The 57,671-nt window shown below is 62.9% G+C and carries 49 protein-coding genes (2 of these 49 only partly in view); 18 read left to right on the top strand and 31 right to left on the bottom strand.

The features are described 5' to 3' along the window. The 7 genes from IB277_RS23285 to IB277_RS23255 form a co-directional block, all read left to right on the top strand. A protein-coding gene (locus IB277_RS23285) for a LysR family transcriptional regulator (protein WP_060585689.1) crosses the window boundary here: on the top strand, positions 1–6 show its 3' portion. Its footprint begins 882 nt before the window's first position; the window shows 6 of its 888 coding nt (coding positions 883–888); its start codon lies off the left edge, out of view; its stop codon occupies positions 4–6. A 134-nt stretch (positions 7–140) separates the two neighbouring features. Then, positions 141–1,169, top strand: a complete 1,029-nt coding sequence (locus IB277_RS23280) for a LacI family DNA-binding transcriptional regulator (protein WP_034789603.1) — start codon at positions 141–143, stop codon at positions 1,167–1,169. Between the two features lie 126 nt (positions 1,170–1,295). After that, positions 1,296–2,564 carry an ABC transporter substrate-binding protein gene (locus IB277_RS23275; protein ID WP_192371923.1) on the top strand — a complete coding sequence of 423 codons (1,269 nt, stop codon included), beginning with the start codon at positions 1,296–1,298 and terminating at the stop codon, positions 2,562–2,564. An 82-nt stretch (positions 2,565–2,646) separates the two neighbouring features. Next, positions 2,647–3,546 carry a carbohydrate ABC transporter permease gene (locus IB277_RS23270; protein WP_192371922.1) on the top strand — a complete coding sequence of 300 codons (900 nt, stop codon included), beginning with the start codon at positions 2,647–2,649 and terminating at the stop codon, positions 3,544–3,546. After that, on the top strand, positions 3,543–4,364 hold the full coding sequence (locus IB277_RS23265; RefSeq protein ID WP_051659165.1) for a carbohydrate ABC transporter permease: 822 nt from the start codon (positions 3,543–3,545) through the stop codon (positions 4,362–4,364). Before IB277_RS23270 ends, IB277_RS23265 begins: the two co-directional genes overlap by 4 nt. An 8-nt stretch (positions 4,365–4,372) precedes the next feature. Further along, positions 4,373–6,637, top strand: a complete 2,265-nt coding sequence (locus tag IB277_RS23260; protein ID WP_090297148.1) for a glycoside hydrolase family 2 TIM barrel-domain containing protein — start codon at positions 4,373–4,375, stop codon at positions 6,635–6,637. Beyond that, positions 6,634–7,710 (top strand): ABC transporter ATP-binding protein, encoded by a 1,077-nt coding sequence (locus IB277_RS23255; protein ID WP_034789608.1) that lies wholly within the window; start codon positions 6,634–6,636, stop codon positions 7,708–7,710. Before IB277_RS23260 ends, IB277_RS23255 begins: the two co-directional genes overlap by 4 nt. Positions 7,711–7,767: 57 nt before the next feature. Here IB277_RS23255 and IB277_RS23250 read toward each other — a convergent pair whose 3' ends face one another. The 3 genes from IB277_RS23250 to IB277_RS23240 form a co-directional block, all read right to left on the bottom strand. Then, positions 7,768–8,619 carry an alpha/beta fold hydrolase gene (locus IB277_RS23250; RefSeq protein WP_034789610.1) on the bottom strand — a complete coding sequence of 284 codons (852 nt, stop codon included), beginning with the start codon at positions 8,617–8,619 and terminating at the stop codon, positions 7,768–7,770. Between the two features lie 149 nt (positions 8,620–8,768). After that, entirely contained in the window at positions 8,769–9,662 is an 894-nt protein-coding gene (locus IB277_RS23245) for a LysR family transcriptional regulator (RefSeq protein ID WP_143556298.1), read from the bottom strand. 7 nt (positions 9,663–9,669) lie between these two features. Then, positions 9,670–10,485, bottom strand: a complete 816-nt coding sequence (locus IB277_RS23240; protein WP_113080221.1) for an SDR family NAD(P)-dependent oxidoreductase — start codon at positions 10,483–10,485, stop codon at positions 9,670–9,672. 198 nt (positions 10,486–10,683) lie between these two features. Between IB277_RS23240 and IB277_RS23235 the strand changes: the two genes are divergently transcribed. Further along, entirely contained in the window at positions 10,684–11,850 is a 1,167-nt protein-coding gene (locus tag IB277_RS23235; protein ID WP_192371921.1) for a serine hydrolase, read from the top strand. Between the two features lie 2 nt (positions 11,851–11,852). Further along, positions 11,853–12,698: an arylamine N-acetyltransferase gene (locus IB277_RS23230; RefSeq protein ID WP_090297029.1), complete on the top strand. Its 846-nt coding sequence runs from the start codon at positions 11,853–11,855 to the stop codon at positions 12,696–12,698. A 19-nt stretch (positions 12,699–12,717) separates the two neighbouring features. On the opposite strand, the gene IB277_RS23225 is transcribed toward IB277_RS23230, so the two are convergent. The 20 genes from IB277_RS23225 to IB277_RS23130 form a co-directional block, all read right to left on the bottom strand. Further along, positions 12,718–13,068 carry a DUF488 domain-containing protein gene (locus tag IB277_RS23225; RefSeq protein WP_060585677.1) on the bottom strand — a complete coding sequence of 117 codons (351 nt, stop codon included), beginning with the start codon at positions 13,066–13,068 and terminating at the stop codon, positions 12,718–12,720. A 102-nt stretch (positions 13,069–13,170) separates the two neighbouring features. Next, the gene (gene queE, locus IB277_RS23220; RefSeq protein WP_113080223.1) at positions 13,171–13,908 is read right to left on the bottom strand and encodes a 7-carboxy-7-deazaguanine synthase QueE; all 738 of its coding nucleotides are present in this window, start codon (positions 13,906–13,908) and stop codon (positions 13,171–13,173) included. Beyond that, a complete protein-coding gene (gene queD, locus IB277_RS23215) occupies positions 13,905–14,261 on the bottom strand; it encodes a 6-carboxytetrahydropterin synthase QueD (protein ID WP_060519321.1) in 357 nt (118 codons plus the stop codon). The genes queE and queD overlap by 4 nt, the downstream gene beginning before the upstream one ends. Further along, positions 14,261–14,971 carry a 7-cyano-7-deazaguanine synthase QueC gene (gene queC / locus IB277_RS23210; protein WP_060519319.1) on the bottom strand — a complete coding sequence of 237 codons (711 nt, stop codon included), beginning with the start codon at positions 14,969–14,971 and terminating at the stop codon, positions 14,261–14,263. The genes queD and queC overlap by 1 nt, the downstream gene beginning before the upstream one ends. Positions 14,972–15,206: 235 nt before the next feature. Continuing rightward, a complete protein-coding gene (locus tag IB277_RS23205; RefSeq protein WP_192371920.1) occupies positions 15,207–16,340 on the bottom strand; it encodes an ElyC/SanA/YdcF family protein in 1,134 nt (377 codons plus the stop codon). Positions 16,341–17,017: 677 nt separating this feature from the next. Then, positions 17,018–17,374 (bottom strand): SPW repeat protein, encoded by a 357-nt coding sequence (locus IB277_RS23200; RefSeq protein WP_034789629.1) that lies wholly within the window; start codon positions 17,372–17,374, stop codon positions 17,018–17,020. Between the two features lie 207 nt (positions 17,375–17,581). Beyond that, positions 17,582–19,321, bottom strand: a complete 1,740-nt coding sequence (ggt, locus tag IB277_RS23195) for a gamma-glutamyltransferase (RefSeq protein ID WP_034789631.1) — start codon at positions 19,319–19,321, stop codon at positions 17,582–17,584. Positions 19,322–19,563: 242 nt separating this feature from the next. Beyond that, positions 19,564–21,177, bottom strand: a complete 1,614-nt coding sequence (locus tag IB277_RS23190) for a GMC family oxidoreductase (protein ID WP_034789849.1) — start codon at positions 21,175–21,177, stop codon at positions 19,564–19,566. 21 nt (positions 21,178–21,198) lie between these two features. Continuing rightward, a complete protein-coding gene (locus tag IB277_RS23185; RefSeq protein ID WP_192371919.1) occupies positions 21,199–22,416 on the bottom strand; it encodes a mandelate racemase/muconate lactonizing enzyme family protein in 1,218 nt (405 codons plus the stop codon). Between the two features lie 5 nt (positions 22,417–22,421). After that, positions 22,422–23,699 (bottom strand): nitrate/nitrite transporter, encoded by a 1,278-nt coding sequence (locus IB277_RS23180; protein ID WP_210339658.1) that lies wholly within the window; start codon positions 23,697–23,699, stop codon positions 22,422–22,424. Between the two features lie 107 nt (positions 23,700–23,806). Beyond that, entirely contained in the window at positions 23,807–25,231 is a 1,425-nt protein-coding gene (gene aldA, locus IB277_RS23175; RefSeq protein WP_192371917.1) for an aldehyde dehydrogenase, read from the bottom strand. Positions 25,232–25,426: 195 nt separating this feature from the next. Then, the gene (locus tag IB277_RS23170; RefSeq protein ID WP_090427612.1) at positions 25,427–26,305 is read right to left on the bottom strand and encodes a LysR substrate-binding domain-containing protein; all 879 of its coding nucleotides are present in this window, start codon (positions 26,303–26,305) and stop codon (positions 25,427–25,429) included. A gap of 256 nt (positions 26,306–26,561) precedes the next feature. Then, complete coding sequence (locus IB277_RS23165) at positions 26,562–28,586, bottom strand: beta-N-acetylhexosaminidase (protein ID WP_192371916.1); 2,025 nt, start codon at positions 28,584–28,586, stop codon at positions 26,562–26,564. Between the two features lie 87 nt (positions 28,587–28,673). Then, positions 28,674–29,615: an ABC transporter ATP-binding protein gene (locus IB277_RS23160; protein WP_060585664.1), complete on the bottom strand. Its 942-nt coding sequence runs from the start codon at positions 29,613–29,615 to the stop codon at positions 28,674–28,676. Beyond that, positions 29,612–30,427, bottom strand: coding sequence for an ABC transporter ATP-binding protein (locus IB277_RS23155; protein ID WP_034789644.1), 816 nt, complete (start codon positions 30,425–30,427; stop codon positions 29,612–29,614). Before IB277_RS23155 ends, IB277_RS23160 begins: the two co-directional genes overlap by 4 nt. Beyond that, positions 30,424–31,326, bottom strand: a complete 903-nt coding sequence (locus IB277_RS23150; RefSeq protein ID WP_192371914.1) for an ABC transporter permease — start codon at positions 31,324–31,326, stop codon at positions 30,424–30,426. Before IB277_RS23150 ends, IB277_RS23155 begins: the two co-directional genes overlap by 4 nt. Next, positions 31,323–32,306: an ABC transporter permease gene (locus IB277_RS23145; RefSeq protein WP_034789647.1), complete on the bottom strand. Its 984-nt coding sequence runs from the start codon at positions 32,304–32,306 to the stop codon at positions 31,323–31,325. Before IB277_RS23145 ends, IB277_RS23150 begins: the two co-directional genes overlap by 4 nt. Positions 32,307–32,325: 19 nt before the next feature. Further along, positions 32,326–33,939 (bottom strand): ABC transporter substrate-binding protein, encoded by a 1,614-nt coding sequence (locus tag IB277_RS23140; RefSeq protein WP_234798813.1) that lies wholly within the window; start codon positions 33,937–33,939, stop codon positions 32,326–32,328. Positions 33,940–34,221: 282 nt separating this feature from the next. Next, positions 34,222–35,115, bottom strand: a complete 894-nt coding sequence (locus IB277_RS23135; protein ID WP_192371912.1) for a DMT family transporter — start codon at positions 35,113–35,115, stop codon at positions 34,222–34,224. A 111-nt stretch (positions 35,116–35,226) separates the two neighbouring features. Then, positions 35,227–36,156, bottom strand: coding sequence for a sugar ABC transporter substrate-binding protein (locus tag IB277_RS23130; RefSeq protein ID WP_192371910.1), 930 nt, complete (start codon positions 36,154–36,156; stop codon positions 35,227–35,229). A 340-nt stretch (positions 36,157–36,496) separates the two neighbouring features. Between IB277_RS23130 and IB277_RS23125 the strand changes: the two genes are divergently transcribed. After that, the gene (locus IB277_RS23125) at positions 36,497–37,294 is read left to right on the top strand and encodes a C1 family peptidase (protein WP_060606071.1); all 798 of its coding nucleotides are present in this window, start codon (positions 36,497–36,499) and stop codon (positions 37,292–37,294) included. 54 nt (positions 37,295–37,348) lie between these two features. On the opposite strand, the gene IB277_RS23120 is transcribed toward IB277_RS23125, so the two are convergent. From IB277_RS23120 to IB277_RS23110, 3 genes are read right to left on the bottom strand one after another with little or no spacing between them, the layout of a single operon-like run. Then, positions 37,349–40,504, bottom strand: a complete 3,156-nt coding sequence (locus IB277_RS23120; protein WP_192371908.1) for an efflux RND transporter permease subunit — start codon at positions 40,502–40,504, stop codon at positions 37,349–37,351. Between the two features lie 26 nt (positions 40,505–40,530). Continuing rightward, entirely contained in the window at positions 40,531–41,682 is a 1,152-nt protein-coding gene (locus tag IB277_RS23115; protein ID WP_082572805.1) for an efflux RND transporter periplasmic adaptor subunit, read from the bottom strand. Positions 41,683–41,738: 56 nt separating this feature from the next. Beyond that, positions 41,739–42,347 carry a TetR family transcriptional regulator gene (locus IB277_RS23110; protein ID WP_034789660.1) on the bottom strand — a complete coding sequence of 203 codons (609 nt, stop codon included), beginning with the start codon at positions 42,345–42,347 and terminating at the stop codon, positions 41,739–41,741. A gap of 265 nt (positions 42,348–42,612) precedes the next feature. Here IB277_RS23110 and IB277_RS23105 point away from each other — a divergent pair, with 265 nt between their 5' ends. After that, positions 42,613–43,581 carry a DUF808 domain-containing protein gene (locus tag IB277_RS23105; protein WP_060519290.1) on the top strand — a complete coding sequence of 323 codons (969 nt, stop codon included), beginning with the start codon at positions 42,613–42,615 and terminating at the stop codon, positions 43,579–43,581. 76 nt (positions 43,582–43,657) lie between these two features. On the opposite strand, the gene speB is transcribed toward IB277_RS23105, so the two are convergent. After that, a complete protein-coding gene (speB, locus tag IB277_RS23100) occupies positions 43,658–44,611 on the bottom strand; it encodes an agmatinase (protein WP_034789665.1) in 954 nt (317 codons plus the stop codon). A gap of 239 nt (positions 44,612–44,850) precedes the next feature. On the opposite strand from speB, the gene IB277_RS23095 reads away from it, so the two are divergent. From IB277_RS23095 to IB277_RS23080, 4 genes are read left to right on the top strand one after another with little or no spacing between them, the layout of a single operon-like run. Beyond that, a complete protein-coding gene (locus IB277_RS23095; protein ID WP_034789666.1) occupies positions 44,851–45,957 on the top strand; it encodes an extracellular solute-binding protein in 1,107 nt (368 codons plus the stop codon). Between the two features lie 29 nt (positions 45,958–45,986). Further along, positions 45,987–47,054: an ABC transporter ATP-binding protein gene (locus tag IB277_RS23090; protein ID WP_234798796.1), complete on the top strand. Its 1,068-nt coding sequence runs from the start codon at positions 45,987–45,989 to the stop codon at positions 47,052–47,054. A gap of 11 nt (positions 47,055–47,065) precedes the next feature. Further along, positions 47,066–47,983, top strand: a complete 918-nt coding sequence (locus IB277_RS23085; protein WP_192371906.1) for an ABC transporter permease subunit — start codon at positions 47,066–47,068, stop codon at positions 47,981–47,983. Positions 47,984–47,993: 10 nt separating this feature from the next. Beyond that, the gene (locus IB277_RS23080) at positions 47,994–48,791 is read left to right on the top strand and encodes an ABC transporter permease (protein WP_060519288.1); all 798 of its coding nucleotides are present in this window, start codon (positions 47,994–47,996) and stop codon (positions 48,789–48,791) included. 52 nt (positions 48,792–48,843) lie between these two features. Here IB277_RS23080 and IB277_RS23075 read toward each other — a convergent pair whose 3' ends face one another. Next, complete coding sequence (locus IB277_RS23075) at positions 48,844–49,728, bottom strand: LuxR C-terminal-related transcriptional regulator (RefSeq protein ID WP_051659169.1); 885 nt, start codon at positions 49,726–49,728, stop codon at positions 48,844–48,846. 385 nt (positions 49,729–50,113) lie between these two features. On the opposite strand from IB277_RS23075, the gene IB277_RS23070 reads away from it, so the two are divergent. The 3 genes from IB277_RS23070 (at position 50,114) to IB277_RS23060 (ending at position 55,071) form a co-directional block, all read left to right on the top strand. After that, positions 50,114–50,491, top strand: coding sequence for a cupin domain-containing protein (locus tag IB277_RS23070; RefSeq protein WP_051659170.1), 378 nt, complete (start codon positions 50,114–50,116; stop codon positions 50,489–50,491). A gap of 14 nt (positions 50,492–50,505) precedes the next feature. Then, positions 50,506–51,900, top strand: a complete 1,395-nt coding sequence (locus tag IB277_RS23065) for an FAD-binding oxidoreductase (protein ID WP_034789670.1) — start codon at positions 50,506–50,508, stop codon at positions 51,898–51,900. Between the two features lie 186 nt (positions 51,901–52,086). Next, entirely contained in the window at positions 52,087–55,071 is a 2,985-nt protein-coding gene (locus IB277_RS23060) for an autotransporter domain-containing protein (RefSeq protein WP_060606080.1), read from the top strand. Positions 55,072–55,117: 46 nt separating this feature from the next. Here the strand turns inward: IB277_RS23060 and IB277_RS23055 are convergent, their stop codons facing one another. The 3 genes from IB277_RS23055 to IB277_RS23045 form a co-directional block, all read right to left on the bottom strand. Then, the gene (locus IB277_RS23055) at positions 55,118–56,200 is read right to left on the bottom strand and encodes an SGNH/GDSL hydrolase family protein (RefSeq protein WP_060519284.1); all 1,083 of its coding nucleotides are present in this window, start codon (positions 56,198–56,200) and stop codon (positions 55,118–55,120) included. A 25-nt stretch (positions 56,201–56,225) separates the two neighbouring features. Then, complete coding sequence (locus tag IB277_RS23050; RefSeq protein WP_034789684.1) at positions 56,226–57,473, bottom strand: SGNH/GDSL hydrolase family protein; 1,248 nt, start codon at positions 57,471–57,473, stop codon at positions 56,226–56,228. Positions 57,474–57,539: 66 nt separating this feature from the next. Then, positions 57,540–57,671 carry the final stretch of a hypothetical protein gene (locus IB277_RS23045; RefSeq protein ID WP_060519282.1) on the bottom strand. 282 nt of this gene lie beyond the right edge of the window, so only the last 132 of its 414 coding nucleotides appear in the window; its start codon lies off the right edge, out of view; its stop codon occupies positions 57,540–57,542.

The following is a 57,671-nucleotide window of genomic DNA, read 5'->3' as shown; positions in this document are numbered from 1 at the left end:
GCGTGACCACGCGCGGTTCCGCCCCGTTCCATGAACGAAATAAGACGCCCAGCGATTGAAAAAGCCCAGGCAAAATTTTACTAAATAAAAATTGCGCCGCGCCCGAAAGGAGGGCCGCGGCGGTGGGCAGGACGTTGGACATGGTAACAATCAAGGAAATCGCTTCGGCTGTCGGCGTCTCCTCGGCGACTGTTTCTCGGGTGCTGAATTACGATCCGACCCTCTCGATCTCCACCAAGAAGCGACAGGCGATCATCGAAACGGCCGAGGCGCTGAATTACGCCACCCCGCGCAACCGCGGCCGCGGCGCCGGGGCAATGCAGGGCCTGAAATTCGCGCTGGTGCATTTCCTTCAGCCCGCCCAGGAACTGATCGACCCCTATTATGTCGGCGTCCGGCTCGGCATCGAAAACCGCTGTCAGGCGCTGAAGATCGAGGTGGTCAAGGTCTTCCACAACGGCAACCTGCCGGAGGCCGCGATCCTGCAGGGCGCCAGCGGCGTCGTCGCCGTCGGCCACCACTATGGCGAAGAGGTGCATTGGCTGAGACGGCACAGCCGCCATCTGGTCTTTGCGGACTTTGCCCCCGACGATGACGTCGACGACAGTGTGATGAGCGACGTCTCGATCGCGATGAACCGCCTGCTCGACGGCGTTTACGGCATGGGCTACCGCCGCATCGGCTTTCTCGGCTGGATCGACGCTTTCAGAGACAAGGACGACATCCATTCGGAGCGTCGCTGCCGCGCCTTCATACAATGGATGACGAAGGCCGGCCTCTACGATCCCGAACTCTGCATGGTCGAAAAGCTGACGCCCGACAGCGGCTATACGCTCGCCAAGGCGATGCTGTCGAAGCCCAATCCGCCCAAGATCCTCGTCACCTGCAACGACAATATGGCGATCGGCGCTTACCGCGCGATTCACGAAATGGGCCTGCGGATCCCGGATGATGTTGCCGTGGCGAGTTTCAACGACATTCCCGTCGCCCAGTTTCTCGGGCCGCCGCTTTCGACGGTGAAGATCCCCGCCGAAGTGATCGGCGAGACCGCCGTTGACCTCCTGGTCGAGCGGCTGACCGGGCGAGACGTGGCGAAGAAGGTGATCCTCGGAACCGAGATGGTCTGGCGCGGCAGCACGATGGCGAGAGCCGCCGCTCCCGGTGCGTAAAACGGTCGGTAAAAAACGCGTGGTAAAAATTTACTGAAATATTGCCTTCTCCAGAATTTTGCGAAATACTCCGCGCCGAGACTAGGAGGAACGTCTCGGGGAACGAATTTCGAGGGAGGAGAAACTATGGACACGCGTACCTATCTGCCGCGCTTTGCCGCCATCGCGCTTGCAGGCGCCAGCTTCTTGGCCGTCACGGCCGCCGAGGCCAAGGAAATCACCATCTGGTGCTGGGATCCGAACTTCAACGTCGCGATCATGAAGGAGGCCGGCGCGCGCTACACCAAGACGCACCCGGACGTGACCTTCAATATCGTCGATTTCGCCAAGGCCGACGTCGAGCAGAAACTGCAGACCGGCCTCTCGTCCGGCACCGCAGACGCCCTGCCGGATATCGTTCTCATCGAGGACTACGGCGCGCAGAAATATCTGCAGTCCTTCCCCGGCGCCTTCGCGCCGCTCTCCGGCACCGTCGATTACGCCGGCTTCGCTCCCTACAAGGTCGAGCTGATGACGCTGGATGGCCAGGTCTACGGCATGCCGTTCGATTCCGGCGTCACCGGCCTCTACTACCGCAAGGACTATCTGGAGCAGGCCGGCTTCAAGCCGGAGGACATGCAAGGCATCACCTGGGATCGCTTCATCGAGATCGGAAAGCAGGTCGAAGCCAAGACCGGCAAGAAGATGATGGGTCTCGACCCGACCGACGCCGGGCTCGTGCGCATCATCATGCAATCGGCCGGGCAATGGTATTTCGACAAGGAAGGCAAGACGAACATCACCGGCAACGCAGCGCTGAAGGCGTCGCTTGAAACAGTCGGCAAGATCATGGCCGCCAACATCTACAAGCCCGCCGCCGGCTGGGCCGACTGGGTCGGCACCTTCACGTCCGGCGATGTCGCCACCGTCATCACCGGCGTCTGGATCACCGGCACCGTCAAGGCGCAGCCGGACCAGTCGGGCAAATGGGGCGTGGCGCCGATCCCGGCGCTTTCGATCGACGGCGCGACGCACGCCTCGAACCTCGGCGGCTCGAGCTGGTACGTGCTTGAAAGCTCAGCCGAGAAGGCCGAAGCGATCGACTTCCTGAACGAGGTCTACGCCAAGGACGTCGACTTCTACCAGACGATCCTTACGGACCGCGGCGCCGTCGGCTCACTGCTCGCTGCCCGCGGCGGGGCCGCCTATGGCGAGGCCGATGCCTTCTTCGGTGGCGAAAAGGTCTGGCAGAACTTCTCCGACTGGCTCGCGAAGGTCCCCTCTGTCAACTACGGCGTCTTCACCAACGAGGCGGACACGGCCGTTACCGCACAGCTTCCGGCACTGCAGCAGGGAACGCCCGTCGACGACATCCTGAAGGCGATCGACGCCGAGGTCAGCGCACAGGTCCAGTAATCGTCGCGGCGATTATCTGCATTGCTCCTGGCCGCGGTAAACACGCCGCGGCCAACGGCTCCTGCTATCCATGGGGATGATGATGGCTCTCGCGCGTCGCGGCGGCATCGGCCGATATTATAACGTCAATGGCTGGCTCTTCGTCGCGCCGGCACTCGGGCTGATCGCCCTTTTCATGATCTATCCGATCGTCTGGTCGCTGTGGATGTCGTTCCAGTCCGGCCGCGGCATGATGCTGAAATTCGCCGGCTTTTCGAACATCATCCGCCTCTGGAACGATCCGGTCTTCATCAAGGCACTGACGAACACGCTGACCTATTTCGTCATGCAGGTGCCGATCATGATCCTGCTGGCGCTGATCCTTGCGTCGCTGCTCAACAATCCGAAACTCGTCGGCCGCGGCTTCTTCCGCACCGCCATCTTCCTGCCCTGCGTCACCTCGCTGGTTGCTTACTCGGTGCTGTTCAAGGGCATGTTCGCGCTCGACGGGATCGTCAACTCGACGCTCGAGGCGATCGGCCTCATCGCCTCGCCGATCCCGTGGCTGACCCATCCCTTCTGGGCGAAGGTGCTCGTCATACTCGCCATCACCTGGCGCTGGACCGGCTACAACATGATCTTCTATCTCGCGGCGATGCAGAACATCGACAAGTCGATCTACGAGGTCGCGCGGATAGACGGCGTGCCTGCCTGGGCGCGTTTCACCCACATCACTATCCCGCTGTTGAAGCCCGTCATTCTGTTCACGACGATCATCTCGACGATCGGCACGATCCAGCTCTTCGACGAGGTCTATAACCTCACCGAAGGCAAGGGCGGACCGTCCAACGCCACGCTGACCCTGTCGCTCTATATCTACAACCTGACCTTCCGCTTCATGCCGAATTTCGGCTACGCGGCGACGGTCTCCTATGTGATCGTGGTGCTCGTCGCCCTGCTCGCCTGCCTGCAATTCTTCGCGGCACGGGAGCGCGACCGATGAACAACGGAACCACACGTATCGTCGGCACCATCGTCACCTACGGCTTCGTCGGGCTGATGGCCTTTCTCTCGATCTTTCCCTTCGTCTGGATGCTGCTCGGCGCGACCAATTCTTCGATCGACATCATCAAGGGCAGGATGATGCCGGGCAGCGCGCTTGCCACCAACATCGCCACTTTCTTCACCCAGGTGAACGCACCGCTGGTCTTCTGGAATTCGGCCAAGATCGCCATTCTCGCGACGGTGCTGACGCTCGCCGTGTCGTCGTTGGCTGGCTACGGCTTCGAGATGTTCCGCTCGCGCCACCGCGATAGGATCTACAGCGCCCTTCTGTTGACGATGATGATCCCGTTTGCCGCGCTGATGATTCCGCTGTTCATCATGATGGGCAAGGCGGGGCTGATCAACACGCACCTCGCTGTCGTGCTGCCGACCATCGGCTCTGCCTTCGTCGTCTTCTATTTCCGCCAGACCACCAAGGCCTTCCCGTCGGAACTGCGGGACGCCGCCAAGGTCGACGGGCTCAAGGAATGGCAGATCTTCCTGTTCATCTATGTGCCGGTCATGCGCTCGACCTATGCGGCGGCCTTCATCATCGTCTTCATGACGGCGTGGAACAACTATCTCTGGCCGCTGATCGTGCTGCAGTCGAACGAGCAGAAGACGATCACGCTGGTCATCTCCTCGCTCGCTTCCGCCTACTACCCCGACTACGGCGTCGTCATGGTCGGCACCATTCTCGCGACACTTCCCACCCTCGCCGTCTTCTTCTTCATGCAACGCCAATTCGTCCAGGGAATGCTGGGCTCAGTCAAATAGGAATGATCATGCGTTCTGTTACCTCTTTCAACGATACCTGGACTTTCTCCGAAGGCTTCGATGCGGCAAGCGCTGGCCGGCTGCAGGCAGGCAAATCGGTCAGCCTGCCGCACAATGCGGTGGAATTGCCGTTCAACTATTTCGACGAGGCATCCTATCAGCGCGCCTTCACCTATCAGAAGGTGCTTACCTGGCGTCGGGAGTTCCACGGCCGCGAGGTCTCGGTCGTGTTCGACGCCGCCATGGCCGACGCCGTCGTCTATCTCAACGGCGAGGAGATCATCGCCCACAAGGACGGTTACACGCCCTTTGAAGCAAGACTGACGGATAAGCTGCGGGAAGGCGACAACCTGATCACGGTCAAGATCGACGGCAGCGAAAACCCTGAGATCCCGCCCTTCGGCGGCCGCATCGACTATCTCACCTATGCCGGCATCTATCGCGACGTCTGGTTGAAGGTCACCGATGCCGTTTCGATCGCCAATCTCAAGATCGAAACCCGCGATGCGCTCAGCGATGCCAAGTCCGTCTCGATCCGCTGCGATCTCGGCAATCCGCAAGGCGTCAACTTTGCCGGCACGGTCACGGCACTCCTCAAGGACGCGAACGGCAAGGTGCTGGCGGAAGCAGCCGGTGAAAGCCGCGGCGAGAGCGTCACCCTTGAGATCACGGGCCTGAAGGGCCTCTCGCTCTGGGATATCGACAGCCCCGTTCTCTATGAAGTGGAAGCGCAGCTGCGCAGCGATCGCGGCAGCGACCGGCTGTCGTCACGCTTCGGCTTCCGCACCGCCGAGTTCACCACGGATGGTTTCAAGCTCAACGGACGGCCGCTGAAAATCCGCGGCCTCAACCGCCATCAGGCTTTCCCCTATGTCGGCTACGCCATGGGCCGCACGGCGCAGGAGCGCGATGCCGAGATCCTGAAGAACACGCTGCATTGCAACCTCGTGCGCACCTCGCATTATCCGCAATCCAAGTGGTTCCTCGACCATTGCGACCGCATCGGCCTGCTCGTCTTCGAGGAAATCCCCGGCTGGCAGCATATCGGCGGCGAGGGCTGGAAACAGGAGGCGATCCAAAACGTCCGCCGCATGATCGAGCGCGACTGGAACCACCCGTCGATCATCATCTGGGGCGTGCGCATCAACGAATCCCAGGACTCGCATGATTTCTACGTCGAGACCAACCGGCTCGCACGCGAACTCGACCCCACGCGCCAGACCGGCGGCGTGCGCTACATTACCGACAGCGAATACCTCGAAGACGTCTACACCATGAACGACTTTATCCTCGGCAACGAGGAACTGCCGGGCGCAAACCGCCCGCGCACGGCGCTACGTCCGCAGCAGGAATGCACCGGGCTCACCCGCAAGGTGCCCTATCTCATCACCGAATTCGGCGGCCACATGTTTCCGACGAAGATCTACGACCAGGAACAACGGCAGGCAGAGCATGTGCGCCGGCACCTCGAAGTGCTGAACGCGGCCTATGGCGACCCAAGCATTTCAGGCGCCGTCGGCTGGTGCATGTTCGACTACAACACCCACAAGGACTTCGGCTCCGGCGACCGGATCTGCTATCACGGTGTCATGGACATGTTCCGCCAGCCGAAATTCGCGGCTTATGTCTATGCCAGCCAATGCGAACCGTCGGAGGGCGTGGTGATGAAGCCGGTCACCTTCTGGGCACGCGGCGAGCGCAACATCGGCGGCGTGCTGCCCTTGATCGTGCTCACCAACTGCGACGAGGTCGAGCTGAAATACGGATCGCTCGTCAAGCGCGTCGGCCCCGACCGCGAGAACTTCCCGCATCTGCCGCACCCGCCCGTCGTCATCGACCATCGCCACTTCACCAAGGACGAACTCGGCGTCTGGGGCATGAAGTGGGAAGACGCAGCCTTCACCGGCTTTATCGACGGCGAGCCCGTCGCCAACCTGCGCATGGTCGCCGATCCGGTGCCGACGGCGCTGGAAGTCGTCCCCGACAGCACGGCGCTTCGGGCCGAAGGGCGCGACAGCGTGCGGGTGATCGTGCGGGCGCTCGATCAGGCCGGCAACATCCTGCCCTTCCTCAATGACGCGGTCGACGTGACAGTCACCGGCCCTGCCCGCCTGCTCGGCCCCGATCGCCTGATCTTCCAGGGCGGTTCGACCGGCTTCTGGCTGGAAACGACGGGTGCTGCCGGCGGCATCGCCGTCGCGGTGACCTCGACGCGGCTTGGAACCGTAAGGCTGGAGCTTTCGGCGGTGTCGGACGAGGCGGCGGCTGCATGAGCGAACTCCAACTTAAGCACGTCAGAAAGTCCTATGGCAACTTCGAGGTCATCAAGGGTGTAGACCTCGACATCAAGACCGGTGAGTTCGTCGTCTTCGTCGGGCCATCCGGCTGCGGCAAGTCGACCCTGCTTCGGATGATCGCCGGACTGGAGGAGATCACGTCAGGTGATCTCACGATCGGCGGCGAGCGCATGAACGATGTCGATCCGTCGAAACGCGGCATCGCCATGGTGTTCCAGTCCTATGCGCTCTACCCGCATATGACGGTTCGGGAGAACATGGGTTTCGCGCTGCGATTTGCCGGCGTGCCGAAGGCCGAGATCGCACAACGCGTCGGCGAAGCCGCGAACATCCTGGAACTCGGGCCGCTGCTCGACCGCAAGCCAAAACAGCTTTCGGGCGGCCAGCGCCAGCGCGTGGCGATCGGCCGGGCGATCGTGCGGCACCCGAAGATCTTTCTCTTCGACGAGCCGCTCTCGAACCTCGATGCGGAACTGCGCGTGCACATGCGCATCGAGATCGCCAGGCTGCACAAGAAGCTTGCAACGACAATCATCTACGTCACCCACGATCAGGTCGAGGCGATGACGCTTGCCGACAAGATCGTCGTCATGCGCGGCGGTGTGGTCGAGCAGGTAGGCTCGCCGCTCGACCTCTACGACGATCCGGCCAATCTCTTCGTCGCCGGTTTCATCGGTTCGCCGAAGATGAACTTTTTGAAGGGGATCGTCGAAACAAACGCGGGCGGGGAGAAACATGTCCGCCTGGCGGATTTCGGCAATGCGACGCTGCCGATTGCGGTCAAGGACGTAACGCCCGGCAGCACCGTGACCATCGGCATTCGCCCCGAGCATTTCGGCGACAGCGGCTCGGCGAGCCTCGATTTGACGATCGACATGCTGGAGCATCTGGGCGGCGAGACCTTTGCCTATGCCCGGCACGGCGACGGCGAACTGATCATCATCGAAACAAAAAACGGCCGCGGCCTGAAGTCCGGCGATAGCATCGCCGCCCGTTTCGAACCCACAGCCGCTCTGGTGTTCGACGCAGACGGCAGGCGCCTGCGCTAGAAGCTATCCACCATAGGAGGGCGGCGCCATCTGCGAAGATGGCGCCGTTCGTCGTTGTCACGGGAACATGCCCTTCGGTGTCTCACCCTTCAGAAAGGGCTCGATGAAAGCCTCCAACAGTTCCGTCTGGTTGATGACGGCGGTGTGCGACGTCGCCGGCAGGATCGCGAGCCGCGAAGGCGATAGCGGCTTTCCCATGTCGCCCATGGCGCCGCCACCAAGCAGGCGGAACAGTGCCACCGTGTGCTCCAACGTCGCCACATCGGCATCGCCGGCGATGACGAGAACCGGGGTCTTCAGTGCCTTGACATCCGCCTCCCAGGCCATCGGTTCTTTTTCGAGCTGGATCAGCTTCTTGACCAGATCGGGAAACCCATCCGGATTGGCGGCGAGCTTGCGGTAGTCTTCGGCAAAGGGCATGCCGACGAACATCTCGACAGTCATCTGCGGGATGAATGCTTTGAATTCCGGCTGCCAGCCCTCGGCATCGTAGCCGACGGACGCGGCGGCTAGCTTGTTCACCTTGTCCGGATGGCGGATTGCCAGCTGCAGGCCGGCAGCCGCACCCATTGAGTAGCCGAAGACATCGGCCTTCTCCAGCTTCACCGCATCCATGAAGGCGGCGACGTCGTCGGCGAGGTTCGGATAGGTGATCGGGCGATCGATATCGGTGGTGCGGCCATGGCCCTGGAACTCGATTGCATAGACCTTGTGGGTCTCGGCCAGCTTCGGGATGATCGCGCCCATCGAGGGAATGTTCATGTAGGCGCCGTGCAGCACGACCAGCGGCTCGCCCTCGCCCGAGACCTCGTAATACATCTTCATGCCGTTGACTTCGACGGTCTCAGCCTCGGCAAAGGCAGTGCCGGACATGAGCAGGGCGCCAGCGATCAAAGCGGTACGAAACATTCTCAATCTCCTTGTTGTCAGCGCGGTTGAGCACCGCCTTCGAGATTAAGACGCATGACGTCGTCATCTCCCGACATCGACAGCCAAGAAAATTTCGCGCATTCGTTGCAGTGCCCAGCAAACGCGTCGCGCCTTGGTCCGCCGGCACTTCAGCCTGACGGGTTGAGGCTCACCCGCAGGGGCGCGAACTGCGATACGGCAAAATCCATGAGCTTTCGCACCCGCGGCAATTCACGTAATTCCGGGTGAACACCGAGCTTCAGCGGCAGAACCGGCGCGGCAACGCCGAGGTCAAGGGCCACAAGGCCATTCCGGCCGGCGGCGATAAAGTGCGGCAGCGTGGCAAGTGCCTGTCCGGTCTCAACCGCACTCAATTGCGAGCGGATCGAATTCGTGCGCAGCAGCACTCTCGCCTCCGGCAAAAGATCTTTCAGCCAGGTCGAGAGCGATACCCGCACAGGCACCTCCACCAGCTCGACAATCGTCTGGTTCCTGCCTTCGCCCGCAACATCCGGATGGCCGAAACGATCAAGGTAGGCCTCTGTTGCAAACAGGCCGTAGGCGACATCGGCAACCTTGCGCTCGACGATATCGTTTTGGTCGAAACTGCCGAAACGCAAGGCGATGTCCGCGTCCCGTCGGGACAGGTTGAAGCGCCGGCCATCGTTCAAAAGGTGAATGCTGACGCCGGGATGCATTGCTGCAAACTTGGTCAGGATCGGCGCCAGGAGGTAGTCTCCGATCCAGTCGAGGCTGGTCACGGTGATGGTGCCTTCAAGTGCGTCGTCCTGCACCGCAAGGCGCCGCTCCACCGCAAGCGCGTTCGCCTCCATGTGCTCGAGCGCAGAAAGGATGGAGAGGCACACGGCGGTCGGCACGAGGCCGCCCGGTTGCCGCTCGAACAGCGTTTTGCGCGTCTTCTGCTCAAAAGCCTCGAGGCGACGGCTGAGCGTCGGTTGCGTGGTGCCCATCGCACGGGCCGCTGCACTCAGCGAGCCGTGGCGGACCAAGTGCTGAACAAGATGGAGTTCTTCCCAGTCCACAGGCACCTCAGGGTTCAGCCGGCCGAGGCGGCTCGCCTCGACGGTAATCCATAGGCACTTTCGTGCCCGCCGTCATGCCCCCGTCGATAGGCAGCACCACGCCGGTGATGTAACTCGCCGCATCGGAACAGAGCCAGAGGACACTTGCGGCCACCTCCTCCATCCGGCCAAGCCGGCGCATCGGCGTCGAAAGTGCTGCGTGCCGCTGGATGTCCGCGCCGGCGGCCTCGAGATGGTGGGTGAGGATCGGCCCGGGCGCAACGACATTGATCCGGATGCCCTGGTCGGCATAGTCCAGCGCCGCAGCCTTGCTCAGCCCGATGATCCCGGCCTTCGCACTGACATAGGCGGAAAGCCCGGAGGTGCCGTTGATGCCGGCAACCGACGCCATGTTGACGATCGCACCGCCACCGCCCCTCGCCATCGCCTCGATCTGGTAACGCATGCCGAGAAAGGTGCCGCGAATGTTGGTGCGGATGCCGCGATCGAACCCTTCGATGTCGAGATCGGCAAGCGGGGCCGGCATGGTTCCATCCGTCGCATTGTTGAAGGCGGCGTCGAGCCGGCCATAGTGCTGCATCACACTTGCAAGCGCCTGCTTCATGGCACTCTCGTCGCCGACATCGGCAGCGATCGCCAGTGCGTCGCCGCCCGCCTGGCGGATGGAAACCGCCAACGCCTCGACCGCCGGCTGCGAGCGGGAAAGAAGGACAACGGATGCGCCGGCCTGCGCAAAGGCGCGGGCGGTGGCCGCGCCGATACCCTTGCTGGCGCCTGCGACTAAGGCGACTTTGCCTGCAAATCCCAGATTGTTTGTGTTCATCAACCCGACTCCATCTGACGTTGTCGCACCGTTTTTAGCGCCGGACGACGACGGCTGCCTCGTGCAGGCGCGTATGCCTCCCATACGGGAACAGACGATCGACTTTCGTTGCGAACGGGCTTTGCCTTTGTCCGGGAGCCCGAATTTCGCCCTGAAGCGTCGACCGGGCCGCAGTATCGAGAAGCACAGGAGACGATCATGGATGCGACAAGACAGGGAAGATCGAAGCGCAGAACGCGGCTGAAGGCCGAACTCGACCGGGTGATCGCGGAAGCCCTGGATGAACAGCGCATCGTCGGCACAGTCGTCGAGATCCTTATCGATGGCGAGCCCGGCTACCGACATGCCGCCGGGCTTGCGGAACGCGAGGCCGACCGGCCGATGACCGAGGACAGCATCTTCCTGCTCTCCTCGGTCGCAAAGCCAATCGTCACGGTCGCTGCTCTCAACCTGGCGCAAAGCGGCACCATCGGTCTCGACGATATCGTGTCGGAATGGCTTCCCGCGTTCAGGCCGCAGCTGCCGGACGGCAGCGAGCCTCGGATAACCCTCCGCCAACTCCTGACGCACAGTGCCGATTTGAGCTACGTGTTCATGGAGCGAGGCGACGGCCCTTATCGCCGGCACGCCATCAGCAGCGGCCTCGACGACACCGACGATGATCTCACCGCCCTCATCGGCAAGCTCACCGCCATTCCGTTATCCTATCCGCCCGGACACGGCTGGGGCTATTCGATGAGCCTCGACGTGCTTGGCGCCGTTATCGAAGAGGCGACGGGATCAAAGCTGCCGGAGGCGATTGCTACGCTCGTCACACGCCCGATGGGGATGAACGACACCGCCTTTTCCGTGACCGATAAACGCAAGCTCGTGGTCCACTATGGCGATGCCTCGCCGCGGCCACGGCGGCTCGTTGGCGACGACGCGGTCCCCTTCTTTGGCAATCCCGTACGCCTCTCGCCCGGCCGGATCTTCAATCCTCGAGCCTTTCCCTCCGGAGGAGCCGGCATGGCAGGCACGGCCGGCGACGTGATCCGCCTTCTCGAAAGCCTCAGGACCGGACACTCGCCGGTGCTCGACGCCGCCAGCACCCGCTCGATGTTCGACATTCAGGCAAGGACGGGCGGATTGGCCGCCGGCGCCGGGTGGGAGTTCGGTTTCGGCGGCGCCGTGCTTGTCGAACCCGAGATGGCGGGAACACCGCAGTCGCGCGGCACGCTGCAATGGGACGGCGCCTACGGGCACAAGTGGTTCATCGACCCGGCCCGCGGCCTGACAGTCGTTGCGCTCACCAACACCGCTTTTGAGGGCATGAACGGACGCTTCCCGGACGATCTTCGCGACGCCATCTATCGGAGCCTCTAGCCATGCGGAACGCCCCATTTCCCGTCGACCTCGGCCGCTACTTCGCCCGCATCGGTCATGTCGGGCCGCTCTCGCCCGATCTCACAACGCTTGGCAGGATCGTCGCCCGCCATGCCGCGTCGATCCCCTTCGAGGCCATCGACGTGCTTCTCGGCCGTCGGATCGACCTTTCGCCGGCGGCGGTCGACGCCAAGCTCATCGACCGCCGGCGTGGCGGCTATTGCTTCGAGCAGAACAGCCTGTTGCAGCGCGTGCTCACGTCGCTCGGCTACCGGGTGGATCCCTTGATTGCCCGCGTCCTGTGGATGCGCGCCCCGGGTGCGCCGCCGCCGGCCTGGTCGCACATGGCGCTCCGCGTCTTCGTGAACGATGTCGGCTATCTGGTCGATGTCGGCTTCGGCAGTTGCGTGCCGACCGCGCCGCTGCGTTTCGACCGGACCACGCCGCAACCGACGCCGCATGAGCCGTTCCGTCTCAGCCGAACGCTCGATGGCTACGTGCTGGAGGCATTACTTGGTCGTGACTGGGTACCGGTCTACGAGGTATCGCCGAGCATTTGTGGAGAGGACGCGTATCGGATCGCAAACATCGCGACATACACGGATCCGCATTCGCTTTTCCGACAGACCCTACTGGTGACGTTGACCACCGAGGAGACACGTAACATCCTGCTTGGAAACCGGCTGACGATCCGTGACAGGAACGGCACCGTGACGCGCCAAGAATTCGATGCACCGGCAATCGAATCTGCCCTTATCAACGTCTTCGGATTACCCCTCGACGGCGACTGGCGCCGGGTCGCTGCGCGCGCCGGCGGCGCATTCGAGGCATCCATTCCAACGACATGACGTGAACCCGGCGCCTCGTCTATCGATGGGTGAGGATGTAGCCTTTGAGGATCTCCGCATGATTGCGGGCCTCATCCTTCACGCTGTAAAGCAAAGTCACCGGGCCCTCAGCAATGCGCTGTCGCAACAGGTCAACTGCCTCCGGATTGCCGTCGAGCTCGGCAAGGTAGCGCTCGCGAAACTCTTCCCACGTACCTTCATCCGCATGGAACCAGCGGCGCAGCTCCGTGGTCGGCGCTATGTCCTTCAGCCAGAGATCGACCGCGGCTTCCGCCTTGGTCAAACCGCGCGGCCAGAGGCGATCGACGAGGACGCGCATCCCGTCGCCATCGGCCTTCGGCTCATAGACACGTTTCGTCTTCAGCTGCATGAACGCCCCTCATTGGTCTTGATTTGAGGACCATAGCTGCCGCCGATTGGCGATCCAAGCGCGAAGGCGCTTGCCGGCAAGCGGTAAAGGGGCGCCTGCCGCCTACACCCCGCGCCTGTTGCCCCAGAGCAGGACGTGCAGCTGCGGCAGGACGCGGGCCTCGAACCAACGATCTTCCGTCACCTTGCCGACAAGCCAGAGCATGCGATCGATGATGCCGTCGATGTCGACTTTGGCGTCGTCGTCGTCAGGGGGTGGAGGCGTATGGTTGCCAGGCTGCAGGTAGAGCGGCAGATGGGGGTACCGGGCCGCCGTATCCCGGGCATAGGCATAGTCGCGCTCGTCGAAAACGACGATCTTCAGCGCCACCTGCGGCCCATCCGCTGCCATTCGAAGACAGTCGTCGAAGGTATGCCACTCCGTTTCCATGCCGCTCGACGGCGGCTTCGGGCTCAGCGTCAGCACGTCGAGATCCGCAAACCAGTCCTTGGCGATGCTGCCCTGCGTTTCCAGCGCGAAGCGATAGCCATCGGCTTTCCCGCGGGCGATCAGGGGCGCCAGCGGCTGGATCGCCGGATTGCCGCCGGAAAGCGAGACCGTCAGCGGCTTGCCACCGGAGAGCGTGACGACCTCGCTCCAGATCTCTTCGACGCCCATCGGCAGCCATTGGTCGCGATATTCGCTGTCGACCGCGTGCAGCGTGTCGCACCAACTGCAGCGATAGTCGCAGCCGCCGGTTCGCACGAACACGGTCGGAAGCCCGATCAGGATGCCCTCGCCCTGGATCGTCGGCCCGAAGATTTCGCTGACACGGATGCGCGTTTCGCCGGGCCCGCTCATGGCCGGTATTCCGCCCAGGTCTTCGGCGTCTCGCTGACACGCACGGCGGAGGTTTCCGGCAGCCTCGCCTTGCACCAGTCGTAAAAGTGCTTCGCCAGACATTCGGCCGTCACCCGGTCGTGGCCGAGAACGTCGTTCAGATGGCGGTGATCGAAACTCTCGTCGATGTAGCGCTTCAGTGGCGAAAGCTCGTGATAGTCGCGCACGAAGCCGTGCTCGTTGAGCTCCGCGCCGGCAAGCTCGACTTCGACGATGTAGTTGTGGCCGTGCAGCCGCGCACATTGATGGTCTGCCGGCAGGCTCTTCAACTGATGCGAGGCGGAGAAATGGAATTCCTTGGTGATCCGGAACATCACTTCACCTCCTCGGCCGCAAAGGCCGACGTCGCCGCCACCCAGAAATCCGGATCTTCGTAGTCGGTCGGATCCGCAACGCCGGCCAGATGGAAGGCCTCGCGCCGCTCGACGCAGGTGCCGCAGCGCCCGCAATGGCGCGCGCCGCCCTTGTAGCAGGACCAGGTCGCTTCGAAGGGCGTCTGATGGCTCGCGCCGTCGGTGACGATATCCGCCTTCGAAATCGTCACATAGGGCGCGTAGAGCGTGATGTCGGCGTAGCCGTCGAGCGCGTGGTTCTGCATCGCCTGAAACGCGTCGATGAAGCCGGGACGGCAGTCGGGATAGATGAAATGGTCGCCGCCATGCACGGCGACGGCCACCGCATCCGCCTTCTGCGCCGCTGCCAACCCGAAGCCGATGGCGAGCATGATGGCGTTGCGGTTCGGAACCACCGTCGCTTTCATCGTTTCCTCGGCGTAGTGGCCGTCGGGCACGTCGACATCGTCCGTCAATGCCGATCCGGTGAGATGGGCGCCGATCGCGCTGATGTCGATGACCTGATGCGGAACGCCGAGCCGCTTGGCACAGGCGGCGGCAAAGTCCAGCTCCTTACGGTGTCGCTGGCCGTAATCGAAGGAGAGCAGGCCAATGAGTTCGTGTTCGGCTGCGACCTTGTGGGCAAGCGATACCGAGTCCAATCCGCCGGAGCAGATGACGATTGTCTTCATGATAGGTGTCCTTGTTTTGACCGGGTAGGCTGCGACCGGATTACGGCGCGCCTTCTAGGGCAAAGCAGGACGGATGGGAAGCATTATGTTGAAGTGCGGGAGTACGCAGCCTCTTCCTGCGTGCCATACACGCGACCGGCGCATTCTCAAACTGAGCCAGAAACGCACGCGTCCCACCCTTAAGTGCAAGGGTGGGACGCGCAAGCATCAGGCGCTTTCGGGGATGTTCCGATGACTACTGCTGCAGCCCCGGATAGGCCCATACGCCCGAAACACGCATCAGATCACGGTAAATGACCAACCGCTCGTCCGCCCCGATCTTTGCCGCTTGATCCTGGGTTGGCGCGTCCAGTGCATTCAGCGGCACCACTGCCGATGGCAGGTCGCGCTGCTTCAAGGCATCCTCCATGACCGTGCGCGCGCGGCGCATGTGGCTCGAACTGGTCACCAGGATTACCGTGTCGGCCTGATGCCGCACCAGGAGATTGGCGGCATTGATCACATTGCCGATCGTATCTTTCGACTTGTCCTCAATCATGATGCGATCGCGACTGATACCCTTGTCGACCAGCCACTTGGACATGACGTCACCTTCCGTAACGCCATTTTTCGGCACGCCGCCACTCACCATGACGAGCGCTGTCGGGTTGGCCTCGGCGACCTTCAACGTCACCTCGAGACGATCGAGCAAGGTTTGCTGCGCCTTGCCGTCATCGGCGAGCGCGTAGCCCAGCGCGACGATCACGACTTTGCCTGGCACAGTCGGGACGTCGAAGTTCGGCTTTTCAGCCATGATCTGTTCTGCGCGAACAAACCGCTTGCGATACTCTTCCGCTCGCTCGCGATCGAGACCGGCCAGAGCCTGGTGGGCAAGCGCCGCGCCGGTCTCATCGCCACGGATGCGGGCAATTGCCTCAAGCCAGCTTTGCGCATCAAAAGCGGTCGGGTCCTTGCCAAGGATGCTCTGGAAGGTCGCCTGCGCGTCGTTGAGCTTCTTCTGGATGATCTGGGTCGCAGCAACGGCATATTGGAAATCCAACCGCTCAGGCGCGAGCGTCGACGCTTCCTTGAAGGCTTCCTCCACGACATCATACTTGCCATGCAGCGTAATGCCCTTGAAGACTTCGGCTTCCGCCTTTTTGACGTCGCCGCCCGACCAGTAATACTGCATGCCGGTGTCGACCAGCTGTTTTATACGGGCAGCGTTTGCCTGGTCGAAGGCGCCGGCTGGAACCGCTGAAATGAGACACGCTGTCGCTGTCAACAGTCCAAGGAGGCGGCGCCGTGCGCTACCCGCCTTCACCGAACGCGGGGTGCCCGATGCTGTCACGGTCGACCCCAACGGGGCAAAAATGGAACTCGGCTTCATTTAAATCTCCCAGTTTTCCGGTTGCCCGCCGGCTTGCTCGCCCTCGGGCCGATAGCGTCCGTATTCACTTCCGATTTGGCCCATCTCCTTGCGGCCAGTATTAGAAATACCAAAACATAACCACCTGTCCAGATCGCGGCGGCGCAACTATCCGTAATGGCGACTGAAGGCGGGATAATTCGTGTTACATTTCTTACAGATAGCGCATACAAGTTGCGTTCACGTTCCGAAACAGTCGCTGATTGGCGTTATATTGGTATTATCCAATTGCACGCCATCACCCGCGCAGCGGGCGTGCGCAATCGCTGAATGCCAGGATGTCATAAACATTGGCTTGCCGGCAGTGATTTCCATGGTTCGGCAAGAGCAAAGCCTGCTTCAACGACCTCGCTGCCGATGGGTAGCCGAAAACCTACTCCGGAGCTCGGGAGTTCGTGGCGGTCGTTGCGCGCCGTGCTGTCGAAGACACCGTAAGGTGAATCCATGCGCTGGCCCGTTTGGATTGTTCGAAGGGATCTGACCTTTGAACTCACGCAAATCCGAAGAGGACGGTTCCGCACGGTTTTTCAGATTTCGCTCTCGATCTGGCCAGCCGCAAACGCAAAATTGCAGCGAATGATGCAAACTGATTGCGGCCCGGCGCTGCGGCGCCGGGCCGCAATCTTCTCTACTCATCGTCATGCATGTGCATGCGGATGCTGCCGTTCGTCCCAGACGGCCCAGATCGCGAGCGCGGTCACCAACACCCCAAGGACGACATGCGTCCACATGGGGTTGGGACTGGTCGAGAAACCGAGCAGCCAGGGTGAAGCGATCAGCCAGAGCCCGACGATGAGGCTTGCCCATTCTTCCCATTCCGCAAACATGGCAAGCGTCGCGATAGCCAGAACGCCGAGCACGACGCCGGCGCCCCAAGCGTTCCAGGCCGGAACGCTTTCGACAACGAAACCCATGATCCAGGGGGAGACGAACAGGCAGACGGCAAGAACCAGATTGATCCAGTCCTGTGCTTTCTTTCCTTCCATCAGTGCCATGACAACCTCCACGAATGAAGCTTGGCCAAAGCGTACGATCGCGTGCGGTCGCACGCTCTGAAAACATAATAAATTCAACCGGAACCGCTTTCAAATCTTTTTCGCGTGAGGACGCGGTGGTCGCATGCGCGAAATCAGGCGGCGAACTGACGATCCGCCGCTCTGAATGGGTGTCGAGGGCGCAGCTTTGCGCCGATTCGCGTGCGTCTAGTAACCGCGCGCAGCACCCGCGCCGATGCGGCTGTCGACTGCGCCATTGTAGCGGGCGCCGCCGCCGGCCTCGATGTCCGAAAGGCTCTCGCCGCCGACGAGGATGCCGGTCGCCTGTCCCCAGATCGTCCAGCTTTCATCGATCTGGACATTGTGGCCCATGGCCGACAGCAGCTTGCGGGTATCTGGCGAGAGCGCATAGGGCTCCATGAACACCTTGTCCGGCAGCCACTGGTGATGGACGCGCGGCGCGTCGACCGCTTCCTGGATGTTCATGCCGTGGTCGATGACGTTGAGTATCGCTTCGAGCGTGATGGTGATGATGCGTGCACCGCCGGGGCTGCCGATCACCATGAAGGGCTTGCCGTCCTTGGAGATGATCGTCGGGCTCATCGATGACAGCGGCGTCTTTCCGGGCGCGATCGCATTGGCCTCGCCCTGCACCAGACCGTAGAGATTGGGCACGCCTGGCTTGGCGGTGAAATCATCCATCTCGTTGTTGAGCAGGATGCCGGTTCCGGGCGCCACGACGCCGGCGCCGAAGGAGCCGTTCAGCGTATAGGTGACGGCAACCGCGTTGCCCTCGTCGTCGATGATCGAATAGTGCGTGGTCTCCTTGCTTTCGCCGAAACCCTTGGGGATCAGTGTGGCGGAAACGCCGGCGCGGAACGGATCGATCTTGTCGCGGATGTCCTTGGCATAGGCCTTGTCGGTAAGCTTGGCGACGGGGTTCTCGACGAAATCGGGATCGCCGAGCGACGTGTTGCGGTCGACATAGGCGTGGCGCATGGCCTCGATCATCACATGCACAGTGTCGGCGGCGCCATAGCCCATGTAGGAAATGGGGTAGCCTTCGAGAACGTTGAGGATTTCGCAGATGATCACGCCACCGGAGGATGGCGGCGGCGAGGAGACGATGTCATAGCCGCGGTAGTTGCACTTGACCGGCTCCAGTTCGCGCACGGCGTAGCGCTCGAAATCTGCCTTGGCGAGCACGCCGCCTTTCTCCGCGCTCGCCTTGACGATCTGGTCGGCGATCGCGCCCTTGTAGAAGGCGTCGGTGCCCTTCTCGGCGATGCTCGAAAGCGATGCGGCAAGATCGGCCTGGATCAGCTTCTCGCCGGCGACGAACGGCTTGCCGTCCTTCAGGAAGATCGCGGCCGCGGCCGGGTCCTTGGCGAGCCTGTCCGTCTCGCCCTCGAAGGAATCGATATCGCCCTGCTCCAGCACGAAGCCGTCTTTGGCAAGCGCGATCGCCGGCGCGATCAATTCGGCAAGCGGCTTGGTGCCATATCGGCTGCGCGCCATTTCGAAGCCCATGACCGGGCCGGGAACGCCGACGGCGAGATAGCCCTCGGTACTCAGGCCGTCGACGACATTGCCCTTGGCGTCGAGATACATGGTCTTGGTCGCAGCTTGAGGCGCCCGCTCGCGGAAATCGAGGAACGTCGTCTTGCCGTCCTTAAAGCGGATGGTCATGAAACCGCCGCCGCCGATATTGCCGGCGGTCGGATAGGTGACGGCAAGCGCATAGCCGACGGCAACGGCTGCATCCACGGCATTGCCACCGCTTTTCAGCACGGCAACACCGATATCGGATGCCAGGTGCTGGGCCGTGACCACCATGCCGTGCTCCGCCTTCACGGGCTCGGGTGAAGCCGCCTGTACCGCCCAGGGCGTCAGGCTCGATGCAAAGAGCAACGTAATCGACAGGGTCTTCAAGCGGAAACTCGGCATGCGTCTCTCCCTCGCAGGCTCGCGGCGCATTGCCAGATTTCAATGACCGTGGTCTCGCCGCGTCGAGCGCGGTGGCAACGATCGTTCGGTAGGGGCAAGCACCTGATATGGACGGCTATGAAGTGCGGGAAGTATAGTCACGCTCAATCGACGATGGCAAATCACGCCTGACGTTCAACGACACCCCTACGCCTGACCGACCACTGCGTCGGGTCCCCCAGTCGACAGGAAAGCCGTGCCGCTCAGGCGGCATCGGCAAGGATCAGATCGGCACCTTTCTCCGCAACCATCATCGTCGGCGCGTTGATGTTGCCCGCGGTGATGTTGGGGAAGATCGAGGCGTCGACGACGCGAAGACCGGGCACACCGTGAACCTTCAGGCGGCTGTCGACCACCGAACTCTCCTGGTCCGGCCCCATCGCGCAGGTGCCGCAAAGATGATAGATCGAGCCGGAGTTTTCGCGGAAATAGTCCATCAGCGCTTCGTCGCTTTCCACGCGCGGCGCCGGCGAAATCTCTTCCGCCGTCAACGATGAGAGTGCCGAGGCCGACGCGATCCGGCGGACAAGCCGGCTTCCCTGCAGCACTTCGTCGATGTCGCGATCGGTCGTCAGGTAGTTCGGCCGGATCAGCGGTTTCACCGAGGGGTCGCCGGACGCAATCGAGATGCTGCCGCGGCTCGTCGGCCGGCAGGAATTGAAGCAGATCAGGTAGCCGGGATAGGGCTCCGGCTTCAGCCCGGCCTTCGGATCCGTCGGGATGCGGTAGGAGAGCGGGTTGAAATAGAGCTGGATGTTCGGCCGCTCTTCGTCTGGCCGGCCGCGGAAGAAACCACCCGCCTGGTTGACGCTCATCGAGAACGGTCCTTTGCCGGTCAAGAGATACTGCAGACCGAGACGCATCTGGCCGAAGAGACTGCCGAACTCGTCGTTGAGCGTCGGGATCGTCGCACGATAATAGAAGCTGGCGCAGAGATGATCCTGCAGGTTCAGGCCGACCGACGGCAGATGCCGGCGCGTTTCGACCCCGAGCGACGACAGCGCCTTGCCGTCGCCAATGCCCGAGACCTGCAGCAGCTGCGGGCTACCGACCGCACCGGCGGCCAGGATGACCTCGCGCCCCGCCGTGAAGCGGCGCCGCGTCCCATTCTGGATGACATCGACACCGGTCACGCGTCCGTCTTCGCCGAAGACCAGCTTTTCTGCCTGCGCGTAGCGTTCGATCGTGAGATTGGGACGCTTGAGGGCGGGCCTCAGATACTCCGCGCTCGAATGCGAGCGGCGGCCGTTGTTGGTGTTGACGTCGTAGACGCCGGCGCCCTCGATCGAGGCGCCGTTGAAATCCTCGTTCAGCGGCAGCTGCAACGATCCGCAGCTTTCGAGGAAAGCGTCGGTGATCGGGTGCGTCATGCCGCGCATCGGGGTGATGTGGATCGGGCCTTCGCCGCCGTGCCATTCGGACGATCCGCGCGCATGGGTTTCGAGCCGGCGGAAATAGGGCAGGACATCGTCATAGCCCCAGCCCGTATTGCCGGCGTTTTTCCAGTCGTCGAAGTCGTCGCGCGCGCCGCGCACATAGATCATCGCATTGATCGAGCCGGATCCGCCCTGGACCTTGCCACGCGGCACGTAAATGCTGCGATCCTGAAGCTCGGCCTCCGGCTCGCTCGAATACATCCAGTTGACCTGGGGATTGTAGTAGCTGCGGGCGTAGCCGACCGGGATCTTGAACCAGAAGGAATTGTCGTTGCCGCCAGCCTCGATCAAAAGCACCCTGTGGCGACCATTTTCGCTGAGCCGGCTCGCAAGAATGCAGCCGGCCGACCCGGCGCCGACGATGATGTAGTCGTAGATCATCTGCATGTCCTATCGTCGGAGTTATCCGCGTGCCGGCGCGAAGGCCTTCACGTCCGCCGGCCGGCTGTCCATCTGCAGGTGCAGGCGCTCGCCGGTGTACGGCGTGTGCTTTTCGACGACGTCCATGTTGAGCTCGATGCCAAGGCCAGGCTCGCGCGACGGGATGATGTAGCCATCCTCGACGGCGAGCTTGGTCTTCAGCACATCCGCATGAAATCCGCTGAAATCGAGGATCGCCTCATGGATGAGGAAGTTCGGCGACGCAGCTGACAGCTGGATACTGGCCGCAGCCCCGACCGGGCCGTTATAGAGATGCGGGGCGATCTGGGCGTAATAGGCTTCTGCCATGCCGGCGATCTTCTTCGCCTCGAGAAGCCCGCCGACGCGTGCGACGTTCATCTGCAGGATCGAGGCAGCCTTCAGTTCGAGGACGCGCTGGAACTCGTACTTGGTCGTCAGGCGCTCGCCGGTCGAAATCGGGATCGAGGTCGCGCGCGCCACCTCCGCCATCGCCGCTTCCTGTCCGGGAGGAACCGGTTCTTCGAACCAGAGCGGGTCGTATTTTTCGAGACGCCGCGCCAGCCGGATCGCCGAGGACGGCACCATCTGGCCGTGCGTGCCGAAGAGCAGATCGGCGCTACTTCCAACGGCGTCGCGGATCTTGCGGCAGAATTCCTCCGAGCGGTCCATCACGCCGAGCGAAAGCTGGTGGCCGGAATAGTTGGTGTAGGGACCGGCCGGGTCGAACTTGACGGCGGTGAAGCCCATTTCGACCATTTCGACGGCGCATCCGGCGGCGAGATCCGGATCGTTGAAGTCGAACTCTCCAGCCGCGTTCTTCGGGTAGAGATAGGTGTAGGCGCGGAGCTTCTCGTGCACGGTGCCGCCGAGCAGGTCCGCGACGGGCCGGCCGGCGGCCTTGCCGATGATATCCCAGCAGGCGATTTCGAGACCCGAGACGATACCCATCATCGTCGGGTCGGGGCGCTGGGTGAAGCCGCTCGAATAGGCCGAGCGCCAGAAGCGCTCGATCTGGTGCGGATCATGGCCGAGCAGATGCCGCTCGAAGACGTCTTCGATCAGCGGCGTCAGCGCCTTTGGATGGAACGAGGTCGCGTAGATCTCACCGATGCCCTCGATGCCGCAGACGGTCGTGAGGCGCACGAAGATCCAGTACATTCCGCCCACATGCGGCGGCGGGACGGCGACGGCATAGGTCTTGAGAGACGCGATCTTCATTTGTGTCATCTCTTTTTCTTGAGGCGGGCCATCAGCACCAGGGTGGCGATGGCGCCGAGGACGCAGATGGCGGCGATGTAGCCGAAATAGAACTGGTAGCCGGCGATGCCCGGATAACGGTCTGAGAGGTATCCGTTGACGAGCGGCAGGTAGGTGTCGGGCGCGTAGCCGACGAGCGAGATGATGCCGATCGCAAGGCCGGTGATGTTGGCCGGCACGTGGCAATCGTCGAGGATCGCCCAGTAGAGGCCGCGTATCGTATAGGTGATGAGGCCGACGAGCAGCACCAGCCCGACGAAGAGGACCGTCGAGCCGATGCCCGGCAGGGCGATCATCGCCACAAGGCTGGCGGCTGCGACGAGGAAGCTCAGGAGCAGGATGCCCGTCTTGCCAAAGCGGTCGCCGAGCAGGCCGCCGCCGATACCGCCGACCGGGCGCAGCCACAGCTTGATCGTGACGATCACGCCGGCCATGGCGGCGGAAATGCCGAAGCCGCCTTCCTGCAGATAGGCCGAGAAGCTGTAGGTCGCGAGGAACACGTGATAGCCGCAGAAGATGATGGCGGCGACGAGCCAGACCTCGGGGATACGGAGCAGCGTCTTGATGTCGGCAAGCAGGTTGCCTTCGCGCTTGCGCGCGCCTTTCTCGACAGCGACGGGCTGCGACACGGCGAAATAGGCGATGCCGACGACGATGCAGAAAACGGCATAGAGCAGCACGACATCACGGAAACCCATGGCAAGCCCGGCACCGCGCGTTTCCGTCGTGAAGACAAAGAGCGCGATGGCGACGCTGGCAAGCAGCGCCTCGACCAGGCCACGGCCGCCGTCGAGAATGCCGAAGAAGCGTCCCTGCTCGTTGGCGCCGGCGATCAGGTTCACCTGCTTCAGCGTCGCCGCCCAGAACGTCAGGCCCGTCGTGACGCCGAAGCCGCAATAGATGACGAGAAGCGATGAGTAGCCGGGCAGCGTCGCGTACCAGAGGCCGAGCAGTCCCGTGCCGACCATGGAAACGAGGATCAGGATGCGCGGCTGGACGCGGTCGGCGAGCCAGCCGCTCGGCAGGTAGCCGACCAGGAAGCTGGTGCCGAGAATGGAATAGAGAACGCCAAGCTCGGTGTTGGTGAGCTTAAGTACCTCCAGCATCGTCGTCTGGTAGGACTGGCGCAGGTAGAGGATCGGATAGATCGCGCCCGCGGCGATCACGATCAGCGCCAGTTGCAGGTAACGGCTGCGGGCCGACACGGACGGCGCAGCGATTTCTGTTTCGGAAATTGAGCTCAAGGGTAGTCTCCTCCCCGACCGATGGCGGGAGCATGCCATCGGCCCGGTCTTGATGTTGATGTCCGAACAATTCCGGTTCCCGTCCGGAATTGCGTCATTTCAAATGATCAGTGTTTCAGGACGACGAGGCGCGTCTGGGTGAATTCCAGCATGCCGTGCTTGCCGTCGTCGCCGCCGAGACCCGAGCGTTTCCAGCCGGCGTGGAAGCCCTGATAGGGGTCCGCCGGGAAACGGTTGACGTAGAGTTCGCCGGCCTCGATGGCGTCGCTGGTGCGCATTACAGTGCGATAGTTCGCGGTGAAGAGTACCGAGCTCAGGCCGAACTGATGGTCGCTCGCCAGCGCCAGCGCTTCCTCGAAGGTCGAGTAGCGGATCACCGCGAGAACAGGCCCGAAGACCTCCTCGCGCACGATCTCCATCTCCTGGCGGCAGCCGGAAATCAGCGTCGGCGGATAGAAGTAGCCCGGTCCTTCCGGCAGGTAACCGCCGGTCTCGACCGTTCCGCCTTCCGCCCGCGCCTGCTCGACCATTTCATGCACGCGTTTCTGCGCGGCGGCGTTGGCGAGCGGGCCCATGCGGGTCGCATCCTCGGCGCGGTCGCCGAAGGCGCGGGCAGCGAAACCTTCGCGCAGCTTGGCGAGCAGCGTGTCATGCACGCTTTCGTGTACATAGAGCCGCTCGGCACTGGTGCAGACCTGGCCGCAATGGGCGGTCTTGGCGGCGATGATCGCCTGTGCCACAGCATCGAGATCCGCATCCGGCTCGACGATGACGGGGGTCTTGCCGCCGAGTTCGAGAGAGGGCTTGGCGATGTTTTCCTTGCAGTAGTCGAGCACGATGCGGCCGGCCGAAACGCTGCCGGTCAGCGTGATCATGCCGACGCCGGGATGGGTGCAGAGCGTTTTCGCGACGTCATGCGACATCGTGAGGATGTTAACGAGACCTTCCGGCAGGCCGGCCTCGACGATCGCTTCGGCAAAAACGAAGGCGGATGTCGGCGTATTGTTGCTCGGCCGTACGACAACGGCGTTTCCTGCAATCAGCGCCGGGGCGATTTTGCGCACCAGTGTGTAGATCGGATAGTTGAACGGGATCAGCCCGGCAACGACGCCGATCGGAACGCGCTTCAAGAGAAGCGTTTCACCGGGATTGTCGCTCTCGATCACTTCGCCCTCGATGCGGCGCGCCCATTCGGCGTGGTAGCGCATCAGTTCGGCGCCATAGATGACTTCCGCGGTCGCGTCGGCGAGGCTCTTGCCCGACTCTTTCGCCAGGGCAGCGCCGATGGTCTCAGCCCGGCTTTCCAGCACCGTCGCCAGTCGACGCAGCGCATCGCCACGCTGGATGGCCGGCAGTGCCGCCCAGGCGCGTTGCGCCTTCATGGCTGCCTCGACCGCTGCTGTTGCTTCCTCATCCGTTGCTGCCGGCACCGATGTGAAGACCTGGCCTGTCGCCGGATTACGGACGTCGATCGTCACCGCAGACGTGCTTTCGATGAAACGACCGCCGGAAAAATTGCGATAGGGGCTCATGGCATCTCGGATGTGTTGGCCGCGGCTCCGGGCGCCAAAGGCGCGCAGGACAAGCGGACTGCGCGGGAGAGAGCAAAACGAGCGACGGCCCGTCTCTCTCCCCGACCGAGACCGTCACGAAACTGTTGCGACGATAGGGCCGGAGGCACAAGCGAGTAATTTTCAGCGAGAGCATTCCAAAATGGAATGCTTGGCTCAGGCAGCCCGGTCGGCCGAAACTTCCGTAAGCAGCCAGGCACGGAACGCGTCGACCTTGCGGTCGTTTCCGGCCTGGGGCCGCGTGACGAACCAGTAGGATTCATGCCCCTCGACCTCGACGTCGAAAAGCTGCACGAGCTGCCCGGTCTCAAGCTGATTGCGAACCATCGAACGATCGGCAACGGTGACGCCGAGGCCCGCACAGGCCGCTTCGATCGCCAGATCGAGCAGGTCGAACTCTAGCCCGCCGCGGGTATCGACATCCTGGAACCCGGCTGCATCCAGCCAATGGCGCCAGGTCAGATAACGCCGGTCGGGCGAGGCAAGCACGTGCAGGAAGGTAAAGCGCTGCAGGTCCGTCGGACCCTCGACTTTCACCCCTTCGAGCAGTGATGGCGCACAGACGACCACATGCCGCTCCGTCATCAGGATGCTGGCATCCAGCATCGGCCACTCGCCATCGCCGAAGCGGATGGCGCAGTCGAGAAGACCGCGCTCGGCAATCGTGTCCGTGGCTTCGGTGCTGAGGCTGATATCGACGTCGGGCAGGGCCACGCGCAGCCGCGGCAGACGCGGCAGCAGCCAGCGCTTGGCAAAGGTCGGCGGAACGTTGATCCGCAAGCGGTTCTGGTTGCTCTTCTCGGTGATGCTGCGCAGCGAAACCTCGATGCTATGGAACGCTTCCTGGATCGTCGCCAGCAGTTCGGCACCGGCCGGCGTCAGCTCGAGATGGTGGTGGCGACGGATGAGCAGGTCTTCGCCAAGCTCATCCTCGAGGTTGCGAACCTGGCGGCTGACCGCACTTTGCGTGAGGTTGAGCCGCTCGGCCGCCCGCGTGAAGCTGCGGGTCTGCCCGACCACTTCGAAGACCTTCATCGCCGACAATCCAGGAAGTCTTCGCATCGATAACTTGGCCTCAGGAAACGCTGCATCCCGCGGGTCGTCGCGGGATCGATGCGCACCTTTGCGTGTCACGCTCCGGCGCACAAGCACGAAAATCCAAATCGTATCCAGCAAAGCGGAAGCGCACGCCTGGCTAGCTCCGAACGACGAACGGCGGCTCTCGCCGCCGTTTGCCTATCCAATCTATCGCCTGGCCAAGCCCAGACGAAAACTGGAAACTTAACCGCGCCTACTCCGCAGCATAAAAGCCGTAGAGCACCGGCATCAGCCCGACCAGCGCCTCGAAGCGCTTGAAGGACTTACGTTCGGGTCGCGTCCATCCGGTTTCGGCGAGCGCCGAAAGCCGCGGGAAGACGAGCCGGTCGAAGACGGCGCGGTCGGTCATCGGTTCGGACCAGATGCAGCATTGCACGCCGAGCAGGTGCTTTTTCTGTGCGTCGGTCCAGCCTTCGACCGGGTCAAAGGTGTAGAGCTTTTCCGGGTCTGACCAGCCGGCCCAGCTGCCGCCGGGCTCCGACCAGGCCGGGCTGTTGGCCATGTCGAGATAGTAGACTTGGCCCGGGCAGACGACGATGTCGTAACCTTCCTCGGCAAGCGCGGCCGACGCCTCGACCGTGCGCCAACCGAAGAGCAACGACTTCGCCTTGTCGATGACGTTGCCGTGGGCCGCCTCCTGCCAACCGCCGGTAACGCAATTTCGGCTCGCCAGGAACGCCTGGACACGCGCCAGGAACTCGCCCTGCAGCACCGCCGCACCCGAACCGTCGATCTCGTCGGCGCCATGGGTGTTGGTGACGACGTTCAGGCGCTTGGCGTGGGTTTCGGCCACCTCGTCACCGGCAAGTGCACGAAGCCGCGTGAGCGCTTCCGGCGAGCCGGACCAGGCACCAAGCGGCACCTCGTCGGCGCCGACATGAATCGCCCGCATCGGGAAGAGTTCGATCAACTCGTCGAAGATGACTTCCAGCACGCGATAGGTCTCTTCGCGCGCCGGGTTCAGGCAGTTGTCCGGGAAGCCCTGGACCGAATGATAGCTTCCCTTTTCCTCGGGATCGCGCAGTTCCGGGATTGCCTGCAGCATCGCATAGGAATGGCCGGGGATGTCGATTTCCGGCATCACCTCGATGCCGAGGCTGGCGGCAAGCGCTACGATCTGACGAACCGCCGCCTTGGTGTAGTAGCCGCCGGTCGGTTCAGGACCCGAGCCGAGCAGCGGCGGGATCTTGCGGCCATGGCCGCGCCAGGCGCCGATTTCGGTGAGCGCCGGATAGGCGTCAATCTCCACGCGCCAGGCCTCGTCGTCGGTCAGGTGCCAGTGGAAACGGTTGAGTTTGTTCCAGGCCATCAGTTGCAGGAAGCGCTCGACCTCCGCGGTGCTATAAAACTGCCGGGCGACGTCGAGATGGGTGCCGCGCCAGGCGAGCGCCGGCTCGTCCTTGATCTCCCCGCCCGTCGGAAACACGAAGGTGCCCGGATGCGACCGCGCCCCGCGCAGGACCTGGCCGAGCGTGATCAGGCCGTAGAGAATACCCGTCTGGCTACCGCCCGAAATGGCGACGCCGGCAGGCGAGAAACGGATCGTGTAGGCCTCCGGACCAAGGTGCGACGCCTTTGACAATTCGACCGGGAAACCGCCCTCCGCCGCCGGCCGGACAAGGCCCTCGACCGGAAACAGGCTGGCCGTGAGATCGGCAAACGCCTTCGCCGCGGCGGACGCTTCACTGCCTTCGGCCTTCAGATCGAGGCCCGGAGGTGCCAATAGCTGACCGGAGACCGCAACCGCTTGCGGCCACGGCACGATCGAGACTGGCACCGGGGCCACTTTCGGCACTGGATAGACGGCGGCGCCACGCTTCAGCTCGGCATTGTCACCGTGCGCCCGCGAGGCAAGCACGGCAACCGGCGCATTCGTGCCATCGGACAGGACGAGGAAGGCGGCGTTGGCGCCATCGGTCCAGTGGCGCGGCTCGAAGCTCATGCCGTGAGCCTTGAGCGTCCAGGTCGCGCCGGGCTTCAGCTCAAAACCTTCCGGCGGCGCGAATTCCGCATAGTTGGAGAGCCGGACCAGAAGCTGCCCGCCCTCGACCTCAGCGGCAGGATCGATGCGCGCCGGGCCCGAGACGCCGAGGCGAAAGCCCTTGATCGGCCGGTCCGAATTGTTGGTGAGCGTCAGCGCATAGACCGACCTGTCGGCGGTGCCGACGGGCACCCAGAGCGTTTCCAGAAGATAGTCAGATTTGGCGGCAAACGTCATCAAATGGCTCCATGAGTGATTGGTCTCTGCGGCCGCCCCGGGGGCCAGCGCGTTTCTTGGGGAATGCGGGTCCTCGGTTCACATAGCTCACGTCGGCATTTGGCCAAGGGCACGGACGAAGTGATTCACGGTAACTTCTTCCACGTTGTCGGAGGCCGGACGGCTCTTTCGCCGCACGTCGTCGGCATGGGCAAGGAAGCGGGCGCTTTGCCCTGGCACAAAGGGGCGATCGGGGTCGGGGACCGCGGAAAGAAGCAGTTGCGTATAGGGATGGCGGGGATTGCCGATGACGGCGCTGGTCTCGCCCCACTCGACCATCTGCCCGGCAAACATCACCACGACCTCCTCGGCGATGTGGGCGGCCGTGGCTAAATCGTGGGTGATGTAGAGCATGGCGAGGTTCCGCTCGCGCTTGATGCGCGCGAGCAGTTCCAGGATGTCGAGGCGGATCGACACGTCGAGCATCGATGTCGGCTCGTCGGCAACGAGCACATCCGGCCCGACCGCAAGCGCCCGGGCAATGTTGACGCGCTGGCGCTGGCCACCGGACAGTTCGTGCGGAAACTTTCGTGCCGTCACATCCGCGTCCAGACCGACATCGGCGAGCAGACGCGCGACGGCAGCTTTCGCCTCGCCCCCGTTCTTGGCGTGACCATGCAAAAGCAGTGGACGCGCGAGGTGATGGTAGACGGAGAACACCGGGTTGAGTGAGGCGAAGGGATCCTGAAACACCATCTGGATCGCCCGCCGACGCGTCTTTTCGTCGGCCCTTCCTCCGGCCTGGGTAACGTCGGCGCCGCGAAACGCCATCGTCCCCGATGTCGGCGCATCGAGCCGCGCGACGATGCGGGCGCAGGTGGTCTTGCCGCAACCGGATTCGCCGACGAGCGCCAGCGCCCGGCCGGGCTTTAAGGCAAGCGAAATGCCGCGCAAAGCCTCGACGGTACCGAAGCTGCGCCTGATGTCCTTGAGGCGCACGATCGCGTCGTCTTCATCAGCCATGGTCGTCGTTAGCGGCATTACGTTCATTCGACGACCCCCAGGCTGCGGACGGATGAGGGCAGTTGCGGGATCGCGCCCCAGAGTTTCCGCGTGTAGTCGTGTTCCGGCGCACGGCTGATCTGCTGCGTGTCGCCGACCTCGACCAATTGCCCTTTGAGCATAACACCGATGCGATGGCAGAGCTGCGCCATCAGGTGCAGGTCGTGGGTGATGAACAGCACCGAAAAACCGAGGTTGCGCTGCAGGTCGACGAGTTGCTCCAGGATTTCCCGCTGCACGACGACGTCGAGCGCCGTCGTCGGCTCGTCCATGATGATCAGTTCCGGCTTCAGCGCCAGGCAGATTGCGATAACGATGCGCTGGCGCATGCCGCCGCTGAACTGGTGCGGATAGTCGTCGAGGCGGTTGATCGGGATTCCAACGAGCCGGAACATCTCCTCGGCCCGTGCACGGGCCTGCGGCCTGGTCGCGCCGGTGTGCTTGCGCAAGACGTCGAAAAACTGCGCCTCGACCCGCATCAGCGGGTTGAGCGAGTTCATTGCGCTCTGGAACACCATGCCGATCCGCCGCCAGCGCACGTTTTGAAGCAACGCTTCCGGCATCTTCAGGAGGTTTTGACCATCGAGCAGGATCTCGCCGCCGGCGACCCAGGCCGGCGGTTTTGACAGCCGCGTGATCGCATAGGCGATCGTGCTCTTGCCGCAGCCGGATTCGCCGGCAAGGCCGAAGAGTTCGCCGCGGCGCACCTCGAAGGAGACATCGTTAACCGCGCGGAAAGCGCCGTCGTCAAGCAGGTAATCGACGTTCAGGTTGCGGATTTCCAGGAGTGCATCGCTCATCGGGCCGCCTCCAGTTCGCGACGGCGCAGCCGCGTGAGACGCAACCAGCGGATGAGCGCCGGACCGGAGCGAAGCTGCGGATTGGCGATCTCGTCGAAGGTGAAGTTGATGAGCGCGAGACCAAGACCGACGAGCGCGATGCCCGCGGCCGGAACGGCGATGTCCCACCAGGCGCCGACGATGATCGCCGAGGAGTTTTGCGCATTGTAGAGCATGGTGCCCCAGGTCACCCGGAGCGGATCGCCGAAGCCGAGATATTCGAGCGTCGTCTGCGCGACGATCGCATAGATGATGCTGCCGACCACGTTGATGCCGATCAGCGGCACCAGATTGGGCAGGATCTCGACGAAGATGACCCGCCAATGCGGCTCGCCGACCATGCGCGCCGCCACCACGAATTCACGCTGCCGGAGCGCCATGGTCTGCGACCGCGTCATGCGCGCGCCCCAGGGCCAGGAGGTGAGCGCGATGATCGCCATGATCGCCATCGGCCCGACCGTGCCGGCAAAAGACGCAAGCAGGATCAGCAGCGGAATATTCGGTATGACAAGGACGGCATTGGTGGCGAGATCAAGCGTCGCATCCGTGCGGCCGCCGAAGTAACCGGCGACGAGGCCGACGATTGTGCCGAGCGCGGTAATCGCAAGGCCGGTGGCAAAGCCGACGGCAAGCGACGGCCTGGCACCCCAGACGAATTGCGAGAAGACGTCGCGGCCCATCTTCGTGGTGCCGAAGACATGCTCGACGGTTGGTGGCTGATGCGAACGACCGACGCGCTCGCTCGGATCACCCGGTGCTAGAACCGGCGCGAACAGCGCCATCAGGCAGAGCGTGAGAATGATGACAAGGCCGGCGACGGCTTTCTTCTGCCGCCAGAACAAGGAGACGCCCGCATTCATGCCCTGCCCTCCCTTATGCGCGGATCGACCACGCCATAGATGATGTCGACCAGAAGATTGGCGCCGAGCGTGGCGATCGTCATCAGCAGCAGTTGCCCCTGGATCACGGGATAGTCGCGGGCAACGCTTGCCGTATAGAGCGTCAGTCCGAGACCCGGATAGTTGAAGACGATCTCGGTCACGATCGAGCCGCCAAAGACCGCCCCCAGCATCAGCGCCAGGTTGGTGAGCACCGGCAGCATGGCGTTGCGCGCCGCGTAGCCGAACATGACGGCTGCTTCCGAGAGGCCCTTGGCTCGCCCCATGGTGACGTAGTCCTCACCGAGCACCGAGATCATGCTGGAGCGCATCGTCGTCTGAAACTCGCCAATCAGATAGGGCGAGAGCGTCAGCACCGGCATGATCGCATGCAGGAAGACGCTGCCGAAGAAGGTGAAGTTGAGCCCCGGGTCGAGGCTCGGATCATAGGCGTAGCCGACCGGCAGCAGCCGGAGCGTCACGCCGAAAGTGAAAAGCGTCGCAAGCGCGATGATGACGGGCGGAACGGCAATCAGCACCACCGAGAACGGCGAGACGAAACTGTCGAAACGCCCGCCACGGCGCCAGGCGGCGACGGCGCCGAGCAGCACACCGATGCAAAGAGAGAAGGTTATGGCGGTGACCACGAGAAACGCCGTCCACCCGGCCGAGCGGCCGAGAACTTCAAGCACCGTCTGCGGATAATACTTGACCGAGACGCCGAGATCGAAATGGGCGAGCCCGACGACATAGTCGACGAACTGCTGCCAGATCGGTTGCTCGATCGCACCGAAACGCGCCTTGATCGCCTCGATGGCCGCGGGCGTTGCCCGCGGTCCGAGTTGGGCGATCATGCTGTCGACGGGGGACCCCGGCATCAGCCGGGGAACCGCGAAGTTCATGACGATCGCGAAGAGGAACGCCACGCAGTAGACGGTAAGCCGTCGACGGGAAAGTCGCATCGCTGGAACCCGCTGCCGTTTATTGTACGGGCTTCAGGCGGAGCAGATGCACCAGCCGCATCCGGTTGTTGTCGTGATCCTCGGGGTTCATGACAGGCTCGTCCTTCGTCACCCAGCCGGTAAAGCGCTTGGTCGAGAACTGATACCAGGTCGGACCGTTGAAGACGGGAACGACGGGCAGGTTGTCGGCGACGATCACTTGCACCTGATCGAACAGCTTCTTGCGGTCGTCGTCCGTCGCCGCCCGGCGGTAATCATCGAAGACCTTGTCGAGTTCGGGGTTGGAATAGCGTGACGGCGCGCTGGTGATACGCCCACCGAAGCCGGTCGACAGCGACTGGAAGTAGCCGCGGAAAGGCGTCGGGCCGTCGGCACGCGAATTCATCACCGCCTCGAAGCTGCCGTCGAGGATCTGTTTCTGCCACTGCTCGTATTCGGGCGTTGCGACAGAGGCGTTGATGCCAATCTTGCGCAAGCCTTCGGCCGCGATCTGCACCGCGTCGATCCAGTCGGTCCAGCCGTTCGGCACGATGATCGGAAAGGCGATCGGTTTGCCGCTCGGCGTGGTGCGGAAGCCCTCGCCGTCCTTCTTGTAGCCGGCATCGTCAAGCAGCTTGTTGGCCTTGTCGATGTCATAGGCGAGCCACTCGTCCTGAGCACCCTCGGCGGCCTTGTTGCGCCAGCTGTCGAAGCGCGGCGGCAGACCGCTCGCATGGGTGTTGACGACGGGATAGCCGAAACCGGCGATATCGACCATCGCGGTGCGATCCATGGAAAGGCTGAAGGCGCGCCGGAACGTCATATCGTTGAAGGCCTCGGCGTTGCCCGGATTCGACGACTTGAAGTTCATCTGGAACGAAACGGTTTCGGCTGGAGGCTGCCAGTAGCCATTATGGTCAGGGTCGAGGCCGACATAGGTCTTGTCGATCTGCGGCAGGAACGAGCCGAACCAGTCGATCGAGCCCTCCGGCAGGAGCGCCAGCATCTGGTCGTTGCCGGAAATCTGCGGCAGCTTCAGGCAATCGACCTTCAGCGTCGCCGCGTCCCAATAGTTGGGGTTGCGGCACTGCTCGTAGACCTGGGGCGTGAAGCGGCGGATCTCGGTCATCGGGCCGGAGCCGACGGGCGTCTCGTTCTTGAAGGCCAGCGGATCCTTCACGTCCTTCCAGATGTGCTCGGGCACCACCGGGAAATCGGCAAGCGACTCCGGAAAATGCGTGTCGACATCCTTGAGGTTGATCTTCACCTCGGTCGTCGACGGCGCCTCCACCGAAGCGACGGTTTCGCCAACGCCGACGGTATCGACCGCCGGGTTCTTCAGCATCAGCTCGAGCGTGAATTTCATATCTGCCGAGGTGAGCGGCTTGCCGTCCGACCATTTCACGCCGTCGCGCAATGTATATGTGATCGACTTCAGATCGTCGGCAAATTTGTAGGCGGTCGCAAGCCGAAAGACCGGCTTGCCGCCGTCGTAATCATTGAAGATCACCAGCGGCTCGTAGACGAAATCCATGGTGCTCTGCCGCCGACCGCCGAGGTCGAACGGGTTGAAATTCTGCACCCAGCTCGTCTGCTCCTCGATGTGCATGGTGAGCACGGATTCAGCGCGGGCCTCAGCGGCGCCGATCATCATCAGCACGGACGCGACGCCAACAAAACGCCGTGTCGTTCCGCTCCTTCCGCCCCCCGGCGCGTTGCGCAAAGGCCGCATTTCCTCGACTGCCGTCATGACGAATTCCCCCTCAGGTTTCGTTGATCGAACTATTAAGTCAAGTAATTTGACTTAACGATAAGTCCGTCAAAGTCGCGCTGTCAATCGGGGTATTTTCGCCGAGACTAAAGTTATGGTCCGAACCGCCAAGTGGTATTTCGAACGAGAATACCACTTCCGAAATCTTGCGATTTGGCGGCTCTTTCAGGCGGCGGAATTTGGTCGGAAAACGACTTGGCCAAGCATCGCGAGCAGAATCACCGCGCAGCCCAGGATCTGGGAAAGGCTCAAGGGTGACCCCAGAAACGCCAGCGCGAAGACGAGAACCCATACCGGTTCGCAGCACATGATCACCGATGCCCGCGCCGCAGAGATCATCTGCTGGCCGCGAAACTGCAGGACGAAGCGCAGGCAGGTCGAGATCAGGATGCTTGCCAGAAACCAGCCCCAGATCGCGATCGAAGGGACTGCCGCGGGCATCTGTTCGACAGGCAGCGAGACCGCGAGGATGACCACCCCTGCGGCCACCAGCTGGATCGCGGCTGTGGCCACCGCGCCTACTTCGGTGGAATTGCGTTTGACCAACGCAATGCTCGCCGCCCAAAGCAGGGCCGAGACCACAAAATAGAGGTGAGCCACCTCCACCCGAGCGCCGGGGCCAAGAAACAGCAAGCCCATCCCGGCAAGCGCGACGGCGATCGAGATCCCGAGCGCTCGCCCGACCGGCCAGCCGAAGAACAGCAGACCGAAAACCGGCACCAGCAGGTTGCCGGTCGAGGTGATGAAGGCCGCAACGCCCGGGTTCGTCGTCTGTTTCAGGCCGAAAATCCAGGCCATCATGGCGACCGCAAGGGCGAGCGCGGCGGGAAGCAGCAGGCGCACCGCCCTGCCGAGTTCGGCAAAGGATGCGAACCTCGCCAAGAGACCGATCAGCAGACCGGCGATGACAAAACGGCTGCCGAGGAAGAGCAGCGGCGGAAACTCGGCAAGAGCGTGGATCGAAAACAGCCATCCGGCGCCCGCCACAAAGGCCGCGATCGCGATCTGCAGATCGGCAATCGGCTGGGAAGGGGGCTGGGCGGAACGATCAGGGGTCATCTGTTGGACACCAGAGAAGCCGAAAGGCCGTAGCGAGCGGCCTGCCGGCTTCTCTGTCGGTTACAACCGAGATCTACCAGTGATTGTTCGGATTGTGACAAGAACGGCCGTCTACTGGTTCGCCTTGGCGTAGTCCTTCATGTTCTCAGGTGTCACCAGTTCGAACGGAACCCAGATATGCCGTTCGGTCTTTTCCTCCCGCGCCAGGGCGACGGCGGCATCCATCGCGGTCGCGCCCTGCGCGATTGCGTTCTGGAAGACGGTGACGTCGAGATCGCCTGCGGCCATGGCGGCAAGCCCGTCCGGCGTCGCATCGATGCCACCGACCACCACCTTCGACATGTCGGTGCCCGCCGCTTTCATCGCCTGGATCGCGCCGATCGCCATCTCGTCGTTGTTGGCGATGACGGCATCGAATTCCCGTCCTGTCGAGAGCCAGTTGGTCATGATGTTGCTCGCCTCGAGGCGATCCCAGTTGGCGCTCTGTTCCTCGATCACGCTCATGCCCTTGCAGTCATCGGTGGCGATGACGTCGTGAATATCCTTCGTCCGGGTCAGCGACGAATGATTGTTGAGCGGTCCCATCAGCACATAAACGGAACCCTTGCCGCCAAGCAGCCGGCACACTTCCTTCGTTTCCAGCGTGCCGGAATCGATCTCGTTCGAACCGACGAAGGCGGCAGTCGCCGGGAGCGCATCTGCATCGGCCGGCGGGTGGTTGGCGTAGACGATCGGAATACCGGCGGCACTCGCCATTTTCGTCAGCGCCGGCGTGCCGTCGCCATCGACGGCAACCACGACGATCGCGTCGACGCCGGAGGATATGAAGTTCTGTACCTGGTCCAGCTGCTTGCTCGGATCGTTCTGGGCGTCCTCGACCTGAACCGAAACGCCATCGAGCTTGGCGGCGCGGTCTTCCATGCCCTGACGCAGGATCGTCAGGAACGCGCTATCGGAACGGGCAATGGTGATGCCGATGTTTTCGGCGTGAGCGGTACCAGCCAGCAGAACCGACATGGCGGCAAACAGCAACTTCCTCATTCGAAACCTCCCAAAGGAACAGATGACCTGTGAGTCATAAACGGAATACATGGTCCATTGAAAGTCAATAATGAAACATGCGTTTCATTATTGACTTTCAATGGAATGATCGAAACCCCGCGAAACTCGGGATTTTCGGCATGCAAAATCCTGATAAGATCTACCTATGAGTGCATCATCTTGATACGAGCGCCGCGTTTCCCGGGGAGATTTCGACTGCGCCTTCGGGAAACGAGGGAGCCGCTTTCGGCTGTGTCTCACCGGAAACGCCGGCGGCGCGCGACGCCTGTGACATCACGCCTTTAACCCACGCAACCCTCGCTGTCGGCAGGAGATCCCGATGACCGTACAGGAAGCAATCCTCAACTTCGGCTATGATCCCACGATCAAGGAAGATGGCCCGACGCTCCGGCCGCCGATACCCGCATCACTGCCGAGCGCGGCAACCGTGAACGCGCTCTACCTGCCGCCGCCCAAGGCGCAGGGCACACCGAGCCATGTCGGCAGCCCCGGCAGTTGCGCCGCCTGGGCCACGACCTACGGGCTTGCCACCTATTGGGCGGCCGTTTCGACCGGCGAAGCGCCGTTGCAGCCCCTGCGGCAGGCAAGTCCGGCCCATATCTACATCGAAGTGATGAAGAGCTACGGGAAGACGGGCTGCGCGGGATCACAACTGGCCTCCTATCTCAACCTGCTCAAGCAGCGCGGCACCCCGAACTGGAAGACGGCTCCCTATTTTCCGAATTGTCCCGAGCTGTGGTCGCGCTACGATCCCGGCGCCCTTCCCGACGACAGCTTCCAGATACCCGGCTGGGCGACGGTCGAGACCAGCGATCTCGACGCGATCAAGGCCGTCATCGTCGCGGGCGGAGCGCTCTGCTACGGCACGTCACTGAACAAGGGCTTCATGCAATATGAAGGGCCGGGCCCATTGAGAGGGCCTCTGGAAAAGTTGCCGAACACCGGCCATTGCATGTTGATCATCGGCTATGACGACGAGCAGCAGGCCATTCTCATCCAGAACAGCTTCGGTGAGAATTGGGGCTGCGAATGGAACGGGCGTCGCGGCTACATCTGGATGGGTTACGAGCTGTTCCAATGCCTCGCCCAGGGCCAGGCGATGTACATCACCGGCTGACGTCGGGCGGCTTGCCCGCCGCCCGATCTACCATCCCTGAACGGAGCCGTGGCCCTACTCCGCCGCCACGGCTGCGGGATAGGCTACGGTCTTCGTGTCCTCGGCCTCGAGGCTTTCCGGCGTCTCAGGCTCGACGGAGCTCTTCTTCGGTTCGCGACCGAAGAAGAGCGCATAGCCCGCCGGCAGAACCAGGATGGTCAGCACGGTCGCGACCAGAATGCCGCCCATCATGGCGTAGGCGAGCGGCCCCCAGAAGACACCGCGCGAGATCGGGATCAGCGCCAGCACGGCCGTCAAGGCGGTAAGCGTGATCGGCCGGAAACGCCTGACGGCGGAGCCGATGATCGCCTCGGCGCGGTCCATGCCCGCGGCGATATCCTGGTCGATCTGGTCGACGAGGATGATCGAGTTGCGCATGATGATGCCGAGCAGCGCAATGACGCCCAGGATCGCAACGAAGCCGAAAGGCGCACCGCTGATCAAAAGGGCAGCAGCCGCACCGATGATGCCGAGCGGACCGGTCGCGAGAACCAGCATCGCCTTGCCGAAATGCTGCAGCTGGATCATCAGCAGGATGACGATGACGCCGAGCATGATCGGCGCCTTGGCGGCGATCGAGGCCTGGCTTTCGGCAGAGTCCTCCGCGCCCCCTTGGATGGCGATCGAGTAGCCGGCGGGCAGGCTGTCGCGCAGCGGCTGCATTTCGCCAAACATCTTCATCGCCACGTCGTTCGGCTGCACACCATCCGGCAGGGTGCCGCGCACGGTGATCGTCGGCAGGCGGTCGCGGCGCCATTCGATGCCCTGCTCGAGCACCGGCACGACCTTGGCAACCTGCGAAAGCGGTACGAAGCCACCGAAGTCGGTCGGGATGTATATGGAGTCGACCGAACTCAGCAGCTTGCGGCTTTCAGCGGGCTCGCGGGCAACGATCGCCACCGTCTCCTCGCCATCGCGGAAATTGTCGAGCGGCGCACCCGTGACGCTTGCCTGCAGTATCTGGCGAATGCGCTGCGAGGTGACCCCGAGCGCGCGGGCGCGGTCCTGGTCGATCACCAGCTTCATGCCCGGCACCGGCTCCAGCCAGTCGTCGTGCACGGCGCCGAGCAGCGGGTTCTCGTGGAACTTCGCCTTGACGCGATCGGCAATACGCCTGACTTCGTCGCGATCCGGCCCCATGATGCGCATCTGCACCGGCCAGCCGGTTGGCGGGCCCAGGAACAGGCGATCGACCTTGGCGCGGATCGAGGGGAAGTCGGCAGCTAGAATTCCGCGCATCTTGGCGATCAACCGTTCGCGCGCCGGCTCGTCCTTGGCCATCACGAGAAGCTGGGCAAAGTTCGGATTGCGAAGCTGCTGGTCGAGCGGCAGGAAGAAGCGCGGCGCGCCCTCGCCAATATAGGTGGCGATGAAGCGCTTGTCCTCGTCGTCCATCATGCGGGCTTCGAGTGCCTTGGCCTGCTTCTCGACTTCCTTGATGCTGGTGCCCTCGGGCAGCCAGAGATCGACGAGGATCTCCGGCCGCGACGACTGCGGGAAGAAGTTCTTCGGAATGAACTGGAAGGCCCAGAGGCTGACGAAGAAGAGGGCGAGCGTCGTCGACAGCACGATGATGCGATGGCGCACGGCCCAGGTGACCGTCGTGCGCAGGCGACGGTAGAAGCGCGTGTCGAAGACGTCGTGATGATTGCCGGCGTGGCTGCGCTGCTTCAGGAGCATATTGCCGAGCCAGGGGGTGAAATAGACGGCAACGAACCACGAGACGACGAGCGCGATGCCGACCACGTAGAACAGCGAGCGCACATACTCCCCGGCGGTCGAAGCGGCAAAACCGACGGGAATGAAGCCGGCCGTGGTGATCAGCGTTCCGGTCAGCATCGGGAAGGCAGTGGAGGTATAGGCGAAGCTCGCAGCCTCGACCTTCACCAAGCCCTCTTCCAGCTTTCGTTCCATCATCTCGACCACGATCATGGCGTCGTCGACCAGAAGGCCGAGCGCAATGATCAGTGCGCCGAGCGAGATGCGCTGCAGGTCGATGCCGAGCTCGTACATGATGGCGAAGGTTGCAGCCAGCACCAGCGGAATGGTGATCGCGATCACCAGGCCCGAGCGCCAGCCGATCGACAGGAACGACACGACGAGCACGATCGCCAGCGCCTCGCCGAGCGCCTTCATGAATTCGCCGACGGCTTCCTTGACCACTTCAGGCTGGTTGGAGACCTGGTCGACCTTGACGCCATAGGGCAGCGACGCTTCGAAGTGCTGATAGGTCGCCTCCACCGCGTTGCCGACATCGGTCACCTTGAAGCCCTTGGCCATGACGACGCCGATCTGGACGCTGTCTTCACCGTTGAAACGGAATTTGCGCGAATAGGGATCTTCGAGACCGGAGCTGACCGTGGCGATATCGCCAAGTCGGGTGATCTGGCCGCCGGCGCGAAGCCTCAGGTTCTTCAGGTCCTCCACCTTGTCAAGACTGCCTTCGACCGAGATGCGCACCGAGCGCGTGCCGGTATCGACCGCGCCGGCCGGGTCGATGTTGTTCTGGCCGGCAATCGTGCTGCGCAGGTCGTTGAGCGTCAGCCCGCGCTCGGCCAGCGCATTGGATGAGACGTCGATATAGATCTTCTCCGGCTGGTCGCCGTTGATGACGGCCTTCTCGACGCCAGGCGTCGTCAAAAGCATGTCACGCGCCTGGATCGCGAACTTCTTCAGCTCCGGATAGCTGTAGCCTTCGCCGCTCAGCGAATGCAGCGTGATGAAGGTGTCGCCGAACTCGTCGTTGAAATAGGGACCGAGCAAACCTTCGGGCAGTTCGTTGGAGATGTCACCGACCTTCTTGCGGACCTGGTAGAAGGCATCCGCCACCTGTTCGGCATTGGTGTCGCCTTCGACCTGCAACGTGATGATCGCGCTGCCGGCACGCGTATAGGAGCGCACGAAATCGAGATGCGGCGTTTCCTGCAGCTTGCGCTCGATCTTGTTGACGACCTGGTCCTGCATCTCCTCGATCGAGGCCCCCGGCCAGAAGGCCTGCACGACCATCACGCGGAAGGTGAAGTCCGGGTCTTCCTTCTGCCCCATGCGCATCAGGCCGAAGACGCCGGCAAGGATGATGAGGCCGAACAGGAAGCGCGCCATGCTCGGGTGCGCGATCGCCCAGCGCGAAAGGTTGAAGGGCCGTTTTTCGTCGGAAGAGGAGGTGGTCATCGGCTCGGTTCCGCGGTTTTCGAGTGTCAGCGCAGGAGCGGGACTTCGGCCTGGGCCGAAGCGGAGTGCTGCGTCGTCGCGTTCGAGATCGTCACCTTGAGATCGTCGGCCATGAACTGCGTCCCGGCAGCAACGACAAGGTCGCCGACCTCAAGCCCATCGGTGACGCGCACGCCGTCAGCGGTGAAGTCGGAAAGCGTGACGGGACGGCTGCTGACGGTTTCGGTGCCGCGATCGACAACCCAGACGATGGTGTAGCCGTCCTTCTGTGCAAGCGCGCTCAAAGGGACCGAGACGTAAGGCTTGCCGTTGCCGGCCGACGCCTCGACGGTCGCGGTCATGCCGAGCAGAACCCGCGGATCGTTCGGCAGGCTTACCCGCACGGAAAAGGTCCGCGACTGCGGGTCGGCGCTGCCCGCCACCTCGCGTACCGTGCCGTCAAGCGACAACCCGGTGTCGGACCAGAGCCCGACCTTGACCGGCAGGCCGGTCTTGAAATTGGCGATCTCCGTCTCGGGCACGGCGACCTGCACTTCCTTTTCGCCTTCGACGGCGACAGTCGCGACAGGCGTGCCCGAACCGACGACCTGGCCGACATCGGCATTGATCGTGGTGACGATGCCCGGCCGGTCGGAGACGAGGTTCGTATAGGTCACCTGGTTCTCCACCTGCGACAGCGCCGACTTCGCAGCGTCGCGCGTCGCCACGGCCTGATTGTAGCTCAGCACCGACTGATCGAATTGGGCCTGCGAGGCAAATTTTCGGGCGAGCAGTTGTTCGGCGCGATCGCGCACCAGCTTGACTGTCTCGACCTGACGCTCGGCCGCTTCCAGATTGGCCGAAGCGCTGCGCACGGCGAGCTCATAATCGGTGGCGTCGACGCGGGCGAGCAGATCGCCGACCTTTACGCGGTCGCCGACATTGACGACCCGCTCGACGATCTTGCCGCTGACGCGGAAGCCGAGGTTCATTTCGGTCCGTGCCCGCACGGAGCCGGAATAGCTGAGCTGGCGGGCCGTGTCGGCCTCAGCAATCTCGACGACCTTGACCGGGCGCACCACCGCAGTGGCTTCGGTCTTTTCCTGCGAGCAGCCGGCCAGTGTCGCCGCGAGCATCGAGAGGAGTGCAGCAGTGGCAAAAAATGAAGTACGGCGGCGAAATTCTATGAGCTTAAACATGTTCGCACTCCCAAAACAGGCTGGCGCAGGCCGAAGCCGCGCCGGAAATATTTCTGCTAAATTTTCAATGCGTTGATCGCGAACTCGACCAGCTCTTCCGGGCTTGCGCGGTTCGTCTTGCTCAGACACTGGGCGACCATTTGCGGGTGGCAAAGCGTGACGGTCGCCGCCCCAAAGCAACGGGACGCGGCATCGGCGTCCTGGTCGCGAAACTCGCCCGCGGCAATTCCCTCGCGGATGACGTCGGCGAGGAGCGCGTCGATCCTGTCGATGTGCTTGTCGATGACGTGCCACTCGCGTTCGATGGCAACGATCACCATCTCGTGCACCTTCGTGTCGTCGAGCATCAGTTCGACCGTCATTTTGTGCTGTGCGTGGACGTAGCGGTGCAGGCGCTCGCTCGCGCTCAGCGGCAACTGGCAGATCTCCTGCGCCATCTGGTAGCTGGCCGCGAGCATGCGCGCGCAAAGCGCCTGGTGGATCTCGGTCTTCGAGGCAAAGAAACGGTAGATGTTTGCCGGCGACATGCCGAGCTCGCGGGCGATGTCGGCAACATTGGTCTTGCTGTAGCCGAAGTGCCGGAACAGCCCCTCCGCTGCATCGAGGATGCGCGTGATGTTGTCCTGCCGTGTCTGGTCGACGACGATATCGTTGCTCACCGGCATCGCTGGCCTTTCGATTTACGACTGACGAATTTCGTATTTCGTCAGTCGTAAATCGAAACGAGGTGTGCGTCAATGGCACAGTCGGGCGTGGTTGATCACGTTTTGAAGAACGAGCGAGACGCCCTCCTCTGGCACACGAGGGCCTCCGCGACGCAGACTGGGTGACGGGGTGCAACCGCGGCGCCGTTGACTCGACACGCTATGGTGGTTACTGGCGACTTAACTGCCGTGTTTTTCGGATTTCTCTCAAAGGGTTCAGCCATCGATGGCCACAGGTCTCATCGCCCTCCTCGACGACATCACTGCGATCGCCAAGATGGCTGCGGCCTCGCTTGACGACGTTGCCGCCCAGACGGTGAAGGCCAGCACCAAGGCCGCTGGCGTCGTGATCGACGATGCGGCCGTGACGCCACGCTATGTCGTTGGCCTGACGCCGGAACGGGAACTGCCGATCATCGCGCGGATCGCCTTCGGCTCGCTCAAGAACAAGCTGCTCTTCCTTCTGCCGGGAGCCCTTCTGCTCGGCTACTTCGCACCCTGGGCGATCACGCCGCTGCTCATGCTCGGCGGCATCTATCTCTGCTACGAGGGCGCCGAGAAGCTCTATGGTGCCCTCTTCCCCCATGCCGCCCACGCACATGAGGAAGCCGTGCTCGGCGCGACGAGCGATCCGGCAGCGCTCGAAAACGAGAAGGTTGCGGGCGCCATCCGAACCGACTTCATTCTTTCCGCCGAGATCATGGCACTGACGCTCTCGACCGTTGCCGACGCCAGCATCTACACACAGGCAGCAGTTCTGGCCGGGGTCGGCATCCTCATCACGCTTGCCGTCTACGGAGCGGTCGGCTTGATCGTGAAGGCCGACGACGCCGGCGTCGCGCTTGCCAAAAACCCCGTCGCGCTCCTGCGGCCGCTCGGCCGCGGACTGGTGCTCGGCATGCCCGTGTTCCTCAAGGCTCTCGCCGCCATCGGCACCGCCGCCATGCTGTGGGTCGGGGGCAGCATTCTCGTGCACGGCATGGCGCAACTTGGCGAGGCCGGGCCTGAACATTTCATCCACGACATCTCCGAGCATGTCGCGCAGGCGCTTCAGTTCGCGCCCGGGCTCGTCGGCTGGTTTGCGACCTCGGCACAGCAGGCACTGCTCGCCCTCGTCGTCGGCGCCATCACGATCGTCGTCTTGGGTAATGTCGTCGCGCCGATCTGGGGGCGTCTGCGCCCGGCAAAGCGCTAAAGGCGTTCGAAAGGTTTTCAGGAAAGGAGGCCGCCTCCGGCCTCCTGCCAATCCGCAATCAAGCTTGCCGGAGCCGTTACCGCTTGTACTTCACCCCCGGCAGCACGCAGAGCATTTCATAAAGCAGGTTCGCCGCGGTGATCGCGGTCGTTCCAGTCGTGTCGAAGGGCGGGCTCACCTCGACGAGATCGGCGCCGACCAGGTTGAGACCGCGGCAGCCGCGGATGATCTCGAGTGCCTGGATGACGGTAAGGCCCCCGATCTCGGGCGTGCCGGTGCCCGGCGCATAGGCCGGATCAAGGCTATCGATGTCGAAGGTCAGGTAGGTCTTGTGGTTGCCGATCTTCGCGCGGATGCCTTCGATCAGCGGCACCAGCGACTTGTGCCAGCATTCCTCGGCCGGGACGACGGTGAAGCCCCTGTCGCGCGACCAGTCGAAATCGTCGGAAGCATAGCCGGTGCCGCGCAGGCCGATCTGGAAGACGAGATTGGGATTGAGGCAGCCGTCCTCATAGGCGCGACGGAACGGCGTGCCGTGCGCGATCTTCTCGCCGAACATCGTGTCGTTGATATCCGCATGCGCATCGACATGGATGAGGGCGACCGGCCCGTGTTTTTCGGCAATCGCCTTCAGGATCGGGTAGCTGATCGTGTGATCGCCGCCGAGGGTCAGCGGGATACAGTCATGCTTAAGGATCTCGCGGATGCCGCGGGTGATGATCTCCATATTGGCCGGCAGGTTGAAGGTGTTGATGGCGATGTCGCCGATATCGGCGACCTGCAGGCTTTCGAACGGGGCGGCGCCGGTCGCCATGTTGTAGGGACGGATCATCACGGATTCCGCGCGGATCTGGCGCGGTCCGTAGCGCGTACCAGACCGGTTGGACGCGCCGATATCCATGGGGATGCCAACGAAGCAGGCGTCGAGGCCTTCAGCCGAGGTCGCGGTGGGAAGACGCATCATCGTGCCGGGGCCGCCGAAGCGGGGCATATCGTTGCCGCCCAGCGGCTGGTTGAATTTTTCGTCCATGGAAGTTCTCCCTTTCTGTCGCCGGAACCCTAGCAGCCATTGCCACCCGAGAAATGCCCTTCGATCGAACGTTACTTCGATCGCGGTCAAACAAACATGCCCGATGCGGCAAAGGCCGGCGTCGATTGCCGTTTACGACGCCGCCGCGTCTCCCACACCTAGCCAAAGGGAGTGTTGCCCTCAAAGGACCCGCCAATCACTTTGGCGAAAACAAAAATACGCTGTTCTTGGGAGGAACCATGCAAAAGTTAACCCGCACCGCCCTGCGCTCCATGTTCGCCGCGTCGCTCGCCGCCATTGCGGCCTCAACGACCGCCCAGGCGCAGGACAAGCTGTTCATCTACAATTTCTCCGACTACTTCGCCGAAGACACCGTTTCGAATTTCCAGGCGAAGACCAGCGTTGAAACTCGGGTGGACTTCTACGATTCCCTTGAAGTGCTTGAAACCCGGCTGCTTGCCGGCGGCAGCGGTTTCGACGTCGCCTTCCCGAGCGCCACGGTCGGCGAGCGCCTGATCCAGTCCGGCGCACTGAAGCCGATCGATGTCACAGCGCTCAAGAACTACGGCAATCTCGACAAGGACCTGTTGAAGCTTGTCGCCGAGCACGACCCGGAGAACAAGTATCTCGTTCCCTACATGTGGCTGACGACGGGCGTTGCCTACAACGCCAAGCTGGTCAACGAGCGCCTGCCCGAGGCACCGGTCAATAGCCTCGACATGTTCTTCAAGCCCGAGATCGCCCAGAAATTCCAGGACTGCGGCATCGGCATCGTCGATGCGCCGAACGAGGTGATCCCGATCGCGCTCAACTATCTCGGCCTCGATCCCTATTCCACACAGGCGGAGGATCTCGACAAAGCCAAGGAACTGCTGCTGAAGCTGCGCCCCTTTATCCGGCACATGCAAAGCGGCCAGCTCGTGGCCGACATGGCCTCCGGCCAGCTCTGCCTGGCGCTGATGTGGAGCGGCGACGCCGGCATTGCAGCGGCCCGCGCCGAAGAGGCGGAGACCGGTGTTGCGGTCGCCTACTCGATCCCGAAGGAAGGCACGATCATTTCCTTCGACACGATGGCGATCCCGGCCGACGCACCGGATCCGGAACAGGCGCTGGCTTTCATCGACTATATCCTCGAGCCGAAGACAGTCGCCGCGATCAGCAATCGCGTCTTTTACGCCAACGCCAATGCCGCGGCGACGGCAGAGGTCGACGCCGGCATCCGAGACAACCCGAACATCTATCCGCCTGCCGAGGTCCGTTCCAAGCTCTTCGTCGACAAGTCGCTGCCACCGCGCCAGACGCGCGAGCGCACCCGCGTCTGGTCAGCATTCCGGGCCGGCCAATAGGCCAACCGTCAACAGCAGGACCAGATCCCGTGCCATCCTATATTTCGATCGAAAACCTGGCGAAGTCCTATGGCGTCGTCACGGCCGTCAACAACATCAACCTCGGCATCGAGAGGGGCGAATTCTTCTCGCTCCTTGGGCCCTCCGGCTGCGGAAAGTCGACGCTGCTGCGGATGATCGCCGGCTTCGAGACGCCGACCTCGGGCGCGATCAGGTTGGAAGGCGCCGACGTCACCGACGTTCCGGCGCATCGGCGTCCGACCAACATGATGTTCCAATCCTACGCGCTCTTTCCGCATCTGACGGTCGGCAAGAACATCGCCTTCGGATTGCACCAGGACGGTCTCGACAAGAGCGAGATCAGGAAGCGGATCGACGAGGTCTCGGAAAAGCTGCAGCTGACCGCACTGCTCGATCGCAAGCCGGCGCAGCTTTCCGGCGGCCAGCGCCAGCGCGTGGCGCTCGCCCGCGCACTGGTCAAGCGGCCGAAGGTGTTGCTGCTTGACGAGCCCTTGGGCGCGCTCGACAAGAACCTGCGCACCGAAACCCAACTCGAACTCGTCCGCCTGCAACGCGAACTCGGCCTCACCTTCATCATCGTCACCCATGATCAGCACGAGGCGATGACCGTTTCCACCCGCATCGCCATCATGAAGCAGGGACAGGTGCTGCAGGTCGGCTCGCCGTCAGACGTCTACGAGGCGCCGCGGTCGCGCTACGTCGCGAAATTCCTTGGCGAAACCAATGTCTTTGCCGGCGGACGATCGGAACGCGATGGCGAAGAACTGCGGATCGAAAGCGATGAGGCCGGCGGCGGTGTCCGCGCCGCCTTCACCGACCGGGTGGCGCTCGACCGGCCGTTCTGGGTTTCGGTCCGCCCTGAACGGGTAGAGCTTACAACTTCGGGCAGCGGCCTCGAAGGCACCGTGGAACAGCTCACCTATACCGGTGTCGAGAGACACTACCGCGTGCGGCTGAAGTCGGGCGCGACGCTCGACGCGCGCCGGGTCAATCTCGGCGCCGAGAGCGATCTTCGCGTCGGCGACCGCGTGTTCGCAAACTGGCCGCCGCAGGCAAGCCGGCTGCTGGCCGAATAGGAGGTCGAACCTTGTCTTCCATCGCCCATTCTTCCGCAGCCGCCCCCTCCGCAAAGGCGAACTGGGGCAAGCGCCTGCTGATCGCCATCCCCTATGCCTGGCTGCTCGTGTTGTTCCTCGCGCCCTTCGCGCTGGTTGCCGGTATCAGCCTTTCGACCGTCCGCCTCGGCATGCCGCCATTCGAGCCGCTGACCGCCTGGGACGGCTCGATCCTGAACCTTAGGCTCAATTTCGAGAATTTCCTCTATGTGCTGACCGACGACACCTATCTTCTGGCGTATCTGACGAGCCTCAAGATCGCGGCGATCTCCACGGCTGCCATGCTCTTCATCGCCTATCCCCTCGCCTATGGCATCGCGTCCTGCTCGCCCTCCTCCAGGTCCCTGCTGGTCTTTCTGGTGATCGTGCCGTTCTGGAGCTCGATGCTGATCCGCGTCTATTCCTGGATGAGCATTCTCAGGAACGACGGTCTTTTGAACGCGCTGCTTTTAAAGATCGGGCTGATCAGCGAGCCGCTGCCAATCCTCAACACCGAGACGGCGATCTATATCGGCATCGTCTACACCTACCTGCCCTTCATGGTGCTGCCGATCTATTCGACCTTGAGCAGCGCCGATCGGACTTTGATCGAGGCGGCGCGCGATCTCGGCTGCTCGCGCATCTCCGCCTTCTGGCGGGTCACCTTCCCGTTGAGCCTGCCCGGCGTGCTCGCGGGCTGCGCGCTGGTCTTCATCCCGGTCGTCGGTGAATTCGTGATCCCGGATCTCTTGGGTGGCGCCGACACGCAGATGATCGGCCGCGCCATCTGGCTCGAATTCTTCAACAACCGCGACTGGCCGATGGCCGCTGCCGTGACCATCGTCTTGCTCGCTCTGCTGGTCGTACCGATCGTCTATTTCCAGTCGCGCCAATCGCGTGAACAAGGCTGAGGAGCAAGCCATGACAAAACCAAGCTGGTTCAATCGGCTGTCGATCCTGTTCGGTCTTGCCTTCCTCTATCTGCCTATCGTCGTGCTCGTCGTCTACAGCTTCAACGGCTCGAAGCTCGTGACGGTCTGGGGCGGCTTCTCCACCCAATGGTATGCGACTGTTCTCAACAATCCCTCGATCATCGAGGGCGCGAAAGTCAGCTTCCTGGTCGCGGCGGTCTCGGCCACCGCCGCCACCCTTCTCGGCACGCTTGCCGCCGTCGTCATGGTGCGGCTGCGTCGCTTCCGTGGCCGGGCACTGCTGAACGGCATGCTGCTCGCCCCGATGGTGATGCCCGAGGTGGTGATGGCCGTGTCGATGCTTCTGATGTTCGTGACGCTCGGGATCGACCGCGGGCCGCTCACCATCACGCTGGCGCACACCACCTTCACGCTCTGTTTTGCGACTGTCGTGCTGCAATCGCGGCTGGTCGAACTCGACCCGTCATTGGAGGAGGCGGCGCGCGATCTCGGCTGCCCTCCGGCAAAGGCGTTCGTCAGCGTCGCCTTACCGAACATGATCCCGGCGCTCGTCTCCGCCTGGCTGCTGTCCTTCACCCTGTCGCTGGACGACCTGGTCATCTCGAGCTTCACGACCGGGCCGGGTGCATCGACCCTGCCGATGAAGATCTATTCACAGATCAAGTTCGGCGTGACGCCGGAGATCAACGCGATCTCGACGATTATCCTCGGCATCGTCGTGTTTGGATTGGTGGCCGCTCAACTGGTCTCGCGGCGCTCCGAACAACGGGTGAGCGCCGCGGCTTGAGGTAACTCTGAGGAAGATAGACTTCCCCGGAATTCCCGACAAATGCGCCGGGTCAGTGCGGCCTCAGCGCGCCAGCCGGCGAAAGATACGTGGCCAGCGGATCCTCGAAGGCATTGCTTGCCGAAGACACGGCATCGATAAACAGCGAGAACAATGCCGTCTGCGAAGTGATGTCGAGCTTGGCGTAGAGGTTGCGGCGATGCAGCTTGACGGTCGCCGGCGAGATGCCGAGCTTTTCGGCAGCACCCTTGACCGAGTAACCGCGCAGGATCATCTGCGCCACCTGGCACTCGCGATCGGTCAGCAGGCTGCGGCCAAAATTGCGCACCGCCTGCGCCAGGGCGCTTTGAAGCGGCGAGCCGTCGTCGCCCAGGCCTTCGGGTCTGAGGTCGCGATAATGCCGAAGCACGGCCATGCTGATGAGCGGCGCCGCATTCTGCAGGAAATCCTGATCTTCGCCGCTGAAGGCCGCGTGCGCATGGCGGCGCGCCAGAGAGATTGCGATCTTCGTGTCGGCATCGATGCCGATGAAGACGTTGAATTCGTCGTGCAGGCCCGAATGCCGGTAGTAGTCGCGGTAGTACTGCGACCGGTCGAAGGACGGATCGATTTGCCGCAGGCGATAAAGCCCGTCGTCGCCATTGTCGAGCGCCAGCCGGTAGAACGGATCCATCCGGTACGGCCCCTGCAGATAGGCGCGAATATCCGACAGCCCCCTGTCCGTGCGCCAGTCGTTAAACAGGATCTTCGGCGCGGCGTCGCGTCGATAGAGGAGCATCAGACCGGCATCGATCGCAATGTGCCGCTTGAGCGAATGTGTCAGCCGGTCCTGGAAATCCGAACGGCCCACCCCCTCCATCAGCGACAGCGCCAGATCGCCTACACCGGACACCTGCTGCGCCGGCGCGCAGACTTTGATGATCGTATCGTCGTTCATATTGTTCTCCTCCAAGCGCAGACTAGGCGAAGGTTGGGTTGGTCGCAAGTAACGGAATTTCACTACGGGATTTCCAAAACTATCTTTTGGCGAACCAAAACAACGGCATAGGTGGCCGACATCCGGCGGGGCAAGGCCTTGCGGCGCGGCACGGATGGCCCGCCTCGGAGCGAACCTAGCCCTTTGGCGTATTCCGAGCAGCGATACCGACGCCTAGAAAAATGATGCAAGCCGCACAGTAGATCCGCGGCAGGCAAGGCGGCACGTGACTGTCGAGACGGCATATTGATCTCGGACATCCCATCGTTCCGTAGAAGAATGAAACAACGAAACCCTGGCGCGCGGCCGATCGACTTGGCGCTCGTCTTTCTGAACTGGAGTGAACATGTCGAAGGTCATCAAACTCGGGCGCGATGGTGTCGGCCTCAACGCGCTTGAAAAATGCAGCGTCGTGCCGCCGGAGGCGATCCTTTCGGGCTTTGCGGACGAGCTCGGCGACGTTCATTTCGAAAGCCCCGATAAGGCCGTCGTCATCGGCACGTGGCAGTCGACGCCCTATGCGGAAATGCTCTCCTATCCCGATGGCAATGAATACAGCGTCATCCTCTCTGGCAAGGTCGCGATCACCAACCCGGATGGCTCGGTCGAGACCTTTTCGGCGGGCGAAAGCTACGTGCTTCCAGCCGGCGTCGAAGTGCGTTTCGAAGTGCTGGAGACGATGCGCAAGGTCTACGTCCTCTACACCGCCCCTGCCGCGAAGTGATGTGAGCCGTCCTCATGACCCAGGTAAGAAACAAAGCCCTTGCAGACGTGACGATGACGCCCTTCTGGCTCGACCGGCCGGATGCGCCCGAGCCGCGAGAGCGACTGACGCGTCATCTGAAGGCCGACCTTCTCGTTGTGGGTGGCGGCTTTACCGGGTTGTGGGGCGCCATCCAGGCAAAGCAGCGCCAGCCCGAGATCGACGTCATTCTGATCGAGAAAGGCTCGGTCGCCAACGGCGCCTCGGGTCGGCCGGGCGGTGTCGTCTCAACCTCGGTCATGCACGGGCTGTCGAACGCCGTGCGCATTTTCCCGAAAGACATCGCAGCGCTCGAGAAGCTCGGCCAGGAGAACATGCACGGCTTTCTCAAGACGCTTGAGGAGCATGCGATCGACTGTCATGCCGAGTGGGGCGGGGAGCTAACGGTCGCGGTCGACGACGCCCATATCGAAGCGCTGCACGAGGAGCACGAGCTTCACCTGAAGTACGGCCACCAGGCGGTCTTCCTCGATCAGAGCGCCGTCCGCGCCGAAATCAATTCGCCGCGCTACAAGGCCGGCGTCTGGTCGAAGCATATCTGCGGCACGGTGCATCCGGCGCTGCTGGCGTTCGGACTGAAACGGGTCGCGCTCACGCTCGGCGTACGGATCTTCGAAAACACCGAACTGACAGGCCTTGAAGACCTCGGCGACCGGATGAAGGCACACGCGGCTTCCGGCAGCGTGACCGCGCCGAAGGTGCTGCTCGCCACCAACGCCTTTGCCGCCGGCCACAGGAAGATCAAAAACAGGGTCGTCGCCGTGCGCGATCGGGTGCTGGCGACAGAGCCCCTGTCAGCGGAGCAGATGGCAGCGATCGGCTGGAGCCATCGTCAGGGCGTTTACGACACTCGCACCCAGATGAACTACATGCGGCTCACCAAGGACAACCGGATCATCTTCGGCGGCCGCCTCGCCTATGCCTTCGCCGGCGATCCGTTTCCGTCGATCGACCGGGAACTCGATACCTATGAGCCCCTTGCCGCCGCTTTCTTCGACACCTTTCCACAGCTCGAAGGCCTGCGCTTCAGCCATGCCTGGAGCGGGCCGATCGACCTCAGCACCCGCATGGCCGTACACTTCCAGCGTTACCATGACGAAAAGGTCGTTTATGCCGGCGGCTATTCTGGCTTCGGCGTCTCGGCCTCACGTTTCGGCGCGCGCATAGCGCTCGATATCCTCGACGGCTCGAAGACCCCGGAGAGCCGGCTGGATTTCGCCACCAGCCTTCCGAATACGATCCCACCCGAGCCGTTCCGCTGGCTCGGCGCCCAGATCACCATGTATGCGCTCGACACCGCCGACAAGTCCGGTGGCTGGCGCAGGCCGTGGCTCAAGATGGTCTCGGCCATGGGCTTCCCGCTCAGTTGATCATGCGTTTCCCGGCGGCTTCAAAGGGCAAGCGGAGCCGAGACTTTCGGCTCTGCCACCGGGCGATGGCGGTGGCCCATCCGGCCCGGGAGCAACGGTGGTAGTAAATCGTTAACCATGATTAGATAGCCAAAGCTACCCATTCCGCTGGCTGATTCGCGAGCGTTCGTAGCACCGGCGGCACCCATGCGACAAACACCGCTCGCGGTCCTTTCCAAACGCCTCGGCCTTTTCACGGCACTAGCCTCTCTTGCCGTCTCGACACCGGCGCTTGCCCAGTCCGTTTGGACCGGGGGAGCCGACAACGAATTCGGCAACGGCGCGAACTGGGCGCCCGCCCTGCCCGGCGCGAGCGACGCAGCGGAGGTCAACACCGGCTCTCCGCAGGTCAACGACGGCCGTACGATCCGCCAGCTTGGCGTCGACGGCGGCAATGTCACCATCTCCAACACCGGCGCGCTGACCGTCACCAACGGTAGCACGATCAATTCCGGGAGCGTCAGCATCAACGCGGGCGGCGCACTCACCTCCAATGTCGAGCTGAACGGCGGCAGCCTGTCGATCGATGGGGACCTCAACGGAAGGCTGACGCTGAACAACGGCAACGTGTCGGTGAACGGAACGCTGGACAGCGCCAGCGTCGGCAGCGCCACGTCGCTTTCCAACAACGGCGAGGTTGGTGACGTCAAAGTCTCGGCTGGGGGCACTTTCGTGAACAACACCGGCGCCGTCGCCGGCGCGACGGTGAATGCCGGCACCGCCTCCAACGCCGGAACCATGGGCTCGCTGACGAACACCCAGGGGAACTTCACCAACAATACCGGCGGCACGATCACCGGGAAAACGACGGTGGCGGGCGGAACCGTCACCAACAACTTCGTCGTCACCGACGCGGATGTCGCGGCAGCGGCCGCCTTCGTCAACAACAATGGCGCAACTGCGGGCGCGATTACCAACGCCGGCACGGTCTCGAACGCTGGCACCATCGCATCGGTGCGCAACGACGCCGGAAGCTTCACGAACAATTTCGGCGGCGAAGTGACCGGCGAAACCACGGTCTCTGGCGGCGCCGTCACCAACAACGCGACCCTCGGTACGGTCACCGTCGGCGCGGGCGGCACCTTCACGAACACGTCGGGGGCAAGCGCCGGCGCGGTCACCAACAGCGGCGCCGCGTCGAATGCCGGCACGATCGCCGGACTTACCAACACAGCCGGAAACTTCGCCAACAATGCCGGTGGCACAGTCACCGGCAAGACGACGGTTACAGGCGGCACCGTGACGAACAATTTCGTCGTTAGCGACGCCGACGTCGCGGCCGCGGCAGCCTTCGTCAACAACAGCGGCGCCGTGGCCGCCAACGTCACCAACGCCGGCACCCTGTCCAATGCCGGAACCATCGCTTCCGTGCGCAACGATGGCGGATCCTTCACCAACAACGGCAACGGCACGGTGACCGGAAAGACAACCGTCGCCGGCGGCAGCGTCGTCAACAATGCGGCGCTCGCCGACGTCGAGATCGGTGCCAACGGCACTTTCACCAATAACAGCGGCGCGACTGCCGGGGCAGTTTCCAACGCCGGCACCGGGTCGAACGACGGAACCATCGCTTCGCTCGCAAACAGCGGCGGCCTCTTCCAAAACACCGGCACGATCAGCGGCGCGGCGAACATCACGGGCGGCGCTCTCGTCAACCAGGGCACAGTCGCCGGGACGGTCGAAATCTTCGACGGCGGTCTCTTGTCCGGCAGCGGCATCGTCGGCAGCCTGACGGTCAATGCCGGCGGCGTGGTCTCTCCCGGCCCGGGCATCGCGGTTGCCACCGTCAACGGCGACCTGACGTTCCGTTCGGGCTCGATCTATCAGGTGGATGTGGATGCGGCGGGGCAATCCGACCGCCTGGCCGTTTCGGGCGCGCTTTCGCTTGAGGGCGGCAGGCTAGCGGTCCTCGCCGGCAGCGGCGTCTATGACCCGTCGACGAGCTACACGATCGCTTCCGCCGGCACTGTCAGCGGCCGGTTCGATGCGGTGACAAGCAATCTTGCGTTCCTGTCGCCGACGCTGACCTATGGCGCCACCGGCATCGATCTGAGGCTCGACCGGAACGACGTTGCGTTCGCGGACCTCGCAGAAACCGCCAATGGGCGCGCAGCAGCAAGCGCTGTCGAAGCGCTGGGCGTCACGAGCCCGCTCACGCTGGCCGTGCTCTCGCTGGATGATGCAACGGCCGCAAGCGCCTTTTCCCAGCTGAGCGGCGAGGTACACGCCTCAGTCAAGAGCGCGCTGATGTGGGACAGCCGTTTTCCGCGGGACGCCATTCTGGAGCGCGCGGGCTCGGCCGTCTCGACCCTTCAGGAAACCGAGGACGCCGTCTTCTGGACGTCGGGTTTTGCAGGCGCGGGCCATTTGTCCGGTGACGGCAACGCAGCCGCTATCGGTAACCGCACGGCGGGTGTCCTCGTCGGCGCTGATACGGCGGTTTCCGACGATTGGCGCCTCGGTGGGATCCTCGGCTACAGCCATCTCACCGTTCAGCCGCAGGCGCGTGTCGATGCTTACCATGCGGGCCTCTACGGATATGGGAACATCGGGGCGCTGAACCTTGCAGGCGGCGCGATCTATAGCCACAACGAGGTTTCGTCGGAGCGTGACCTCGCCTTCGGCTCGTTCACAGACCGCCTGACCGCCGACTACGACAGCACTGTTGCCCAGGTGTTCGCCGACCTTTCCTTCACGCTCAGCGCAGACGACATCAGGCTTCAGCCGTTCGCAAACCTGGCCTATGTCTATCTCGATACCGATGCGTTCAAGGAAAACGGTGGTTCGGCGGCGCTCTCGGCAGAAGGTGCCACTGACGACGCCATGCTTACGACCATCGGCGTGCGCTGGTGGGCGAATCTGCCGATAGACCAAATGCCGATCTCAGCCTCCGGCATGCTCGGCTGGCGCCATGCGGAAGGCGACCTTTCGCCGTCCGCGCGCCTTGCCTTTGCCGGTGCCAGCCCCTTCACCATCGCAGGCGTGCCCATCGCGCGCGATGCGCTGGTGGTGGAAGCGGGCATTTCCGCCCGGCTCTCCAAATCCGCGCGGCTGGCAATCACCTATCTCGGCGAATTCGGCGACGGCGCGCGGTCGAGTGCCGGCCGCGCAAACCTGATCGTCGATTTTTGACGCGCATGTCTCCGACCAGGACGTTCAGCAGCCGGTCGCGCTAGCCTCACGGCTGGACCTTGGCGACCGATCCGGCTCCGGCGAAGAGGTCCGGATAGGAGCGTTCCAGCGTTCCGGCGATCGCGGCGGCGAAGCGCTCGTTGGCGATCCGGTTCGGGTGCGCATCCGATGGCGATACCCACAGCGTTTCGGGAACGAGATCCTCGACCGAGGGGCGAAGATCGAGGAAGGGAACCCCCTCGCTTTCGGCGATCTTCTCGACCGCGCCGGTGACTTCCGGGAACGGATACTGCTTGACTTCATGCAGTTCGGGATAGTTGACGAGCACGAGCTTGATGCCACGTTCGCGGCAGAAGCTGATCAGCCGCCGCATGGCATCCTGCCCTTCCGTCCAGCCGGGCTGGTCGTCTTCATAGAGGCCCCGGTAATAGGCCTTCCAGTCCGCCCGACCGAGGAAGATGCGCGAGATTTTGTCGACCGCCGAGGCGAGTACGACATAGGCCTGCGAATACTCGCCCCAGCCGACCTCGTGACGGCGCGGCGTCGGCTCGGCATCGTTGATGAAATAGTTGAGGACGACCACGTCCGGCTTGAGCTCGACGCCCTTGGTCATGAAATAGGCGACTTCCATCTGGGTGTTGTAGTTGCCGACACCGGTGTTGATCACCTCGTATTTCGGCGCCCCCTGGCTGCCGCCGTTGAGGACCGTTTCCAGCAGCCTGGAGGGCGTATCTTCCTCTTTGACGCCCCAGCCGAAGGTCAGCGAATCCCCGAGCATCATCACCCGCGTCGTCCCGGCGGCAACCGGGCCGATTTCGCGGTTGCGCAGGCCGATCGAGTTGATGCTGACCGGCACACCCATGAAGACGCCGCTCGAATTGGGAATATGCTCGTGGCCGATCGCCGGCTCGGCGCTGACCCGTTTCAGGTCGCGGGCGTATTTCCACATCTCGAGGTCGAAATCCATGCCGTTGTCGAAGACGGTGCGCGCCATGCCTTCGATCATGAGGCCGCAAAGGGCGAGGCTGAAAGCCGTCGCGAGAACCGCAAGCAGGGCTCGCTTGAGAATGGAGGATTTCCGGACGCTGTTTTGTTCCATTTGAACGACGCGTGTTACATTGGAATTCATCGGATCTTCCTTTCAGGTCCGCCGATTACTGTCCGACCTGAGAAAACTTCAGGCAATCTGGCTCCACCGGAGCGGTTTTTACGAACTGGTGCTCGCCGACCGTCAGGCCCTTGCCGCCGCTCCAATCATTGACCAGCCACTGGTCGATCGCCTCGGCCACAAGAAAATGTCCGAGCGGAGAAAGGTGCTTGTCGCCGATGCCATAGGTTTTCATCGGATCGTTGGCGGAGAGCTTTTCGGTCGGATCGACCACGTACACTCCGGGCGTCGCAGCGGCGAGCGCCTTGATCATTTCGCGCTGCTTTTCCGGCTGCAGGCCGTCGTCGCGACCAACCAGTTCCGCCCAGCCCGGGAGGATGACGACGAGCAGCTCGGCGCCGTTGGCGCGGGCATCGTCGGCAAGCCGGACGAACAGGCGCCGCGTCAGCTCGATCGCATGGCCGATGTCACGCCGGGACGCCCGGTCGCCAACATAGGGTCTGAGCAGGGTCGAGTAGAACCAGTTGTAGAGCTTGCTGTTCTGCCACAGGTACAGATGTGCCTGCAAAGCGAGGCTGGGCTTCTTGGTTCCGCTACCGGCCGGCTCGACCGTGATATCGATGGACGAGGGCGTCAGAACCGCACGCTCGGCATTGTCCTCAAGGTCGGTGCTGAGCGAGAGCCCGACGACGACGAGGTTATGAGGGATGCTGTGGCCCTTGTCCTCATAGACCCGGATCTCGTTCGGCTGGCCGTAGCCGCCGGTGCCGTAGTTCTTGAGCAGCAGTTGCGGGTGCCATGCGTTCAGGAGCGAGCTGAAGGTTTCGCTTTCCTTGACGAGCGAGCCGCGCACCATGGAATCGCCGAGGACGAACACCGGCGAACCCGTGCCCGTCGCATTGTCGCGGAAACCGTCGCGGTTGATCTGGACGCGGTTCCAAGGATCGAGCGGGCTGAAACGCTCGAAGTAGCTGTTGCCCGGTATTTCCGTATAGCCGTAGAGCGCGTGCGACTGATGCCGCCCCCGCGGCACGCCGCAATAGACATATTCGCCCTCGCCGACCGGAAGCTGCAGGCTCGGCACCAGACGCAGCAGCAGTTCGCACAGCAGAATGGCGACAAGTCCCGAAACGAGAATGATCAGCCCATCCATGACACCGCCGAAATTGCGCGAACGGCGCATGCGTTGCAGGATTCCGCTCGATTGAGGCTTGTTCTGATCGATGAAATCCGCAGGCGTCGCCGTCGGATTGTTGTTGTTGAGCGCATCCTGACGTTCGGCTTTTCGGGGCATGTCAGCTGACACCTTGATTGTGCGATCTGTGTTGAAGCATTTCGGATGATTGCCGCATCGCCCGGTTCAGGCGCTTCCGGCCTCGCGCCAATAGGACCGTGCCAGGCTGGCGAGATAGGTGGTCGTGCGCCTCGATGTCTTTGCGACGGAGGGACGCTTCGGTTCGTCGGAGCCTGCGTGTTCGCCAGTATCTGCGAG

It is taken from the genome of Ensifer sp. ENS07 (assembly GCF_014852185.1).
Lineage (GTDB): Bacteria > Pseudomonadota > Alphaproteobacteria > Rhizobiales > Rhizobiaceae > Ensifer > Ensifer adhaerens.
Note: the sequence above shows the minus strand (reverse complement) of the source record. Positions and strands in the feature narration are given on the sequence as shown.

Excerpts from the sequence above, each read along its gene's own strand:
- IB277_RS23280 (WP_034789603.1), top strand. The coding sequence starts at position 141 with ATGGTAACAATCAAGGAAATCGCTTCGGCTGTCGGCGTCTCCTCGGCG.
- IB277_RS23275 (WP_192371923.1), top strand. The coding sequence starts at position 1,296 with ATGGACACGCGTACCTATCTGCCGCGCTTTGCCGCCATCGCGCTTGCA.
- IB277_RS23270 (WP_192371922.1), top strand. The coding sequence starts at position 2,647 with ATGGCTCTCGCGCGTCGCGGCGGCATCGGCCGATATTATAACGTCAAT.
- IB277_RS23265 (WP_051659165.1), top strand. The coding sequence starts at position 3,543 with ATGAACAACGGAACCACACGTATCGTCGGCACCATCGTCACCTACGGC.
- IB277_RS23260 (WP_090297148.1), top strand. The coding sequence starts at position 4,373 with ATGCGTTCTGTTACCTCTTTCAACGATACCTGGACTTTCTCCGAAGGC.
- IB277_RS23255 (WP_034789608.1), top strand. The coding sequence starts at position 6,634 with ATGAGCGAACTCCAACTTAAGCACGTCAGAAAGTCCTATGGCAACTTC.
- IB277_RS23250 (WP_034789610.1), bottom strand. The coding sequence starts at position 8,619 with ATGTTTCGTACCGCTTTGATCGCTGGCGCCCTGCTCATGTCCGGCACT.
- IB277_RS23240 (WP_113080221.1), bottom strand. The coding sequence starts at position 10,485 with ATGAACACAAACAATCTGGGATTTGCAGGCAAAGTCGCCTTAGTCGCA.
- IB277_RS23235 (WP_192371921.1), top strand. The coding sequence starts at position 10,684 with ATGGATGCGACAAGACAGGGAAGATCGAAGCGCAGAACGCGGCTGAAG.
- IB277_RS23230 (WP_090297029.1), top strand. The coding sequence starts at position 11,853 with ATGCGGAACGCCCCATTTCCCGTCGACCTCGGCCGCTACTTCGCCCGC.
- IB277_RS23225 (WP_060585677.1), bottom strand. The coding sequence starts at position 13,068 with ATGCAGCTGAAGACGAAACGTGTCTATGAGCCGAAGGCCGATGGCGAC.
- queE (WP_113080223.1), bottom strand. The coding sequence starts at position 13,908 with ATGAGCGGGCCCGGCGAAACGCGCATCCGTGTCAGCGAAATCTTCGGG.
- queD (WP_060519321.1), bottom strand. The coding sequence starts at position 14,261 with ATGTTCCGGATCACCAAGGAATTCCATTTCTCCGCCTCGCATCAGTTG.
- queC (WP_060519319.1), bottom strand. The coding sequence starts at position 14,971 with ATGAAGACAATCGTCATCTGCTCCGGCGGATTGGACTCGGTATCGCTT.
- IB277_RS23205 (WP_192371920.1), bottom strand. The coding sequence starts at position 16,340 with ATGAAGCCGAGTTCCATTTTTGCCCCGTTGGGGTCGACCGTGACAGCA.
- IB277_RS23200 (WP_034789629.1), bottom strand. The coding sequence starts at position 17,374 with ATGGCACTGATGGAAGGAAAGAAAGCACAGGACTGGATCAATCTGGTT.
- ggt (WP_034789631.1), bottom strand. The coding sequence starts at position 19,321 with ATGCCGAGTTTCCGCTTGAAGACCCTGTCGATTACGTTGCTCTTTGCA.
- IB277_RS23190 (WP_034789849.1), bottom strand. The coding sequence starts at position 21,177 with ATGATCTACGACTACATCATCGTCGGCGCCGGGTCGGCCGGCTGCATT.
- IB277_RS23185 (WP_192371919.1), bottom strand. The coding sequence starts at position 22,416 with ATGAAGATCGCGTCTCTCAAGACCTATGCCGTCGCCGTCCCGCCGCCG.
- aldA (WP_192371917.1), bottom strand. The coding sequence starts at position 25,231 with ATGAGCCCCTATCGCAATTTTTCCGGCGGTCGTTTCATCGAAAGCACG.
- IB277_RS23170 (WP_090427612.1), bottom strand. The coding sequence starts at position 26,305 with ATGAAGGTCTTCGAAGTGGTCGGGCAGACCCGCAGCTTCACGCGGGCG.
- IB277_RS23165 (WP_192371916.1), bottom strand. The coding sequence starts at position 28,586 with ATGACGTTTGCCGCCAAATCTGACTATCTTCTGGAAACGCTCTGGGTG.
- IB277_RS23160 (WP_060585664.1), bottom strand. The coding sequence starts at position 29,615 with ATGAACGTAATGCCGCTAACGACGACCATGGCTGATGAAGACGACGCG.
- IB277_RS23155 (WP_034789644.1), bottom strand. The coding sequence starts at position 30,427 with ATGAGCGATGCACTCCTGGAAATCCGCAACCTGAACGTCGATTACCTG.
- IB277_RS23150 (WP_192371914.1), bottom strand. The coding sequence starts at position 31,326 with ATGAATGCGGGCGTCTCCTTGTTCTGGCGGCAGAAGAAAGCCGTCGCC.
- IB277_RS23145 (WP_034789647.1), bottom strand. The coding sequence starts at position 32,306 with ATGCGACTTTCCCGTCGACGGCTTACCGTCTACTGCGTGGCGTTCCTC.
- IB277_RS23140 (WP_234798813.1), bottom strand. The coding sequence starts at position 33,939 with ATGATGATCGGCGCCGCTGAGGCCCGCGCTGAATCCGTGCTCACCATG.
- IB277_RS23135 (WP_192371912.1), bottom strand. The coding sequence starts at position 35,115 with ATGACCCCTGATCGTTCCGCCCAGCCCCCTTCCCAGCCGATTGCCGAT.
- IB277_RS23130 (WP_192371910.1), bottom strand. The coding sequence starts at position 36,156 with ATGAGGAAGTTGCTGTTTGCCGCCATGTCGGTTCTGCTGGCTGGTACC.
- IB277_RS23125 (WP_060606071.1), top strand. The coding sequence starts at position 36,497 with ATGACCGTACAGGAAGCAATCCTCAACTTCGGCTATGATCCCACGATC.
- IB277_RS23120 (WP_192371908.1), bottom strand. The coding sequence starts at position 40,504 with ATGACCACCTCCTCTTCCGACGAAAAACGGCCCTTCAACCTTTCGCGC.
- IB277_RS23115 (WP_082572805.1), bottom strand. The coding sequence starts at position 41,682 with ATGTTTAAGCTCATAGAATTTCGCCGCCGTACTTCATTTTTTGCCACT.
- IB277_RS23110 (WP_034789660.1), bottom strand. The coding sequence starts at position 42,347 with ATGCCGGTGAGCAACGATATCGTCGTCGACCAGACACGGCAGGACAAC.
- IB277_RS23105 (WP_060519290.1), top strand. The coding sequence starts at position 42,613 with ATGGCCACAGGTCTCATCGCCCTCCTCGACGACATCACTGCGATCGCC.
- speB (WP_034789665.1), bottom strand. The coding sequence starts at position 44,611 with ATGGACGAAAAATTCAACCAGCCGCTGGGCGGCAACGATATGCCCCGC.
- IB277_RS23095 (WP_034789666.1), top strand. The coding sequence starts at position 44,851 with ATGCAAAAGTTAACCCGCACCGCCCTGCGCTCCATGTTCGCCGCGTCG.
- IB277_RS23080 (WP_060519288.1), top strand. The coding sequence starts at position 47,994 with ATGACAAAACCAAGCTGGTTCAATCGGCTGTCGATCCTGTTCGGTCTT.
- IB277_RS23075 (WP_051659169.1), bottom strand. The coding sequence starts at position 49,728 with ATGAACGACGATACGATCATCAAAGTCTGCGCGCCGGCGCAGCAGGTG.
- IB277_RS23070 (WP_051659170.1), top strand. The coding sequence starts at position 50,114 with ATGTCGAAGGTCATCAAACTCGGGCGCGATGGTGTCGGCCTCAACGCG.
- IB277_RS23065 (WP_034789670.1), top strand. The coding sequence starts at position 50,506 with ATGACCCAGGTAAGAAACAAAGCCCTTGCAGACGTGACGATGACGCCC.
- IB277_RS23060 (WP_060606080.1), top strand. The coding sequence starts at position 52,087 with ATGCGACAAACACCGCTCGCGGTCCTTTCCAAACGCCTCGGCCTTTTC.
- IB277_RS23055 (WP_060519284.1), bottom strand. The coding sequence starts at position 56,200 with ATGAATTCCAATGTAACACGCGTCGTTCAAATGGAACAAAACAGCGTC.
- IB277_RS23050 (WP_034789684.1), bottom strand. The coding sequence starts at position 57,473 with ATGCCCCGAAAAGCCGAACGTCAGGATGCGCTCAACAACAACAATCCG.